This is a genomic window from Howardella ureilytica (assembly GCF_054657495.1).
The window spans coordinates 1-57,671 of record NZ_BAAHYP010000001.1 but is presented as its reverse complement, the minus strand read 5'-3'; the positions used below and the strand labels follow the sequence as shown (position 1 = coordinate 57,671).

Below are 57,671 nucleotides of genomic sequence, written 5' to 3'. Positions count from 1 at the left end.
TTATTTATTCAATATTCGGGAACAAAAAGAAAGAAATACCGTTCATCTCAGACTATGACGTAAATATAGTCTGGCCGAATAAAATTCACGTTGTGGTGCATGAAAAGGAATTACTCGCAAGTTTTTATTACGCAGGCGTATACGAATATATAGACGAGACCGGAAACGTCGTGGACAGTTCGTGCAATTTGTACGACAACGCACCTCTTATAGAAGGAATATCATTTGACAACCTTATACTCGGATCAAGACCTCATGTAAGTGACGAAAAAGCCTACGATGCTCTTGTACTTTACGCACATTTTGCCCGTACATATTCTTTGAAGTTTAATAAAATAATTTATAAAGACGGAGCCATATTCTATCAAATTAATAATGCATATATAAATATGGGCACTACGGAACATGCCGAAGAAAAAGTGTTCAAACTCAGTAAGTTATATAATAAAATAGAAGGCCTTAGCGGAACACTTCATTTGGAAGATTACGACGGCGGTAATAAAAACATTATATTTGACAAGACGGTGGAAAATTCAAACGGAGAGTCATCCGAAGAATCAAAGTCCGGAACCGACGAAAATGCCCAAAATGCGCAACAGGAATCCGAGAATGATCAAAATGCCGAATCCGGAGAGCAGAATACGGCTTCCGGTGAAGGGGAGAGCGAAACAGTATCTCAAAGCGAAGAATAATGCAGCGGTTAGAGGATGAGCATTTATAATTTTGAAACCACATATACGGTTTTAATATAATCAGCAATCTGATTATATTTTGTTTAGAAACATATAAGCAAAGAAATATTAAAATTTGATAAATATCATTATTTTTGTTAAATAAACCACATAAAATATTGAATTATTTGTTTATTGATTATATCATTAGTTTAATATGGTTAAATGGATGTAATATTGAAGGAGGGTTAACACCTTGTTTGAACTAAGTAGTAATGAGAAAGAACAGGTTGCTAATATAAAAGTTGTCGGTATAGGCGGATGCGGAAACAACGCTGTATCAAGAATGGTGGAAGCGGGAATCACAAGTGCGGAGCTTATCGGAATCAATACGGATATTCAGGATATCAAGAAGTGTAAGGCCGGCGTAACCATTCCTATCGGAGCAAAAACAACTAACGGTCTCGGAGCCGGAGCCAAGAGCGAAGTGGGCGAAAAGGCAGCCGAAGAAAGTGCCGATGAAATTGCAAAGGCACTTGAAGGCGCCGACATGGTATTCGTTACATGCGGAATGGGCGGAGGAACCGGTACGGGAGCCGCTCCGGTTGTTGCATCTATAGCTAAAAAGCAGGGAGCCCTTACTGTGGGCGTTGTAACAACACCTTTTAAGTTTGAGGGAAGACCTCGTATGAGAAACGCTCTTGCGGGAATTGAAAGACTTAAAGAGAACGTGGATACAATTATAGTTATTCCGAACCAGAAGATTTTTGAAATTTATGACAAGGGAATTTCTTTTGAAGAAGCCATGGTAAGAGCCGACGAAGTTCTTCATCAGTCGGTTGTCGGTATTGCCGATCTTATCAATAAGCCTGCGACAATGAACCTGGATTTCGCGGATGTTCAGACAACAATGAAAGATCAGGGATTTGCTCATATCGGTATCGGTGAGTCATCCGATGACAATAAGGCGCTTACGGCAGTTAAAAATGCGGTATCAAGTCCGCTCCTTGAAACATCTATTGAGGGCGCAAAGAATATTATTCTTAATATTTCAGGTAATGCGACTCTTGCCGATGTTGAAGAGGCAACAGATTACATCTATGAAGAAGTGGGTGATGAAGTTAATGTTATCTTCGGTATTGATTCAGATGAAACCGCAGACAGCATTAAGATTACAATTATTGCCACAGGTATGGACAATGACAGCCTTGAGGCTGAAAGCAAGAAGTCTAACATGAGCTCTGCATCATCAGCTCCTCAGGTACACAATACAGTGTCATCACATGCTCATACAGTAGTATCATCAACAGATGCACAGGTTCAGACAGCTGAGAAAGAGGAAGCGGACGCGGAAGCCGAAGCAAGAGAAAAAGCAATAAGAGAAGCAGAAGAACTTAAGAAGGCATCAGAGGAAGCTCAGAAAAAGTTAAATGCGATGGTACAGCAAAGAGCTGCTAAACCGTCTAATAACAGCAAGTTTGATGTTCCGGTATTCCTTCAGAACAATAAAAACGACTGATTAATTCAGTTGTATATATATTTTAGAAAGGAGTCGCTTGTTTTTTTAGGCGACTCTTTTCTTTTGCAGACCGATTATAAATGGAGATAATAAATGGCAGATATACAAGAAAATATTAGAAATTTTTGCATAATTGCTCACATAGATCACGGTAAATCCACCCTTGCCGACAGACTGATAGAAGCGACTCAAACTCTATCCGACAGGGAAATGCAGGAACAGGTGCTTGACAACATGGACCTGGAAAGAGAAAGAGGAATTACAATAAAGGCTCAAACCGCAAGGTTAAAGTATAAAGCCTCCGACGGCAAGGAGTATACATTTAATCTCATTGATACTCCGGGACATGTTGATTTTAACTACGAAGTGTCACGTTCTCTTGCCGCCTGTGAAGGAGCGTTGCTTATTGTGGACGCAGCGCAGGGAATAGAAGCTCAAACCCTTGCAAATGTGTATTTGGCATTGGATCATGACTTGGAAGTTCTTCCGGTAATTAATAAAATTGATCTTCCGAGTGCCGATCCTGAAAGAGTAAAGGAAGAAATAGAAGACGTAATAGGAATAGAAGCTGAAGATGCACCGATGATATCCGCAAAGAACGGAATTAATATTGATCAGGTGCTTGAAATGATTGTAAAAAAGATTCCCGCTCCCGGCGGAGATAAGAGTGAACCGCTGAAAGCTCTTATATTTGATTCATACTACGATCAATATAAAGGTGCCGTAATATTTGTACGAATAATGGAAGGGACGGTTAAAAAAGGCACAAAGATAAAGCTCATGGCTTCAGGCGCAGTGGAAGAGGTTGTTGAAGTCGGATACTTTGAGCCGGGACAGTTGGTTCCGAGTGATGAATTAACGGCCGGAATGGTAGGTTACATAACAGCGGCAATTAAAACCGTTAAGGATGTAAACGTAGGTGATACTGTTACCGAGAGCGGCAGACCTTGTGCAGAAGCGCTGCCGGGATATAAGAAGACCAATCCGATGGTTTATTGCGGATTATATCCTGCCGACGGCTCTAAGTATCAGGATTTAAGGGATGCTCTTGAAAAATTACAGCTTAATGATGCGGCGCTGTCATATGAGCCGGAGACATCTGCAGCTCTCGGTTTCGGATTCAGATGCGGTTTCCTTGGATTGCTTCACCTGGATGTGGTTCAGGAGAGACTTGAGAGAGAATACGGTCTCGACCTTATTACAACGGCTCCCGGAGTTGTATATAAGGTACATTTAACGGACGGAGAGGTGTTTGATCTTACAAATCCTTCCAATCTCCCGGACGTATCATCTATTGCATATATGGAAGAACCGATTGTTAAGGCTGAAATAATGACAACCAGCGAGTATGTCGGAACAATAATGGAACTCTGTCAGGAAAGACGAGGAATATATGAAGGCGTTGACTATATTGAACAGACAAGAGCTCTTGTTAAGTACGAACTTCCGCTCAACGAAATTATTTATGACTTTTTTGACGCTTTAAAATCACGCTCAAGAGGATACGCTTCATTTGACTATGAATTGGCGGGATATAAGCGGTCAAAACTGTGTAAGCTGGATATTCTCATTAATAAAGAAGAAGTGGATGCCCTTTCATTTATTGTATTTGAAGGAAGTGCCGTTGAAAGGGGACGGAAAATGTGCGAAAAGCTTAAAGGAGAAATTCCGAGACAGCTCTTCGAAGTACCTATTCAGGCTGCAATCGGCAACAGAGTAATAGCGAGAGAAACAGTAAAGGCCATGCGAAAGGATGTGCTTGCCAAGTGCTACGGCGGAGACATTTCCCGTAAGAAAAAGCTGCTTGAAAAGCAGAAAGAGGGAAAGAAGCGAATGAGACAGATCGGTAAGGTACAAATTCCTCAAAAGGCATTTATGAGCGTTCTGAAGCTTGAAGAAGAGTAATTTCATTTGATATACAATTATTTATTATTAACGGGGAAACAGTTTTATGAAAAAAATATTTTTGATCGGCGGAATCGTTGCCGCATCTGCAGTCACCTTTGCGGGATGTAATAAAAATACCGGTGCGGAAGAAAAAAGAATTGCAGAATATTTTAAAGCTAATACTTCCGCGGAATCATCACAGAGGTCAATCGCAGGAACAATAGCATATGACGGAGTGCAGGGAGGAGCGTCAAAAAACACGGATATTTCAATTTCCGGAGAATATTACGTTTATTATGACGATTCCGCAAAAGAAAGCAGAATAAGAAGTACGGATCATGTGGAAGATAAGATAAATAACACCAACACATATACAGAAACTTATATAGTGGGAAATGATGACGACGCTAAAAAAATAGATGTATATACCGGAACCGGCAGCAGTCCGGATAATCTGAAATATGTAAGAAATATCTATAATACTTCGGATTATTTCCCAACCTCAACTAACACAAAAGCGGGAGATTTACTTCTTAAAGAAAATAAGGAGAAATTCAACAATGCATCATGTGAAGTCGTTGAGAGATACATGGCCGTAAAGGATCTGGACAACTCAGTAAAAAATTACATAATAAATGCGACCAAAAATCTGTCCGGTGTGGATATTAACGAAGCATCTGCCAAAATAACTTATTATTTTAATATAGAAACAAAGAAATTGGAGGGAACCGTTCTCGACCTCAAAGAAGGTTTAAAAGCAAAGGTAAATGAGTATAACAGCAAGAGCTCCAATACCGACAAAATAGAGGACTTTGATGTTGATAAGTTTGAGATATCCAACACGCTTGTAACTAATCAGGTGGATAGAATAAAAATAAGTGATGAGATTAAATCGGCGCCGGTTGAAAATGAATCTTCAGAATCCGAGTCTACCGAAAAGAGTAATTAATTGAGATAATGTATTGACGGCGTATATGGTATATGATATTATACAAAAGTTGTTAAACAATAAGCAGGGTGACCGCTCTCACCTAAGGCGTTTTGTCGGCTTGGGTATTGAATAAGATAATTAATACTGACGTTACGCCGTCAGATATATATAAGATCTTAGACAAGTGGAAGCCTTATGGGTTCCGCTTTTTTTGTGCCCGTTCGGAATACATTTGTGAGAGAATGATCTAACTCTTGCATAATTATAGGAGGTATAATTATCAGCGACTTATTTATTAATGAACAGATACGTGATAAAGAAGTTCGTGTTATCGGCGCGGATGGTGAGCAGCTGGGTATAATGTCCGTAAAAGAAGCTCTCGAGCTTGCAAGAGAAGCGGATGTGGACCTCGTTAAGATTGCTCCTTCCGCTAAGCCGCCGGTATGTAAACTTATTGATTACGGTAAGTACAGATATGAGCTTGCAAGAAAAGAAAAGGAAGCACGTAAGAAACAGAAAGTTATTGACATTAAGGAGATAAGATTTTCTCCGAATATCGATACCAATGACCTTAATACCAAGATTAATGCGGCAAGAAAATTTATCGAAAAAGGAAGCAAGGTTAAGGTTTCGATGAGATTCAGAGGCAGAGAGATAGCACATACGGAGAGCAGTATTCACGTACTTACTGACTTCGCAAAGGAGCTTGAAGATATTGCCGTCATAGAAAAAGCGCCTAAGATGGAAGGCAGAACAATGTCAATGTTCTTAACAGAAAAGAAATAATCGTTTAAAAGGAGAATTTTATCATGCCAAAGATGAAAACTAACAGAGCAGCAGCAAAGCGTTTTAAAGTTACCGGAACAGGTAAGCTTAAGAGAATGAAGGCTAACAAGAGCCATATCCTTACTAAGAAGAGCTCAAAGAGAAAGAGAGATCTTAGAACGGCAACAATGACAGATAAGACAAATGAACAGGTAATGAAGAAGATTTTACCATATCTTTAATTTATATCGAAAAAGAGATCGTATAAGAGTTATATTTAGGAGGAATAATAAAAATGGCAAGAATTAAGGGTGGACTTAATGCTAAGAAGAAGCACAGAAGAATTTTAAAACTCGCTAAGGGTTACATGGGTGCAAGATCCAAGCAGTACAGAATTGCAAAGCAGTCTGTTAAGAGAGCTCTTGCAGAAAGCTACAAGGGTAGAAAGCAGAGAAAGAGAGATTTCAGAAAGCTTTGGATCGTAAGAATCAATGCTGCTGCAAGAATCAACGGTCTTTCATACAGCAACCTTATGCACGGTCTTAAGGTTGCGGGTATCGACCTTAACAGAAAGGTTCTTTCAGAGATGGCGGTTAACGATGCGGCAGGTTTTGCTAAGGTAGCTGAGGCAGCTAAGGCGGCTCTTGCAAAGTAATCGGTACAATAGTAAACACGGGTATTTGATGTGCTCCATACGGTTTGTGGAGACATCGGATACCCGTGTTTTATTATGTAATCATACGATAATAAGCCGGTAAAAGTATATATACTGCGGAATCATATTGAGAAGCGGCCGTGTTTGATTTCATAAACAGCTGCTTAACAATATTTATTTACATTTTATCAAATTAATTATTTTTTTACACATAAATTAGCACTCTTCACTTGACGGTGCTAACAACTAAGAGTAGTATATAGTCAAGTTAAGAAAGCGGAGGATACAGTCTATGAATATTAATAAATTTACACAGAAATCTATAGAGGCTGTTAATGGATGTGAGAAGATCGCTTATGATTACGGTAATCAGGAGATTGACCAGGAACATTTCTTGTATAGTCTCTTAACAATTGATGAGAGTTTAATTGCAAATCTGTTTGAACACATGGGAATATCAAAGGATGACATTACGGCGGACATTGAAAGACTGCTTAATTCAAAACCAAAGGTATCAGGTTCAAACGTATCGTTGAGAGTCAGCAACCCTCTTAATAAGGTATTTAACGATGCGGAAGACGAGTCAAAGGCAATGGGAGATTCGTATGTATCGGTTGAACACCTTATGCTTGCCATGATAAAGGCTCCTAACGATAATTTGAAATCTCTTTTCAAAAAATACAATATTACAAGGGAAACATTTTTAAAGGCGTTATCCGAGGTAAGGGGAAGCCAGGTGGTTGATTCCGATAATCCAGAAGCTAAGTATGACGTACTTAAGAAATACGGTCAGGATCTCGTTGAAAGGGCAAAAGAGGGAAAGCTTGATCCGGTTATAGGAAGAGACAGCGAAATAAGAAACGTAATAAGGATACTTTCCAGAAAGACAAAGAACAATCCTGTTCTTATAGGTGAGCCGGGTGTAGGTAAAACCGCCGTTGTTGAAGGCCTTGCGCAGAGAATCGTAAACGGAGATGTGCCTGACGCCTTGAAAGATAAGAAAGTATTTGCTCTTGACATGGGTGCTCTCGTTGCGGGTGCAAAATACAGAGGTGAATTTGAGGAAAGATTAAAGGCTGTTCTCAATGAAGTTAAGAACTCAAACGGTGAGATAATACTGTTTATCGACGAGATTCACACCATAGTCGGAGCAGGTAAGACAGAAGGCGCAATGGATGCCGGAAACTTGCTTAAACCTATGCTTGCAAGAGGAGAGCTGCATTGTATCGGAGCAACAACCCTCAATGAGCACAGACAGTATATTGAAAAGGATGCGGCTCTTGAAAGAAGATTCCAGCCTGTTATGGTTGACGAGCCTACCGTGGAAGATACCATATCAATCCTCAGAGGATTAAAGAACAGATATGAAGTATATCACGGCGTAAAAATAACCGACGGAGCATTGGTTTCGGCCGCAACATTGTCTGACAGATATATTACGGACAGATTTTTGCCTGATAAGGCCATCGACCTTGTGGATGAAGCCTGCGCAATGATAAAAACGGATTTGGATTCCATGCCAGCGGAATTGGATGAAACAAGGCGAAGAATAATGCAGTTGGAAATTGAAGAAGCTGCATTGAAGAAAGAAACCGACAATTTAAGTAAGGAACGTCTTGCAGAATTGCAGAAAGAACTTGCGGAAGAAAAAGCCGGATTCGATGAAAGAGTTGCCAAGTGGAATAACGAAAAGGCAAGTGTTGATAAAGTAAGCAAGTTAAAAGAAGAGATAGAACAGCTCAATAACAAAATTGAGCAGGCAAAGAGAGATTATGATCTCGAACTTGCGGGAAGACTTCAATATGCCGAACTTCCTAAGCTCGAAGCAGAATTAAAAGCTTCAGAAGAGAGCATTAAGGGAAAGGATATGCAGCTTGTACACGAAAGTGTAACTGAGGATGAGATTGCGAAAATCGTATCCAGATGGACCGGAATTCCGGTAATGAAACTTTCTGAAACCGAAAGACAGAAAACCCTCGGTCTTGCGGATATTTTACATAAGAGAGTCATCGGACAGGATGAGGCTGTTACAAAGGTTACAGAGGCTATTATAAGATCTAAGGCAGGTATCAAAGATCCTAAGAGACCTATCGGTTCGTTCCTGTTCCTGGGACCTACCGGTGTCGGTAAAACAGAGCTCGCAAAATCCCTTGCCGAGAGCTTATTTGACGATGAGAATAATATAGTAAGAATTGATATGTCTGAGTACATGGAGAAATATTCAGTGTCCAGACTTATCGGAGCGCCTCCGGGATATGTGGGATATGAAGAGGGCGGTCAGCTTACGGAAGCCGTAAGAAGAAAGCCATACTCCGTGGTACTGTTTGATGAGGTTGAAAAAGCTCATCCGGACGTATTCAATGTGCTTTTACAGGTGCTTGATGACGGAAGAATCACCGATTCACAGGGCAGAACCGTCGACTTTAAAAACACCATAATAATTCTTACAAGTAATATAGGTTCAATGTATTTGCTTGAAGGCATCGATGAGAACGGTGAGATAAAGGAAGAGTCAAGAGACATGGTAATGAATGACTTAAGAGCTCATTTCAGACCTGAATTCCTTAACAGAATTGATGAAATTATCATGTTCAAACCTCTGAATAAGGATAATTTAAGCTATATTGTCGACCTTCTTATCAGCGGTGTTAATAAGATGCTTGAGGACAAAGAGGTAAGTATCAGACTTACAGATGCAGCCAAGACATACGTTATTGATAACGGTTATGATCCTAATTTCGGTGCAAGACCTCTTAAGAGATATATTCAAAGAACGGTTGAAACACTTGCCGCAAGAATTATATTAGAGGGTGATATTGATACCGGAAGCGTAATCGAAATTGATCTAAAAGACGGTCAGTTAGATGCAAAAGTGGTTAAATAATATAAAATAATCATATTAATATAACAATAACCCTGCTAAACATCCAAAACCAAAGATTTTTTGAAATCTCCCGATTGTCAGCGGAAGCGACAGTCGGGAGGTTTTTATATATATCTTGACATAAATAAAAAAAAGGAATATTCTAATTTGCAAATCAGTCGCAAATTGAACAGATAATATGTAAGGAGAATGTTATGCCTAAATATCAGACTAAACAGCGAACTCTTCTGTTAACTTATCTTAATCAGCATCCGGATGAGCTTCTGTCTGCCAAAGAAATAGCGGAAAATATTAAGACGGATAAGATAAGCGTCAGTTCCGTATACAGAAATCTTGCGGACCTGGAAGAGGACGGAATGATAGTAAAGCATGTTCCCAACGGAACAAGAGAAGTTTATTACAGATATATAGGCGCTGAAAGGTGCAAAGGGCATATACATGCCTCATGTACGAAATGCGGAAAGACTTTTCATATCAAAAAAGACTATGTAGCGGACTTATCCGATTCGTTAAAAAAAGAGGACAATTTTCTGTTAAGTACGGAAGAAACCGTTTTGTACGGAATATGCGGAGATTGTCAATGAGTATAAAAATTTGTTAAATATTCAGTTAAGATGTACTTATGCCTATAAAAGGCTGTATTGTGAAAGTGGGAAATGTATATGAAAATAAATAAAAAAATATTAGGTTTAACAGGTGCTGGCTTAATTGCGGCGGGAATATTCGCGGGATGCGCGGGAGGATCTTCTCAAAATACGACAGGCGGGAATAATGAAAAAATAAAAGTCGTGACCACGATTTATCCGGAATATGATTGGGTGAAAAATGTTGCGGGAAACAGCGGCAATGTTGATGTGGAATTATTGCTGAAAAACGGAATAGATATACATAATTACAGCCCAAGTGTTGAAGATATGGCGAAAATATCCGATTGCGATTTATTTATATATGTCGGCGGACCTTCCGATAAGTGGGTGGAAGGAGCTCTTAAAAATGCCGCAAATAAAAACATGAAGGTAATTAAGCTTCTCGACGTTGTGGCGGACAATCTTAAAGAAGAGGAGACCGTTGAGGGAATGCAGGATGCAGATCATGATCATGACAATGAAGAATCCCACGGCGGCGAAAATGCCAATGAATCTCATAACGAAGAAAAAGATACCACGGAATATGATGAACATGTCTGGCTGTCACTTAGAAATACAGAGAGATTTGTAGACGAAATAAAGAATAATCTTGTGGAATTGGATTCGTCAAATGCCGATGCATATTCCTCAAATGCAAAAGCCTATAACGGAGAATTGGAATCGCTTGATAAGGAGTATACACAGGCGGTGAGCTCATCTTCGTTAAAGACAATTCTCGTTGCCGACAGATTTCCTTTCAGATATATGGTTGACGACTACGGACTGTCGTATTATGCGGCATTTGACGGCTGTGCCGCCGAAACAAACGCAAGCTTTGAAACCATTGCGTTCCTTTCAAATAAGGTTGACGAATTAAATCTTAAGCATGTTTTAAAAATAGACGGAAGCGACGGTAAAATAGCCAAAGCGGTAGTTGACAATACAAAGAATAAAAATCAGGAAATTCTGGAGCTGGATTCAATGCAGTCCGTAAATGACGATGAGATTAACGGCGGTACAACATATTTGAGTATTATGAAGAACAATCTTGAGGTTTTAAAGAAGGCTTTAAGTTGAGTCCGGTAAAGTATTACGGAGGAAGAAAACATGGCGCAGCTTATATGTGAAAACGTATCGCTCGGATATGACAACAAAACCATATTGAACAATCTCTCCTTTTCCGTTAACAGCGGAGATTATCTGTGTATAGTAGGTGAAAACGGTTCAGGTAAAAGTACTCTTATGAAGACAATACTCGGATTAAATAAGCCTATGAGCGGAGATATATTTTTCGGTGATAATATGAAAAAGGGAGATATAGGTTATCTGCCGCAACAGACAGACGTCCAAAAGAATTTTCCTGCTTCCGTAAGAGAAATAGTTTTATCGGGATGTCAGTCAAGGGCAGGCCTCAGACCGTTCTATAATAAACATGAGAAAGAGATGGCTTCAGACGCCATGAAGAGAATGAGAATCGAAGAATTCTCCAAAAGGTGCTACAGGGAATTATCGGGAGGACAGCAGCAAAGGGTTCTGCTTGCAAGAGCACTTTGCGCAACACAAAAAATGCTTTTGCTCGACGAACCTGTATCGGGGCTTGATCCAAAGGTGACGGCAGAAATGTATGAACTCATTTCCGGGCTCAATAAAGAAGGAATAACAATAATTATGATTTCTCATGACATAGATGTTGCAATAAGAGAGGCAAGTCATATATTACATATATGCGAAAAACCGTTTTTCGGAACTAAAGAAGAGTATCTGGCGAGCAATTTAGGCAGTAAATTTATTGAACGGGAGGATATATGATGGAAGTCTTTGAAAAAATAGCACTGTATATGCAATATCCTTTTGTCAGATATGCTTTGATAGTGGGAGTTCTTATTGCTTTATGCTCGGGGCTGTTCGGAGTGACTCTTGTGCTTAAGAGATTTTCGTTTATAGGAGACGGGCTGTCGCATATTGCATTCGGAGCAATTGCTATTGCAACCGTAATGAAATTGTCCAACAACATGCCTCTTGTAATTGCTGTTACGGTGATATGTGCGATTCTTATGCTTCGCACAAGTCAAAAAGCCAAGATAAAGGGAGACGCCGTCATAGCCATGATATCCGTGGGATCTCTGGCCGTGGGTTATCTGATTATGAATATTTTTCCTACGTCAAGCAACATAGCAGGTGATATAGACAGCGTTCTGTTCGGATCAACATCCATACTTACACTTTCGGTTACGGATGCAGTCTGGTGCGGAATATTGGCATCGGCGGTAATAGCCGTATTTATATTCTTCTATAATAAAATATTTGCGGTTACGTTTGATGAGGACTTTGCCAGGGCCGCGGGAACGAGAGCAAGTGCATATAATTTACTTATTGCGGTGGTCATTGCGGTGGTTATTGTGGTTGCGATGAATCTTGTAGGGTCATTGCTTATATCCGCTTTGGTTGTTTTTCCGGCTGTTTCGGCAATGAGAATATTCAAAAGCTTTCTAAGCGTTACAATATGTTCGGGTATCCTTGCCGTCTGCACCTCGGCAGCGGGCATTTTGATATCCATAGTTGCCGGCACTCCGGTCGGGGCAACCATAGTTGTGGTTGATATTATCGTATTTATTTCATTTTTTATTATCGGAAAAATATGCAGAAAATAAAAATGTCACAGGCGGTTTATGCCTGTGACATTTTTTATAACAGATAATGTTGTCGCGCAAATAAACCGATAATATATAAATCGGATTATTTATTTGCTCTGTATCGTTTCTTTGAATCGAGAATTTTCTTACGTAGTCTTAAATGTTCCGGAGTAATCTCAAGAAGCTCATCTGTATCGATGTAATCGAGAGCCTGCTCAAGGCTGAGAATTGTCGGAGGAACAAGACGAAGAGCATCGTCTGCACTGGCTGCACGGGTATTTGTAAGATGCTTGGTTTTACATACATTTACTTCAATATCTTCCGTTCTCGGATTTTCTCCGACTATCATACCGGCATAAACCTCTTCGCCGGGTGATATAAACAATGAGCCGCGCTCCTGAGCGTTAAACAGACCGTATGTAACGGCAATACCGCTTTCGTATGCTATAAGAGATCCGTTTTTCCTGTATGAAATATCACCCTTATATTCTTCATATCCGTCAAAAGAAGTGTTGATTATTCCGTTACCTCTTGTTTCCGTAAGGAACTGACCTCTGTATCCTATAAGTCCTCTTGAAGGGATTCTGAATGTAAGTCTTGTGTTATTGTCGGCAATAGGTGCCATTCCGAGAAGTTCGCCCTTTCTCTGAGAAAGAGATTGAATAACGGAACCTGAATATTCTTCGGGAACGTCAATTACCGCATTTTCCATAGGCTCCATTTTCTTACCGTTTTCTTCTTTATACAGTACTTCGGCCTTGCTGACCGCAAATTCATACCCTTCACGGCGCATATTCTCGATAAGAACGGAAAGATGAAGCTCTCCTCGTCCGGAAACCTTAAATGAATTTTCCACACCCGGAGTTTCTTCCACACGGAGACTCACATCGGTATTAAGTTCGTTAAAGAGTCTGTCTCTTATGTGTCTTGATGTAACGAATTTACCTTCTCTTCCTGCAAGAGGGCTGTCATTTACCATGAAATCCATGGATATGGTAGGTTCGGATATTTTCTGGAACGGAATCGGATCAGGATTGTTTACATCACATATGGTATCGCCTATTTTAAGATCCGTGATACCGGATACTGCGTAAATATCACCACATGTGGCAACATCAACATCTGTCTTGTTTAAGCCTTCAAATGTATACAGTTTGGTTATTCTCACCCTTTTGTTTCTTGTTTCATCATGGTGATTAACTATAACAACTTCCTGATTTACCTTAAGAGATCCCTGATCCAATTTACCTACGCCGATTCGTCCGGTGAATTCATTGTAATCTATTGTGGATATAAGCATTTGTGCAGGAGCGTCAGGATTGCCGCCCGGAGCCGGAATGTGATTAACGATGGCCTCAAACAGAGGAGTAAGATCCTTAGGTTCATCGTCAAGTTCGTTAAGAGCATATCCTGACTTTGCGGATGCATAAATAAACGGACAGTCAAGCTGTTCGTCATTTGCTCCGAGCTCTATGAAAAGTTCAAGTATTTCGTCGATAACTTCCTGAGGTCTGCTGTCGGGTCTGTCAATCTTGTTTATACATACGATAACAGAGAGATCAAGAGAAAGAGCCTTATCCAATACGAATTTAGTCTGGGGCATAACGCCTTCGAAGGAATCAACGATTAATACAACACCGTTAACCATTTTGAGAACACGTTCAACCTCTCCGCCGAAGTCAGCATGTCCCGGTGTATCAATAATATTTATTTTTGTATCTTTATAGAATACGGATGTGTTCTTTGAAAGTATTGTTATTCCTCTTTCTTTTTCAAGGTCGTTGGAATCCATAACTCTGTCTTCAACCGTCTGATTTGAACGGAATGTACCGCTCTGTTTAAGAAGCTCGTTAACCATGGATGTTTTACCGTGGTCAACATGGGCTATAATGGCGATATTCCTGATATTCTCACATGTACTCATTATTTTGTCCTTTCAGATTCTGATCAATTTGTATATAGATTATTCCTTATAATATGTAATATTACGGTTCAAAAAAATATAACTTTTACATTCTATCACAACATAACTGTATATGCCATTAATATTATATTTGTTAAAGAAAACAGTTAAAAACTTTATAATCTGAATAAAATGTATATTGTATTTATTTACGTTATATTTGCAAATGGGTTTCTCATGTTATATTATTTTATTGATTTTTGTAAATGCTTTGTTGTAACAGGTATTTTATGCAGCTGAGTAAGCTTTTTAGTATTGAAAGGATCACAAATTAATGAACGAGCATATGGACTTCGATGACATTTTTGACGAAAAGCCACATGATAAATGTGGAATCTTTGGCGCTTATGATTTGGACGGAGATAATGTAGCACAGACCATATATTACGGACTGTTTTCTCTTCAGCACAGAGGACAGGAGAGCAGCGGTATATCCGTAAGTGATACGAACGGACCTACGGGAGTGATTACATGTAATAAGGGCAGAGGGCTTGTTAATGAAGTTTTTGATCAGGAAAAGCTTGATAAGATGCATGGCAATCTCGGCGTAGGACATGTACGTTATTCGGAAGCGGGTAAGTCCGGAATAGAATTTGCCGAGCCTCTCGTTGTAAATTATTATAAGGGAACGCTTGCATTAACACACAACGGTAATATCGTTAATGCAAATGAGCTTAAAGAGAAGCTTTCATATGATGGTGCTATTTTCCAGAGCGGTTCTGACTCAGAAATCGTTGGATATCTTTTAGCGCGTGAAAGAGTTAAGACAAATTCAGTTGAAGAAGCTCTTCTCAATGCATGTAAGCAGCTCAGAGGTGCATACTCACTTGTAATTACAAGTCCGAGAAAGTTAATTGGTGTAAGAGATCCATTTGGTTTCAGACCACTTTGTATCGGAAAGAGAGATAATACATATTTCATTACTTCCGAAACATGTGCTCTTGACACTGTAAATGCGGAATTCATAAGAGATGTTGAACCCGGAGAGATAGTTATCATCGATTCAGAGGGCAATATCACTTCCAACAAAGAGTTGGCGGCTCCTACCCCTGCAAGATGTATATTTGAAAATATCTATTTTTCAAGACCGGACAGTGTATTTGACGGAGTGGGAGTAAATGCTTCAAGAATACAGGCAGGCAAGATACTTGCAAGAAAGTTCCCTGTTGAGGCCGATGTTGTATTCGGAGTTCCGGAATCGGGAAATCCCGCAGGACTCGGATATGCCATGGAATCAGGAATACCTTATATTAACGGATTTATAAAAAACAGTTATGTGGGCAGAACATTTATCAAACCGCGTCAGTCTCAGAGAGAGACAGCCGTTAAGATAAAGCTTAATCCGATTAAGGAAGCCATCGAAGGCAAGAGAGTCGTTATCGTTGATGATTCAATTGTTCGCGGAACAACATCTTTAAGAATAGTAAATATGCTTCGTGCTGCCGGAGCAAAGGAAGTTCATGTAAGAATAAGCTCACCTCTCTTCCTTCATCCTTGTTTCTTCGGTACTGATATTCCGTCCGAAGAGAACCTGATAGCAACGGGAAGAAATGTTGAACAGATATGTGAATATATCAACGCCGATTCTTTGGGATTTCTTGATTTGGAAGATTTGGACGATGTGGTATTCGGACATAAGGGATATTGCGATGCATGTTTCTCAGGCAATTACCCTGTGGAGCCTCCAAAGGAATATCTTGAAAAGAAGAATAAGAAATAATAAATTGTTTTTATAAAACAAGAATTAATATAATGGCTATAATTTTAAAATGGTATTTTAAAATTATAGCCATTAAGTATAATTATACTTAATGTAATACAGATATATTAGAGGAGCTGTTAATATGGATAAAAATACAGTTTCAACGGATACATTAGAAGATGTAATAATCAGCAGACTTAAAGAAGCAGAATATAAAATTACTCCACAGAGAAGGATTATAGTGCGTGAAATGATTGAACAGGCGGGATACCATTTTCATGCGAAATCCATATATCAGTGTGTTAAGAAAAAGAATCCGCTAATTGGTACGGCTACTGTATTCAGAACGGTTAAAATCATTGAAGAATTAGGATTGTTTGATGACTTATTTAATAGCCTTACTAAGAAGAATTCAAATAATACGCTCATATGTACTGTGTGTGGGCGTACTGAATATATTGATGACAATCTGCCTTATGAAATCAGTGATCAGGTATTTAAAGATTATTCATTTAAAGCCCAAGAAGTAAATCTTACTGTATTTGGAAAATGCAGGAATTGCAGAGATAATTAAAATATACTCATATAAAAAAGTCCGAATTTACCAGACACATGGTCTGAGTAGCTTCGGGCTTTTTGTATTATATTGATTGGTCAAATATTTTTCTTGAAATCTTATGCTGGTGATAAATAATATTTTATAGTTTTAAAATCATTAATTACAGAAATAATCAAGTAACCATGTGTTTTTCTTTTGCTTTATAGTTGCATATGAAAGTAAATTCGGAATAGTGAAGTCTGTAATTTTAATTTCTTTCAGAAGTTCGTTTTCAAGTTCATTTTTTATAATTCCCTTAGGTAAAAAGGCATAATAAGTCCCATTTAAAAGAAAGTAAACAATTTCGCTTATTACGGACATATTCATTTTAAAACGATAGTTTTTCGGAAATAAATCATCAATAAACTTAAAGCCCGGAGTCGATACAAATTTAGAATAAATAATGGGGAGTTTGATTAAATTTTCAATGTCAATCTCTTCGATATGGACGAGATTTCTTGAATTTGAAACAAATATAATTTCTTCTTCTTTAAATGTTCTGTATGTTAATGATGTATCTAAAGGTTTAACATATGAAAATACAATATCGTAAATGTTATTGTTTAGTCCGCTGTATAACAATCTTGAGTGCTCCAGTCTGACATTTACGGACAATGATTTTTCTTTGTCATTCATTAACTGGAGAGTAGGTTTTCTCAAATGAGATTCATATATACACTTTGTCGAACCGATATTAACAGTATTTGTGTAAATATTTGTGGCATGGAAGTCGGAGTGAACTTTCTTCTCTAATTCTTCATATTTCAGAGCATAGTCTAAAAATATTACCCCTTCCTTAGTAAGTGATATTGAATTACCGTTCTTATTAAATAAAGTTTTGCCCATTTCACTTTCTAATTCTTTAATTCGTTTAGTTACCGTGGACTGTGTAACAAACAGAGAATATGCGGCTTTTACGTAACTTTTCTCCTCCGATAATGTTATGAATGTTCTTATAATTTCCGAATTCATTATTTACTCCTTTAATTTCATAGAAACAGTATATAGTAGGCATGAAAATGAAGCATCCCCCATATATGGATATTTGTACAAAAAATAAATATTAAATGAATAAAAATTATCACTTAGATTACTATGTACGTAATATAAATGATATTTTTTATTCATTTGTGTCCGAATATGGAAAAAAATGAAAAAAATTATGATAATTCCAAACTTTTAATAATTTCTTGTAAAAAAATATCTATTTTATAATTTCAGAAAATCACGGAAGGGAAGAAATGAATGAATTATGAAGGGATAAATAAATGAAAATAAGCACATACATCTTAAAAAGAGTTATCCAGATAATTCCGATGTTAATTGCGGTAACTGTATTCGCATTTGCGCTTACCAATTTATCAGGAGGAGATCCTGCTGAAATAGCGGTAAGAAACACCGGCGCTCAGGTAACTCCGGAAAATGTAGAAGCAATGAGAATAGAACTGGGTTTGGATAAACCTCTGATTGTTCAATATCTCCTTTGGTTAAAGGGGGCGTTTATGCTGGACTTTGGTAACTCATATGTGAGTGGAAAGCCGGCACTTGAGGAGATAATGACAAGATTTCCAAATACATTATTTCTTGTATTAGTTGCAAGTATCATTGCCATAGGAGTGGCTATTCCACTTGCACTTATTGCTGTAAGAAGACCAAATGGCATCGTGGATTACATTATCAGAGTAATAACAATTATTGGAGTTTCTATGCCGGAATTCTGGATTGGACTCTTATTACTCTATCTTTTTAGCGTAAATCTTGGTGTTGCCCCTGTAATTGCGGGAAGTAATTATGCATATGTATGGTTGCCGGCCATAACCATGAGTATAGGCTACTCATGCATTTACATACGAATGCTTCGTGCAAATCTTATTGAAGTATCAAATTCACTTTATATTAAGGCCGCAAGAGCAAAGGGTATGACAAAGGGAACTGCACTTATAAGATATGGATTAAGAAATTCAATCTTACCTTGTCTTACATTGGTAGCAACAAACTTTGGTGGAATGATATCAGGAAGCTTTGCAGTTGAATCAATATTTACATGGAACGGTGTTGCGGGTTACGCAATAAACAGCGTTAAATCAAAGGACTTTGCGGTAATTCAATGCTATTTAATGATTATTGCACTGGCATATATCATCATTAATCTGACGGTAGACATCATATATATGTTTGTTGATCCGAAGATAAGATTACAGAGAGATACAGGAAGAAAAGCCTGGAAGGCCATGACATTCGCATCAGGTAAAAAGAAGAAAAATGTAACAGCTAAAAATCCATTTCCAAATGGAACGGGAGATGTAGGCATACCTGGAACTGCCGAAAATGCAGCAGGCGAAAATATGGGAGGTAAACATGAAAAAGAATAATAACAGCCCATTGAAAATGGCCTTTCACAGATTTTTAAAAGATAAAGCTGGCGTAGTCGCAGGAATAGTATTTTTATCTATTGTATTTATAGGAATATTTGCCAATTTTCTTACACCTTATGATCCGAATGCAGCTGACGTAACCATAAGACTTCAGTCGCCATCCATGGAACATATCCTGGGAACAGACAACATGGGTAGAGATACATTCTCAAGACTGATTATGGGTGCACAGACAACAGTTATCAGTGCCATAGTCGTAATATGCGGAATAATTCTTGTAGGTGTTCCTTTAGGACTTATTGCGGGATATTACGGTGGATTTATTGACAACTTAATAATGAGACTGGCTGACATCGTGTCTACATTTCCATCTTCACTCCTTGCGCTTGCAGTAGTTGCAATACTTGGACCTGGTTTGATGAATGTAATGATAGTATTGGTTGCTTTATGGTGGGCTCCATTTGCAAGAATACTTCGAAGTGAAGTGCTTAAGATTAAGGGTAAAACCTACATATTGGCAGCGGAGGCAAGCGGATCATCAAGATGTAAGATAATAACAAAGCATGTTTTGAAGAATTCTCTTTCTCCAATGATTGTATATCTCACTCTCAGATTTGCGGCTGTAATTATGCATATTGCGGGGTTCTCATTTATCGGACTGGGAACACAACCACCGCAGGCTGACTGGGGAGTAATGTTAAGTGATGCAAGAAAATATATCGCCACAGCTCCAATGCTTTTAGTCTGGCCCGGTATTGCAATTATGATTACAATCTTCAGTCTTAACTTATTTGGAGAGGGACTGGACAATGCCTTAAAGTCAACATCCGGTTCAGGAAAGGTAAGTAAGAGAAAGCTGGATTTTTTTATTAAGTCAATGAAGAACATGGTTGTTCCTACAGATCAGTCAGATGAAGATGAGGACGACGATTATGTATTAGAAGTAAAAAATCTTTCTACACATTACTTTGTGGATGCTGATAACCCTGTGAAGTCCGTTAATAATGTTTCTATGAACATAAGACGTGGAAAGATAACGGCAATAATAGGTGAAAGCGGAAGCGGAAAATCAACCATTGCCATGTCTGTTCTTAACCTGATTGATAATCCAGGAAAGGTTGTAAATGGTGAAATATTATTAGACGGAGTTGATTTACTTAAGCTGTCAGAAAAAGAGCAGAAAAATATTTATGGTAAAGAAATATCAGCAGTGTTCCAGGAACCTGTAAGTGCTCTTAATCCGGTAGTAAAAGTTAAAAAGCAAATGATGGAGTGCATTACTCTGCACAATAAAATTCCCCATGAGGAAGCTTATGAAAGATGTATTGATGCTTTAAAGAAAGTAAGAATGCGTAATCCTAAGGAAGTAATGGAAAAGTATCCATTTGAATTATCCGGAGGAATGTGTCAGAGAATAATGATTGCAATGGCCATTGTTTCAGATTCCAAGATTTTAATAGCTGATGAACCTACAAGTGGATTAGATCTTACAGTTCAGGCAGTTATCCTGGAAGAACTTAAAAAAATAAGAGATTCAGGAGTATCCATACTTCTTATTACTCATGATTTAGGAATCGTAGCCCAGATGGCGGACTACGTATATGTAATGAGCAATGGTGAGGTAGAGGAATCAGGAAATGTATATGACATATTTAATGCTCCTGAGGGAGATTATACAAAGGAACTGATTAATGCCACACATGAGAAACTGGAGGCGGTGTAATGGAGAATACTCTTATAAAAATAAGTAATATATCTAAACATTTTCCGCTTTCAAAAAGAGAATATTTAACAGCGGTAAATGAAATATCTCTGGATATAAAACAGGGGGACATTATCGGAGTTGTAGGTGAGTCCGGATGTGGCAAAACTACATTGGGAAAGCTCGTTCTTAATTTAGAAACAGCAGATGAGGGAGATGTGTTCTATAAGGATACATTAATAAGCGACCTGAATTTTAAAAAAATGAAGCCCTACAGAAAGTACATGCAGATGATTTTCCAGAACGCGGGAGATGCATTTGATCCATATATGAGTGTAAGACAGATATTACGCGAATCAATTGATAACTTTAACATGGGAAAAGATATTGATGTGGAAAAAACACTTGTGTCCATTATGGAGGATGTAGGCTTAAGCGAAGAACATTTAAACAGGTATCCTGAAGAATTGTCAGGTGGACAGAGGCAGAGAGTGGGAATAGCAAGAGCTCTTGTTACTAATCCAGAATTCATAGTGTGTGATGAAGCGGTATCTAATCTGGATTATTCCATAAGAAATAAAGTTCTTGATCTGCTTATTAAGCTTAGAGAAGAGAGAAATCTGACATACATGTTTATTTCTCATGATATTACGGCGGTTAATTACATTTGCCAGAAGGTAATTGTAATGTATGCGGGAACAATTATGGAGATTATACCTAATCTGAAAAATGAAGATGATATTAAACATCCATATACCAAAGCACTTATTGCAGCGAAACTCAGGGCTGATCCATACGATAGAAGAGCTAACAGGATTCTGTTTTTGACAGAGGAAAAACCTCAGGGAACGGGATGTCCATTCTATTCAAGATGTCTTGAAGGAACCGAAAAATGCAGGGATTGTGCACCGGAACTTAAAAGTATAGGCGAAAATCACTATACAGCCTGTCATTATCATTAAGTTGTCAGGCTTTAAGGAGGTGGTGTGGCTTAAACATCGATTTTAAAAGTATAAAAATTTAAAGACAGATATATAAACAATAATATTATCAGATGGAGCGATGGTTATGAAAAAATTCAACTTAAAGAGAAAGTTATTAGCACTTGGAACATCAACATTAATCCTTGGAGGAGCATTAGCAGGATGTGGATCAGGTGGAAATGCGGCAAATAATACAGCAACTGAATCAGGTGAAAAAGAAATTACAGTAGCCATTTACAGAGATGGTGAAATGAATCTTTTAGATGCAGCTTCATATAAAGGACCTCATGTAATCTACAAAATGCTTTATGAAGGGTTTACTGAAGACGGCGGAAAGGATGGAATAACACCTCTTCTTGCAACATCATGGGATGTTTCTGAAGACCAGAAGACATACACATTCCACTTAAGAAAAGGTGTTAAATTTACAGATGGAACTGACTTTAATGCACAGGCAGTAGAATTTAATCTTAAGCGTTGGGTTAACAATGACAGACATTCCTCTCTGACATCATATAAAGTTGATGATATAAAAGTAGTAGATGATTATACAATCCAGGTAACATTTAACTCGAATGCATATCCAATTCTTACAGAAATGTCATATCCAAGACCTGTAAGATTCTTAAGTCCTGATTCTATCAAGGATAACGGTGAAGTTATGGGTGAATTCTCATCACCTGTAGGAACAGGACAGTGGATGCTTGAAAGTTACACTAAGGATGAAGAATTCGTACTTAAGGCTAATCCTGACTATTGGGGTGAGAAACCAAAGCTTGAGAGAATCAGATTCAAAGTTATAAAGGACGGACAGGCAAGAACAATGGCCCTTAAGAATGGTGAAGTTGATATCATCGGTGGTGACCTGCTTGGTAAGATTCCAATGGAAGACTTAAAAGATTTGGAAGCATCAGGATTTAACATTAAGAAAATGGACACAATGTGTGCATACTATATAGCATTTAATCAGTCTGCTGATTTTGCACAGGATGTGAAGGTAAGACAGGCATTAAATTACGCAATAGATAAACAGACAATGGTTGATAATTTATTCTATGGAGAAGGAAAGGCTGCAAAGGGACTTTACAATTCGGAGCTGGTTCCATATGTAACAGAAGAGAACAGCCCTGGTTATGAATATAATCTTGAAAAAGCTAAGAGCTTACTTGCGGAAGCCGGTTACACGGATTCTAACGGCAATGGAACACTTGATAAGGATGGCAAGGAATTAGAACTTAGCATTATGTATACAACACAGGAGTTCCCTGAGTTCCAGACAATGGCAGAATACACTCAGTCACAGCTTCAGCAGGTAGGAATTGGATTATCATTAAATCCTGTAGATACAAATGCATTTAACGAGCATGAAATGGCAGCAACAGGATATGATCTTATTATTAACAGAACATCATCTGACTCATGGCTTCCGCATGGAGATATGAAGCAGTTATTCTCTCCACTTAAAACAGCCAATGGAAAAGCTAAATTATGGTTAGACAACACATTAGTTGAGAATATCAATTCCACACTTGTAGCTAAAACAGATAATGAAAGACAGGCTGGATATGACAAGATTTTCAAGCAGATTAATGATCAGGCATATGTTATTCCTATGTATTATCCTGTAACAGCATTCGCAACTTCAAGCAGAGTGTCTGTATTAGATCTTGGTGTTAACAACTATGCACCAATCAACTGGACAACATTAGATGTTAAGAATTGATTATTTTGAAAATTGTAATTAAAAGGGAGAATAATATATGGGCAACATTGATCTAGATGAACTTGTTAAGAAAAATTGGACATATGAAGCTAAGGAGTATTCCAACATAGTTAATAAGGAACTTAACAGTGAAATGCCAGAAGTATGGAGTGCTGTTATTGACGGTGTATTAAGTCATAAAACAGGCTTGGATGTACTTGATATTGGAACCGGACCAGGTTTTTTTCCGATTATAATGTCAAAACTTGGGCATAGGGTAACCGGAGTGGATTCATCTGTCACTATGTTAGACGAAGCAAAAGAAAATCTAAAAAGAAATAATGTTGAGGCAACTTTGATGTGTGAAAGCGCTGATGATCTGCCATTCGAAGCAGAATCATTTGACTGCGTAATAAACAGAAATGTTGCATGGACTCTATCAAATCCGGAAAAAAGTTATCTCGAATGGCTCAGAGTTCTAAAAAAAGGCGGTAAATTAATAATTTTTGACGCAAACTGGAATTATCAGTATTTTGATGAAAAAGTTATGGAAGAGTATAAAAAAAATGCTGCAGAATATAGATTAAAATTTAGTAACAATGAACTTGATAATCATACAAAAGAGGGTGTAGACTTCAGAACCCAAATGCCTCTGTGTAAGGTGAAGAGACCTGAATGGGATATGAACTTCTTTATGAAATGTGATATAAGCAAAATTATGTGCGACTTCAATATATATAAGTATGTATGGGATGATGCAAGAAAACTTGTATATGGAGCAACCCCAATGTTTATGGTTGTTATTGAAAAGTAATATTTCAATCATTGTAAAAATAATATTACATTCCAAAGACAAAAATATTTTCCAAAAGTATAAACAAAACTAAGTAATAAAAATTGACAAAAGTATAAATTAATAGAACAAACGAATTTAACTCTACGAAACACAAACAACTAAAAATAAACCAAACTACACAAAGTATAAACAAAATATACTCCACAAAACATAAACTAATTGAACAAAATTCATAAAGTATAAACAAACCAAATAAACTAATTAAGCAGACATTAAAACGGAGGGCCGGCTCATTTGAGCCGACCTTTTTTGTATAAAAATAATCGAAAAAAGTTATTGACATAGATATGATATTTTGTTATTCTTATCAAGTCGCACGGAGCGACTGACATATATGGGATCATAGCTCAGCTGGGAGAGCATCTGCCTTACAAGCAGAGGGTCATAGGTTCGAGCCCTATTGGTCCCATATCCCGGCGAGATAGCTCAGTTGGCTAGAGCACACGGTTCATACCCGTGGTGTCAAGAGTTCAAATCTCTTTCTCGCTACTACTTTTAAGGCACCGGATTTCCGGTGCTTTTTTGCTTTATAACCATATCGTAGAAAGGAAGATTCGGCACGCAGGGTGCATGTGAGGTAATTGAATATGAGAGTAGGAATAGGATATGACGTTCATAAACTTGTGGAAGGCAGGGAACTTATAATCGGAGGCGTACACATTCCCTATGAGAAGGGATTGTTGGGACACTCTGACGCGGATGTGCTTCTTCATGCGATTTCCGATGCGCTTCTCGGGGCTGCGGCACTCGGCGACATAGGATTGCATTTTCCTGACAGCGATGAGAGGTTTAAGGGAGCAGACAGTTTACAATTACTCAGTGAAACCGGCAAGCTTATTAAAGCCGAGGGATATGAAGTCGTTAATATAGACGCAACAATAATTGCCCAGGCGCCTAAAATGAGACCTCACATTGACAATATGAGAAAAAACATAGCAAATGCGCTTGATATAGACATAAAATGTGTAAATGTTAAGGCCTCCACCGAGGAAGGTCTGGGATTTACGGGAGCCGGGCTCGGCATAGCGTCTAATGCCGTTTGTCTTATCGAATAACAATAAAATATAATTGTTTATATACAATGATGAAGATATTTTATAAAATAAAAAATAATATTTTGGTTTGACCGGTTGTATGAATATAACATAAAAGGGGTATCTTTATGAAAAAGGTAACATTTGAAGAATATAAAGAACAGCAGTTTGAACTTATCAAAAGAAAAGATCCTGCAATTCACACAAAATGTGAAGTGGAATTATATCCAAGTTTCTGGGCGGTTTGGGGATATATTCGAGCACATGAATTATTTTTAAACGATAAATTCTATGAAGCCAGAAAGTTATCGCAAAAGGTTGCACACGAGACCGGAATTGAAATTCACCCGGGAGCAACCATAGGAGAAAACTTTTTTGTCGATCACGGACATGGAGTTGTAATCGGAGAAACGGCGATTGTCGGCAATGATGTTACTCTTTATCAGGGAGTTACCCTGGGAGGAACCGGAAAAGAAAAGGGCAAGAGGCATCCTACTCTCGGCAATAATGTACTGGTCGGTGCGGGTGCTAAAGTGCTCGGATCCATTACTATCGGAAACAACGTCAAGATAGGAGCCGGAAGCGTGGTGGTTAAGGATGTTCCGTCCGATACTACGGTAGTCGGCATTCCTGCCAGAATAGTAAAGGGAGGCAATGCCAAGGTTGAAGTGGAAGATCTTGATCAGGTGGATATTCCGGATCCGGTTCTTCCGGACCTTGAGGCTCTCAGACGCGAGAACGAAGAACTTAAAAGAAGAATTGCAAATTTAGAAAAGAAGTTTTCTGAGCTTTAATTTTTGAATGCAATTACACAATATTACATCATATACAAAAGGGAGAAGCAGATTTTACCGTTGCGGTCCGTTTATTTGACTGTAGGGGACCGGAGAGATTCCGTATTATTTACTTCTCTCTTTTGTTATATATTTACGGGGGAAATGCAGGGCAAATCTTATATGTTAAACAACACATATTATTAGCATTTTTGACGGAAATTTATTATAATAAACTGGATTATATAAGTCTCTTTGAGACTTTTTTTGCTGTATATTCAAAAAATAATATTTAAATAATATATGATATTGTGTTTTAGATTTTACGGTACAGTGCATTTTATTTTAGTATGTTAGGAGCAATCTCTATGAAAATATATAATACCCTCACAGGTCAAAAAGAAGAATTCGTACCGGTAGAACCGGGAAAGGTGAAAATGTATGTATGCGGACCTACGGTATATAACCTTATTCATATAGGAAACGCAAGACCGATGATAATATTTGATACGGTAAAGCGTTATCTTGAATATAAGGGATATGACGTAACATATGTATCAAACTTCACGGATATCGATGACAAAATAATTAAAAAGGCTATTGAGGAGGGAGTTCCTTCAGAAGAAATTTCCACAAGATACATTGAAGAATGCCTTAAAGATATGGACGGAATGAATATAAGTAAAAATGTCATCCATCCCCTTGCAACGGAAGTAATCCCTGACATGATTGATATGATAAGCGAGCTTATTGATAAGGGATATGCATATAACTCCAACGGTACGGTATATTACAGGGTAAGAAAGTTTAAGGATTACGGTAAGTTATCCAACAAGAACATAGAAGATTTGGAAGCGGGACACAGAGACATAAAGGTTTCGGGTGAGGATAATAAAGAAGATCCGCTTGACTTTGTTTTATGGAAACCGAAAAAGGAGGGAGAACCGTTTTGGGCTTCGCCTTGGAGCGACGGAAGACCGGGATGGCACATCGAATGTTCCGTAATGGCCAAGAAATATTTGGGAGACGAGATTGATATCCATGCAGGCGGAGAAGACCTTATATTCCCTCATCACGAAAATGAAATTGCCCAGTCGGAAGCGGCAAATGACAAAACATTTTCAAAATATTGGATGCACAACGGATTTCTAAACATCAATAAAGAAAAAATGTCCAAGTCCCTGGGGAACTTCTTAACGGTAAGAGACATTGCCTCTAAATTTGACCTGTCGGTACTCAGATTCTTTATGCTTGGCGCTCAATACAGAAATCCGATTAATTTCAGCGATGAATTAATGGAATCCGCAAAAAACGGTCTTGAAAGAATTAAAACATGTGTAAGTACACTTGACAGATTGGCGGAGAATGCATCCGGAGCCATAAAGGAAAGTGAGCAAAATATAGTATCGGAAGTTAATAAGTGTAAAAAGTCATTTGAAGACGCCATGGATGATGACTTTAATACCGCATTTGCCGTTGCTGCCGTATTTGACCTTGTTAAAATTGCCAACACATATGCAAATGAAGATTCAAGTGCGGATATTTTAAAGTTCCTTGCCGACACCATTGTAACTTTATGCGGTGTACTCGGACTTGACGTTGAACCTAAAGAGGAACTTCTTGACAGTGATATTGAAAAACTGATAGAAGAAAGAACAGCTGCAAGAAAAAATAAAGATTTCGCAAGAGCCGACGAAATACGTGACGAGCTTGAAGCAAAGGGAATAATATTAGAGGACAGCAGGGACGGCGTACATTGGAAGAGAAAATAAATAATATATTACAGGGCGGCGGTTCGGAATACGGAGCGGAGTTAAGAGAGATCTCTTTGTCAGATCCATACGGAATCGCGGAATTAATAAACGATAAAAACGGCAACAACGATCCTAAATTCGTAAGTCCCATTTTGCTTGCATATATCGGAGACAGTGTATATGACTTGATAATTCGAACCGCTCTTGTACTTAAAGGAAACAGGCAGGTTGCAAAGCTTAACAAAGATGCGGTATTACTTGTAAGTGCCAAGGCACAGAGCAAAATTGCCGATATAATTCTTCCGATGTTAAATGAAGAAGAGACGGGAGTTTACAGGAGAGGCGTTAATTCAAAGCCCAACACAAAGTCAAAAAATGCTTCATTCAGAGAATATATGAAGGCTACCGGTTTTGAGGCGTTGGTGGGATATTTATATTTATCCGGGAAAACAGGCAGAATAACGGAGTTAGTAAAAACAGGTATAGACGGTATTAAAGAACCGAATACCGATGGGAAAGAATAATGAACAATTTTAAGAAGAACAATTACAGAGATAAATCAAAGTCCGGTTTTTCAGCTGCGGACGCTGAAGAAACGCAGAACAACGGGCAGATAGAGGGGCGCAATCCCGTAATCGAAGCATTCAGGGCGGGAGTGACGATAGATAAGGTATTTCTCCTTGAAGGCTGCAGGGACGGAGCGATTAATACAATACTGAGAGAGGCGAAGAAAAATAATACAATATATTATTTTGTAAGCAAGGAAAGACTTAATGAACTTTCGCTTACGGGACATCATCAGGGTGTAATAGCAAAGTGTGCGGAGAATTCATACGGCAGTTTGGAAGACATATTTGCCAAGGCGCAGGAGAAGGGAGAGCCTCCGTTTGTATTTATATTAGATGAAATAGAAGATCCTCACAACCTGGGCGCCATTATCAGAACCGCCAATGTTTCCGGGGCTCACGGCGTAATTATAGAGAAAAGACACGCTGCGGGCATAACTCCGGTTGTTGTAAAGACAAGTGCGGGAGCCACTAATTTTACACCGGTCGTAAAGGTTACGAATATTAACAGAACAATAGAGGAGTTAAAAGAAAAGGGACTTTGGATTGCATGTGCCGACATGGACGGAGAAAATATGTATAAAGCCAATCTTTCCGGCGCCATAGGTATTGTAATCGGAAATGAGGGAAGCGGTGTTTCCAAGCTTGTAAGAAAGAATTGCGACTTTACGGTTTCCATTCCGGTAAGAGGAGAGATAGAATCGTTAAATGCTTCTGTTGCGGCGGGTGTCCTTGCATACGAAGTTGTAAGAGCGAGAACAATGTAATCGGGTTAAGATTATGAGTGATACGGATACAAATGATTTGCATTTTCATTACAGTGATTATACTGATGAAGAACTCCTTAACATGTATAAAAAAGGTGAGACATTCTGCTTTGATATTATCATGTTAAGATACAAAAACATGGTTTTGGAAATAGCAAAGGACTTCTTTCTTGTAAGCGGAGATAATGATGACCTCATACAGGAAGGTATGATAGGTTTATATAAGGCTGTAAGAGACTATAGAGAAGACGGTTTGGCAAAATTTTCCACATTCGCATATACATGTATAAAAAGGCAGATTTTAACGGCTGTCACAAAAGACAACAGTAAAAAAAACATGCCTCTCAATACGTCTTTGCCGACGGAAACCGACAATAATTATAATGATTCATCCGGAGATACGCTGTTGAGCGATAACGGTATATCAAATCCCGAATTTCTGATTGTAAAAAAAGAAGATAATCTTGAAAAAAGAAACAAACTGATGAAAGTTCTGAGTCCCTTTGAGAAATCTGTTTGCAAAATGATGTTTATGGAGTATGACTACAGGCAAATTGCTTTAAAACTCCGTAAAGACGAAAAAGTAATTGACAACGCGATGCAGAGAATAAAGCTTAAAGCCAGAAAATTATTTAAGGATTGATGTATTGTTGACATTTATGAATATATAAATTAATATATAGAGGCTGTCATGTTACAGCCTTTGTGCTGATGTAGCTCAGGGGCAGAGCACTTCATTGGTAATGAAGAGGTCGGGAGTTCAAATCTCCTCATCAGCTTTTAACTTTTATCAAAAAAACCGTATTCCTTGTGAATACGGTTTTTTTGATTTCAGTTTACTGAAAAAAGGGGCAATCGCAGTAAAATATCGGAATACGGTGAAATTACATCCCGTTATCTTCCCTGTCCCGTTTGCTCTTTTTTTGTATCTGTTTAACAATAAGCAGAAACACATACACGGAAACGGGAACTATTATGTCTGCGGCAACCAATCTTGTAAATATGACATTACTTTGGGGAGTTGTCATAAAAGCAAATATAAATGTAAGTATTACAAGAACCGCCACGGCTATAACAGTAATTAATGCGAGAATCTGAACGAATTTTTTCATAGATTTATTCCTTGATAATATGAATACATTAAACGACATAATATTTTTATCGGACAATTTACATTTTGTAAATGCGGATTGTCCTAAAATGTTACAAAATTAAAAATATTTTTTATCATACTATCAGAAAAAAATGTATATAACAAATAAATTCCTTGGCTGTTTTATTTTGTCTGTTATTTTACATTTGATATTTCGTATTATATAATGACCCGTATATTTATTTCAAAATGGTTGTGTTTTAGGAGGGGAAAATGGAAAATTACGGAGTAGACAGACTTGGTATCGCTCCTTCCGCAGTATACAGAAATCTCTGTCCCGCGGAGCTTGTGGAAAAAACCATAATACGCGGAGAAGGCAGACTTACGGATAAGGGTGCGCTTCTTGTAAATACGGGGAAGTATACCGGCAGATCTCCTAAAGATAAGTTCATAGTTGATTCGGAGGGTGTTCACGAAAACATATCTTGGGGCAATGTAAACAGACCTGTTTCAAGGGAAGTTTTTAATTCGATAAAAAAAGATATGATTGAATACATGAACAATAAAGAAGTGTTCATATTTGACGGATTTGCCGGAGCGGATAAGAAGTTTACGAGAAAGTTCAGAGTTATTAACGAACTTCCGTCACAGAATTTATTTATCAGAAATCTTCTTATTCGTCCGACGGAAGAAGAACTTAAGAATTTCGGCGAAGCTGATTTTACCATCCTGGCAGCTCCGGGGTATAAATGTGACCCTGAAAAGTACGGTATTAATTCCGAAGCCGCTATTATCATTGATTATGAAGCGAAATTTGCAATTATTGCAGGCTCTGCATATTCGGGTGAGATAAAAAAGACGGTTTTTGCTGTTATGAATTATGTAATGCCTGTTGAAGAAAATATTCTTCCGATGCATTGTTCAGCCAATATGGATCCGGAAACGGGAGATACGGCAGTATTTTTCGGATTATCCGGAACCGGAAAGACAACTCTTTCCGCAGATCCCTCCAGAAAGCTTATAGGTGACGATGAGCACGGATGGTCGGACGAGGGTATTTTTAACTTTGAGGGCGGCTGTTATGCAAAATGCATAGATCTTGAAGAAGAGAGAGAGCCTGAGATATATAACTCAATCAAGTTCGGTTCGGTAGTTGAAAATGTTGTTGTCGATAATAACAGAGTACCGGACTATTATGACGACACAATAACGGAAAATACCCGCGTAGGCTATCCTGTGGACTTCATATCGAATGCACAGATTCCCGGTATCGGAGGCATTCCGAAAGTGGTTATCTTTCTTACGGCTGATGCGTTCGGTGTGCTTCCGCCGATATCAAAACTGTCAAGAAATGCCGCAATGTACCACTTTGTAACGGGTTTTACATCCAAGTTAGCCGGTACGGAAAGAGGAGTAACGGAACCGGTTCCGACATTTTCAACGCTTTTCGGTGAACCGTTTATGCCTCTTGACGCATCGGTTTATGCAGAGATGTTGGGCGAGAGACTGGATAAGTACGGCACTGACGTATACTTGGTAAATACAGGCTGGTCAGGCGGACCTTACGGAGTGGGAAGCCGCATGAAGTTAAAATATACAAGAGCCATGGTTACGGCGGCGTTAAAGGGAGATTTGAAAAATGTACATTATATTCATAACGATACATTTAACCTTGATGTTCCCGTAAGCTGTCCGGATGTGCCTTCCGACATTCTGGATCCGAGAGATACATGGGAAGATGTTACGGCTTATGATGTTCAGGCGAAAAAACTTGCCGGAATGTTCAAAGAGAATTTTGAAAAGAAATATCCTAACATGCCCGATGAGATAAAAGATGCGGGACCGAAGGGATAATATAACCGAAAAACAACAAAATAATCAGTCAGTATAAATAAAAAGTCATTTTTTGAATTTTATATAAGTTCAAAAAATGACTTTTTTGCTGTTTAGTATTGAATTTCTGACTTTTATATGCTAATATTATAACGCTTTAGCGTGATAAATTAACAGAGCGTTAAACAGGGATTGATGTATTGAGAAAAGTTTTGCGGAGGAATATTATGAAAAGGAAATTGTTTGGTTTGTCTATGGTAGCTGCTGCGGCAATTACATTTGCGGGTTGTGCAGGCGGCGGATCAACAGGCGGAAGCACAAAAGCCGACAACGATGTAGATTATATTAAGAATAAAGGTAAGTTAATAGTCGGTATTACGGATTTTGCTCCGATGGATTATAAAGACGCCAACAATGAATGGGTAGGATTCGATGCGGATCTTGCGAAAAAAGTTGCAGCCGATTTGGGAGTTGAAGTTGAATTTGTTGAAATCGACTGGGACAACAAGCTTTTAGAGCTTAACAATAAGAGTGTTGACGTAATATGGAACGGCATGACTCTTACAAATGAAGTAAAAGACTCCATGGAATGTACGGAGAGCTATTGCAAGAATGCTCAGACAGTTGTTCTTAAGAGTACGGATGCAGCCAATTACACTGATGAAAACAGTGTAAAGAATTTAACATTTGCCGTAGAAGCGGGTTCTGCCGGTGAAGCGGTTGCAAAGGAAAACGGATATAATTATACGGCAAAGACTTCACAGGCAGATGCTCTTCTTGAAGTTAAGTCCGGAACATCACAGGCTGCCATAATCGACCTTCTTATGGCTGGTGCAATGGTAGGCCCTAATACGGATTATTCGGATCTTACACACATTTTAGAGTTATCTGAAGAAGATTATGTTGTAGGATGCCGTAAGGGTTCGGATCTTGCAGCATACATCAACGGAGAATTTAAAAAATTCAAGAGTGACGGTTCATTCGAAGAAACAGCTAAAAAATACGGCGTACAGGATGCAATTGTTAAGTGATAATACAATACAGTCGGTTATTATTTAACCGTTATTGTATTATAAGTTTTATAAGATAAACGGGGCTGTCGCATATACAGTCTCGCCTCAGGATGTTGTTTCCGGGGCGGAAAATGCGGCAGCTTTGTTTATGTCGTACTGACATTAAGAAAGGATATACAAAATGTTCGTACAGGTTACGCTCTCTCTGTTAGAGGGCTTCCTTACAACAATGGAGATATTTGGTCTTACATTGTTATTTGCACTTCCGTTAGGTTTGCTCATATGCCTCGGCTCAATGAGCAAAATAGCGGTTATCAAATACCCGATTAAATTTATAATATGGATAGTCAGAGGAACGCCTCTTCTTTTGCAATTAATCATAATATATTTCGGACCCGGTCTTCTGTTTGGGTGGAATGCATGGGGAAGCGACAATGTCGGAAGATTTATAGCGGCATTGGTTGCATTTGTTATTAACTATGCATGTTATTTTTCCGAAATATACAGAGGCGGAATACAGGCTATTCCAATAGGACAGAGAGAAGCCGGAGAGGTTCTCGGTCTTACAAAGGGACAAATATTCAGAAAGATTATATTAAAACAGGTTATCAAGAGAATTATCCCTCCTATGTCCAATGAAATAATCACATTGGTTAAGGATACTTCTCTTGCGAGAGTTATTTCCGTGTATGAAATTATATGGAACGGTCAGGCGTTTATTAAGAGTGCCGGTCTTATATGGCCGCTGTTCTATACAGGAGCGTTTTACCTTGCATTTAGTGGATTGCTCACGTTAATATTCCACTATATTGAAAAGAAAATGGATTATTTCCGTTGTTGATGTGGAGATGAATATGGCTTTACTTGAAGTAAAAAATATAAAAAAGAAATTCGGTTCAACAGAAGTGCTTAAAGATATTAATTTTGACCTTGAAGAGGGACAGGCAATATCCATAATAGGTTCGTCCGGAAGCGGTAAAACAACACTTTTGAGATGCCTTAATTTTTTGGAAATTGCCGACGGCGGAACCATTACCGTCAGAGGCAGACAGCTGTTTGACGGAAGCGATATCCGAACGAGATCCGATAAGGAAATAAGAGCCAACAGAACACATTTCGGTATGGTGTTTCAGCAGTTTAACCTGTTTCCGCAATATACCGCATTTGAAAATGTTACTCTTGCACCGATCGTTCATGCCAAAGAAAACGGTCAAAGTATAGACAGTATCAAAGAACACGGCAGGGAAATACTGAAACAGATGGGGCTGGAAGACAGAATGGATAACTATCCTCATCAATTATCCGGAGGACAGCAGCAGAGAGTTGCCATTGCAAGAGCCCTTGCAATGAAGCCGGATATCTTGTGCTTTGATGAACCTACAAGTGCTCTTGATCCGGAATTGACCGGTGAGGTACTTAAAGTCTTAAGAGGATTGGCGGATAAGAAAACCACCATGATTATTGTTACTCACGAGATGGCGTTTGCAAGGGATGTCGCCGATAAAATTATTTTTATGGACGGCGGACGAATTATAGAACAGGGAGATCCTAAGCAGGTCATTGACAATCCGAAAGAAGAAAGAACAAAACAATTCCTTAGTAATTACGCAAAAAATAAAGAATAAAATTATACAAAGTGGCTTAAATACTGTATTTGAGCCACTTTTTTTATTAATGAAAACATCATTTGTTTATATTTTGTTTGCAAGTTTTGGAATGTGCATACAAATCTCCGTTTAATATATAATTTAGTTTATCTATTCTTTTGTGCCTTAATCGTTTCTGAACGGCTTTAATAGAAAACAGTATATAAAGCATTCTTTATATATAAAATTGTGTTATTATTATAATCAGAAAGTGGGAGAATGGAACAAAGAGAATTAATAAAAAAATTAAGGAATACGGCTATTGCTTTTGTCGTCATGGTAGCAATCATGATACCTATAGCAATGGTAAAAGACTTGAACAAATACCAAGGCATAGGGAAATTGATGAAAACTTATCAAAAGCAATAATAAAACGCTGTAAACCTTAATTTAAAAAAGTATTAAAAAGGCTTGTTCCTGACAAGTTCAAGCCTTTTTACATAGTAGCATAACAATGTAAAGATTAAAAGGAGATAAATATGAAAATAGCATATCCGATTATATATAAACAAAACAATAGTTATTATTTAATATATATACCGGATTTTGACGGATTTACAGAGGCAGAGCATTTAGATATAGCCGAAGTCATGGAAATGGCAAGAGATTACATAAGTGATTGTTATGTGATGTTAGAAAATAATAATGAAGCAATTCCCGAGCCATCTAATTATGAACAAGCGGTATTAATTGCAAAAGAACGAGCTGACAGTGATGATTTTATATTCTCTGATGGTGAATTAACATATGTTGATATAGATAAAGATACAACAACATATAGAGAGTTATTAGAAAGGTTAAATAATGGAACAATCAAATAAGACAACAGAAGCACAAAGAAACGCAATAAAAAAGTATGACGCTAAAACTTATCAAAAGAAAACATTTAGATTTCATAAAGAAAAAGATATAGATGTGTTGGAGAAATTAGCAGCGGTTGATAGTCAAAATGCATATATAATTGACCTAATTAGAAAAGATATTAATAAATAATATTGTTGTTTAAAATCCCTTGAGAGCGTGAAAGCTTTCAAGGGATTTTTTATGTAAAATTTAGCAATAAAAAAGAACACTTACCAGTTCAAGGCTCTCCCGCTCAGCTGGCTTACTTATATATGCTGCTAATCTAACTTGTCGGTAACTTGCAAAATGAATTGTTATAAAACAAAAGACTCCACACTTTAAACAAGCATGGAGTCCACTGTATTATTTAATGCCCTATAGGCGCTGTTTAATCAAAAATAAATTTTTGATTAAACTTTTCACGAACTGATGGCAACCACGATATTTATTCCAATGGAAAATGGCTTGTACCGATAGAAAGACATCGTGAAATTGAAGATTTTAAAGTAAAAGAAATCATCAAACAATGCCAAGGGTTCCGAAGATAAAAAAGGGGCTTGTATTTTGTAAATACGGAATACAAGGTACAAGCCCTTTTAAGTCATAATAACTTTTTTAAAAAACTTTTTCAATAAAAATTATATTATGAGAACAGTATATCCAGTCTTTATAAAAAATATTGATAATAAATATTATTCTATTTATTTACCTGATTTCGATACTCATACGAGTACAGAGTATTTAGATTTATGGAAAGAAAATGATTGCAAAAAATATGAAACTTTAAAAGAAAAAATTAAAGCCCTGGCTAAAAAATAACCAAGGCTAGTAAAGGAAATAACGAGGCAGTTCTTCTTGTCTCTGCCCTTTATGTTAGTAATATAACATAAAAAGATGAGGTTATCAAGAAAGGGTATAAGTTGTGTCGTACGACTACAGTAAATTAAAAGGCAGGATTATAGAGAAATATAACTCTAATAAGAATTTTTCTAAAAAAATGAATATTTCAGAAAGGTCATTGTCGTTAAAATTGAACAATATTTACTCATATTGTTGGATATTAATTTAAAACTTACTATACGGGCACCGGGACAAGTTTATTAATTTTATTGAATGCAGCATATTAACATGTGGCATATTAACATGTGGCATATTAACATATTAACAGTGTACAATAAATATAAAATTTTAAAATAACACGGATTTGATTCGTAATATTAAGTATATGAAACAACCGGAGGGATATTGTGAACAAGCAACAATTAGCAGCTAAAATTTGGGAATCGGCCAATAAAATGCGTTCCAAAATCGAAGCAAATGAGTATAAAGATTATATTTTAGGCTTTATTTTCTATAAATTTCTTTCGGAAAAAGAAGTAAAGTATTTAAGGGATAACGACTGGACGGACGAATACCTTCCCGAATTAAGCGAGGAAGACGGGGAAACGGTTGAAAGTATCCAAAAAAATCTGGGTTACTTTATATCATATAACAACCTGTTTTCGACGTGGCTTGAAAAAGGCAAAGATTTCAGCGTACAGGATGTTCGCGATGCCCTTTCCGCATTCAGCCGTTTGATAAATCCTACACACAGAAAAGTATTTGACGGCGTTTTTGAAACTCTGCAGACAGGTCTTTCCAAGTTGGGAGACAGTGCGGCTTCACAGTCTAAGTCCATAAGCGATCTTATTCAGCTTATAAAAGATATTCCGATGGACGAAAAGCAGGGATATGATGTTCTCGGTTTTATATATGAATATCTGATTGAGAAATTTGCCGCAAATGCAGGTAAAAAAGCAGGTGAATTCTATACGCCGCATGAAGTATCGTTGCTTATGTCCGAAATTGTGGCAAATCATTTGAAGGACAGAGAAAAAATAGAAATATACGACCCTACAAGTGGTTCCGGTTCGTTATTGATTAATATCGGAAAGAGCGCATCAAAGTACATAGAGGGAGAAAACAAGGTTAAATACTATGCTCAGGAATTAAATATCAATACATATAACCTTACCCGTATGAATTTGATTATGCGCGGCATTGAAGCCGACAATATCGTCACAAGAAACGGAGATACGTTGGAGGAAGACTGGCCTTATTTTGAAGAAAACGATCCTATAGGAACATACAACCCTCTTTACGTTGATGCGGTAGTTTCCAATCCGCCGTATTCTCAGCCTTGGAATCCGAGTGATAAGGAAAACGATCCACGATATAAAGAATACGGTATTGCGCCTAAAAGTAAGGCGGATTATGCGTTTTTATTGCACGAATTATATCATATTAAGCCCGACGGAATAATGACAATTGTTCTTCCCCACGGTGTACTGTTCCGAGGCGGAGAAGAGGGAGAAATTCGCAAAAATTTAATAGAAAAGAACAAAATCGAAACCATTATCGGTCTGCCCGCAAATATATTTTACGGTACAGGTATTCCGACAATCATTATGGTGTTGAAGCAAAAAAGAACCGATACGGATGTATTGATTGTCGATGCTTCAAAAGGCTTTGTTAAAGAGGGCAAAAACAACAAGCTTCGAGCTTCCGATATCAAAAGGATAGTCGATACCGTAACACACAGGGAAAACAGGGATAAATATTCCCGAGTTGTAAGTCGCGATGAAATCAGGGCAAATGATTACAATTTGAATATTCCGAGATATGTGGATTCTTCGGAAGATTCGGAGTCCTGGGACATATATGCTTCCATGTTCGGAGGCATTCCGATCAGTGAAATTGATAAATTAAGGAAATATTGGCAATCATTTCCGACGCTTCGAACTTCTCTGTTTGATAATACATCTGAAAGATATTGTAAGCTGTCGGCAGACAACATAAAAAATGTGATTAACGAACATGAGGATATTAAGGGGTTTAAAAGCGGTTTCCGTAATGCATTTGAAAACTTTGATAAATATTTAAACGATGAACTGGTTGCAAAGTGTGAAAGCGTAAATATTTCAAAAACGGAGGATATCATTTCCGAAAACATATTTGCAAGAACGGAACACATTCCTCTTGTCGATAAATATGAAGCATATCAGCTTTTTTACGATGACTGGACCGAAATTGCCGTAGATTTGGAAATAATACAAACAGAGGGTTTTGAAGCAACAAAAGTCGTTGATCCGAACATGGTAATTAAGAAAAAAGACGGAAAAGAACAGGAAATACAGGAAGGATGGAAAGGGCGTATTCTGCCATTTGAACTTATTCAAAATACAATTCTCGCTGAAGATACGAAAAAATTAAAAGAAAAAGAAAACAGACTTGCCGAAATTGTATCCGAATATGAGGAAATATTTGACACCCTTACGGAAGAAGAAAAAGAGGGAGACTTTGTAAACGAGAACGGTTGGGTAGCGGCAGAGGTTAAGAAAGCGGTAAAAAATGATAATATCGAACCCGAAACAAAAGAAAAAATCCAAGCAGTATCGGAACTGAATGCGGAAGAAAGACTTCTGAAATCCGAAATTAAAAAGGAAAGTGCACTTCTGCAGGAAAAAACAAAGAAAACCATAGAAGAATTATCTAACGAACAGGTAACGGAACTTCTTAAAATGAAATGGATAAAGCCTTTGTCGGATAACCTTATGCAGTTGCCGGACGTTATTGTAAACGAACTGGTAAAAAAACTTGATGAGCTGTCAAAGAAATATGAAATAACCTTTGCCGAAATCGAAACACAAATAGAAGAAACCGAGAAAATTCTTTGCTCAATGATTGATGACCTGGAGGGTGATGAGTTTGACATGCTCGGTCTTGCAGAACTTAAAAAGATACTCGGAGGAAGTGTGAAATGAAGGGAAAATCAAACACTCCGTCTATAAGATTTAAGGGATTTAGTGATGATTGGGAACAGCGTAAGGCAAAAGAGCTGTTTGTATCAACTGCGGATAAAGGTTATCCGGAACTTCCTGTTTTGTCAGCAACACAAGACCGTGGAATGATTCGCAGAGATGAAAACAACATCAATATATTCCACGACAAGAAAAATGAAGCCGGATATAAAAGAGTATTGCCGGGGCAGTTTGTTATACACCTTCGTTCTTTTCAAGGTGGGTTCGCTCATTCTGCAATAGAAGGCATAACCTCGCCTGCTTACACGGTTTTTGACTTTTCTGAGCTTGAAAAGCACGACTCAGAGTATTGGAAATATGTGTTTACCTCTAAGTCGTTTATCCGGCGATTAGAAACAGTAACCTATGGCATCCGTGATGGGCGCAGTATAAGCTACGAGGAGTTTCTAACTCTCGGTTTTGTGTATCCGTCAAAGGCTGAACAAACAGCAATTGCCCGATATTTGGACAAACTAAGCGACCTTATCACCCTTCATCAGCGTAAGCTTGAAAAGTTGCAAAACATAAAAAAATCTATGTTGGAAAAAATGTTTACACAAAATGGTTCAAATGTACCGGAAATTCGTTTTAAGGGATTTACTGACGCTTGGGAACAGCGTAAGGTTTCTGAGGTGTGCTCAATATCAACCGGTAAGAGTAATACACAGGACAAAACAGATGATGGAATATATCCATTTTATGTTCGTTCACCAATAATCGAGAGAAGTAATAGATATCTTTTTGATGAAGAAGCAGTCCTTACTGTTGGTGATGGTGTTGGTACTGGAAAAGTATTTCATTATGTTAATGGAAAATATGATCTCCATCAGCGAGTTTACAGGCTTTTCGACTTTGTAGAAAATGTTGACGCTAAATTTTTTTATCATTGGTTTTCAGAAAAGTTTTACGATCGTGTGATGTCAATGACTGCAAAAACATCTGTTGATTCTGTAAGACTAGAGATGATTTCTGAAATGGATTTAATTGCTCCGTCACATCAAGAACAGCAATTGATTTCCAGATATATGGATAATCTTGACAACCTTATCACCCTTCATCAGCGTAAGCTGGAAAAGTTGCAAAACATAAAAAAATCCATGCTTGAAAAGATGTTTGCTTAGGAGGTTTAATACAAAATGGGAAAAATAACATTATTTCACGGAACTCCTAATAAAATCGTTGTTCCCGAATACGGGAAAGGTGAGGAAAAACACGATTATGGAAAAGGGTTTTATCTTACGGAGAGTATAGACCTTGCAAAAGAATGGGCGGTATGCAGACCCAATGAAGAAAACGGTTTTGTTCATCAGTATGAACTTGAAACAGATGAACTGAAAATTCTGAGTTTTCAGGAAGAAGGCGTACTTGCATGGCTTGCAGAACTAATGAAACACAGGGATGCGTCTGATTCAAGGCGTTATCGCATGTTGTCAAAGAAATTTATAGATAGATATGGGGTCAATACGGATAAATATGATGTTATTAAAGGCTGGAGAGCAAATGCATCATATTTCTATATTGCAAAGGAATTTGTACGAGACAATATTGATATGGATATTCTTGAAGAACTGTTATCGTTGGGGGGATTGGGTATTCAATATTGTATTAAGTCTGAACTTGCATTTTCAAAACTACATGAAGTTGAAAACGGATTGCAAACCGTTAAATATGATGAATTCAATGAAAAATACAATCAGCGCGATATAACGGCAAGGCAGAAAATGTACGAACTTGTTGATTCTGATGCTAATCCTGTAACAAAAGTATTCAGTACGCTTTTTGAGGAGTTGTGATTATGAGAGCATTTGCACGGGAATATTTGAATGATGTGGTTGAAAATCAGGGTAAACTCTTTGATTATGTTGCTCAGACTTACCCGGATAAGGATACGGAAGATTTCATTAAGGCATATATGTCCGGAAAAACAAGAAAAAGTATTGATGAAGCTAAAGCCTATGTAAATACCATGGATGCAAAAGAATTATGGGAATATTTTACCGAAACCGAAAAGTATTCATTAAAGCCCGGTATGGGGCTTAAAGGATTTATGCCGGATTGGATTGGGGAGTTTTATGCTTACTATCAATGGTATTACAACATTCCGAGTTCTGAAGTTTTAAAAAAAGTTCCGATTGAGTTTCTGAAAAAAGCCTATTACGGCTTGCATGATTTGGAACTTGATTTGGCTGTGCAAAAGGTCGGTGAAGCGTAATGGAAATTGTTTGTTTTCATAATCCGGATGAGGATAACGGGTATTTGAGCAATTGGTATCTCAGTAAGTTTATTGTACACGGCACTGAGTTCTCATCTTTGGAGCAGTTTATGATGTATCGCAAATCAGTCTGTTTCAATGATGAAGCGACTGCAACGGAAATTTTGTCAACTGACAATGTGGCTGAAATCAAGTTACTCGGAAGACAGGTTTCAAACTATGACGAGAGTACATGGAACGGAATTCGTCAAATAGTTGTTTATGAAGGACTTATTGCCAAGTTCTCACAAAATGACGAATTAAAAACTAAACTTAAAGCTACGGGTAGCGCATTACTGGCCGAGTGTGCCGTAAAAGACCGTATTTGGGGTATTGGGCTGTCAATGAAAGATAATGACAGATTTGATAAATCTAAGTGGAAAGGTAAAAATTTGCTCGGATATACTCTTATGATGGTGCGTGAACAGTTATAATAAACATACGCTTGGGAACAGCGTAAGTTGGGAGATATAGTAGAAAGAGTAGTCAGGAAGAACACAAACAATGAGTCAAGCCTACCACTTACAATATCTGCACAATACGGACTTGTTGACCAAATCACCTATTTTAATAACCGTGTAGCAAGTCGAGATGTGAGCAACTATTACTTGGTGTTGAATGGTGAATTTGCATATAACAAAAGCACTTCAGATGGGTTTCCTTTTGGAGCAGTTAAGCGCCTTGATTTGTACGAAAAGGGCGTATTATCAACACTTTACATTGTTTTTAGCATTAAAAATCAAAGTGAAATTGATAGCGACTATTTGACGGTTTTCTTTGATACTGACAGATGGCATAAAGGTGTTTCTGAGCGTGCAGCGGAGGGAGCAAGAAATCACGGATTACTGAATATCTCAGCCGATGATTTCTTTGATATTGATATATTTTTGCCGAGACACAAAGAAGAACAGGTTGCTATCGGCACATATTTGCGTCACCTCGACCACCTTATCACCCTTCATCAGCGTAAGTTAAATTAAAAAACAATACAATCAAAAGTCAGGAGGAAATCATAATGATTTTTAATAAAGAGTCGGATTTTGAAGAAGCTTTGATTAAAATCCTCTCTGAAAACGGCTGGGAGAAAGAAGTTCTTAAGAACTGTTCCGAACAGGATTTGCTTCAAAATTGGGCTGATATTCTGTTTGAAAACAACAGAGATATCGACAGATTAAATGATTATCCTCTGACAGACAGTGAAATGCAGCAAATTTTGGAACAGATAGAGGAGCTGAGAACACCGTTAAAGTTAAGCGGTTTTATCAACGGTAAAAGCGTATCAATAGTAAGAGATAACCCCGATGATAAATTGCACTTCGGAAAAGAGGTAAGTTTAAAAATATATGACCGTCAGGAAATTGCCGCAGGTCAAAGCAGATATCAGATTTCAAGACAACCTAAGTTCCGCACGGAATCGAAAATGTTAAATGACCGCAGAGGTGATTTAATGCTCCTAATCAACGGTATGCCGGTAATTCACATAGAACTGAAAAAAAGCGGAATACCCGTAAGTCAGGCGTGTCATCAAATTGAAAAATATTCACATGAGGGCGTCTTTGGCGGACTTTTCTCATTGGTTCAAATTTTTGTTGCAATGGAGCCGGATGAAACTGTTTACTTTGCCAACCCGGGACCTGACGGTGATTTTAATCCCGACTATTACTTTCACTGGGGCGATTTTAACAATGAGCCCATAAATAAGTGGGATAAGATTGCTTCTACTCTTTTGTCCATACCAATGGCGCATCAGCTTATCGGTTTTTATACGATTGCGGATGACTCGGACGGAATATTAAAGGTAATGCGGAGTTATCAGTATTTTGCCGCAAGCGCAATTTCCGATAAGGTGGCTAAAGCAAAGTGGGAAGATAAGAATCAGCTCGGTGGATATATTTGGCATACGACAGGATCCGGCAAAACAATGACCAGCTTTAAGTCTGCACAGCTTATTGCCGGTTCAAAGGATGCCGATAAGGTGATATTTCTTATGGACAGAATTGAGCTCGGTACACAGTCTTTGAAGGAATATCGGGGATTTGCCGAGGAAAATGAATCTGTTCAGGCTACGGAAAACACAAATGTACTTATTAATAAACTCAAAAGCAGCGATCCCGCAGATACACTCATCGTAACTTCTATTCAGAAAATGAGTAATATCAAACTTGAAACGGGAGGACTGAACTCCCGCGACATTGAAATTATGGGGGATAAACGGATTGTATTTATTGTGGACGAAGCTCACCGTTCTACTTTTGGGGATATGCTGATTACAATTAAGAATACATTTTCCAAGGCTATGTTTTTCGGTTTTACCGGTACACCCATACAGGTTGAAAACCAAAAGAAGAACAATACAACAAGTACCGTATTCGGTAACGAATTGCACAGGTACAGCATAGCTGACGGAATAAGGGATAAGAATGTTCTCGGATTTGACCCTTACAAAGTATTAACCTTCAAAGACAGAGATGTCCGTAAAGTTGTTGCATTGGAGAAAGCGAAGGCACAGACAGAGGAGGAAGCGATCTCCGATCCCGAAAAAAGTAAAATTTATTATAAATATATGAACTCTGATTACATAGGAATGGCGGGACATGATGATATCAGCGGCAAGTATATAAAAGGTATTGAAGATTACATTCCAAACTCGCAATATGAGACAAAGGAACACACGGTAACTGTTGTGAAAGACATTATTGAAAATTGGGTAAGGTTAAGTCATAACAGCAAATTTCATGCAATATTTGCAACAAGCAGTATTACCGAAGCGATTAATTACTATCGTCTGTTTAAGAATATTAAACCGGAACTTAAGGTGACGGCTTTATTTGATCCGAATATTGATAATAATAAAGGTGTGCAATTTAAAGAAGACGGGCTCGTTGAAATAATTACGGATTACAATGAAAAATATAATCAGAGTTTTACGATTCCCACATTCCACAAAATGAAAAAGGATATTGCGGCACGTCTTGCCCATAAGAAGCCATACGTAAGAATTGCAAATGAACCGGAAATGCAGATCGACCTTCTTATTGTCGTCGATCAAATGCTTACGGGTTTTGATTCAAAATGGATTAATACCCTTTATTTGGATAAGGTGCTTCAATATGAAAATCTTATTCAGGCGTTTTCCCGTACGAATCGTTTATTTGGATTCGATAAACCTTTCGGAACGATTCGTTATTACCGTAAGCCTCATACTATGGAAAGAAATATTGATTCTGCCGTTAAGCTGTATTCCGGGGACAGACCGCTTGGATTGTTCGTTCAACATCTTACGGAAAACCTGAAACAGATGAATGAACTTTTTGAAAATATCTCAGAGTTGTTTACGAATTCGGGAATTAAAAACTTTGAGAGACTTCCTTCCGATGTTTTTGTTTGCAGAAAATTCGCAAAGGACTTCAACGTTTTTGATAAATGTCTGGAAGCGGCTAAAATACAGGGATTTAAATGGGATAAATTGTTTTATGCTGATGAAGAGACAGGTGAAATAACACATTTGTCCCTTGATGAAAACACATATTTAACATTGGTTCTAAGATATAAGGAATTACCGTCACTCTCCGGAAGCGGCGATGCGGCAGACGATGTTCCTTATGATCTTGTAGGGCATATAACCGAGATTGATACGGGTAAAATTAATTCGGATTATATGAACTCACGTTTTGAAAAATATATTAAGTTATTGAACAGTGAAGGTACAACACAAGAAGCATTGGAACGGGTTGAAACGGAATTGCATAAAACATTTGCCGCTCTTTCAAGGGAAGAACAGAATTATGCCGATATTTTTCTGCATGATATTCAAAGAGGGGATGTCAAAGCAGAAGACGGTAAAACTTTGAGAGATTATATAAACGAATATATGTCAAAAGCAAAAAGCGATCAGATTCATCAGGTTTCGGTGGTTTTGGGCGTAAATGAAGATATGCTCAGAAATATAATGAGCTTGAAGTTAAATGAAAAGAACATTAATGAATTCGGAAGATATGATGAATTAAAAAAGACCGTTGATAAAACAAAAGCAAAAGCGTACTTTGAAAAGATTGAAGGGGCTAAAGTGATACCTCCCAAAGTTAATATTAAAGTTGACAGATTACTTCGTGAATTTATCCTTGAAGGAGGTTGTGAAATTCCTATGCCTGCCGATGATAAATAACGGGTGCTTGATGAGTCGGGAAGTCCCCGGCTCTTTTTTATTGACGGAGGACGGAAATGTTAATCTTAATCTTAATCTCTGCAGCCTTATACCCTTCATCGGTGTGTTTTATTATGGGAGGAAAATATGCCGTATAATGCAGATAAAATGGATTTATTTTACGATTATTACGCTCAATGGATTAAGATTTATAAAGACGGAGCAATCAGAAAAGTAACGATGGATAAGTATTTACTCACTCTTACATGGATTAAAAGATTGGCTCCCGATTTAAAAATATGTGAACTTACAAGAATTACTTATCAAAAGCTCTTAAATGATTATGCCGAGCTGCACGAGAGACAGACGACGATGGATTTTCATCATCAACTTAAGGGAGCCGTATTGGATGCCGTTGATGAGGGACTTATTGAAAGAGATCCAACAAGAAAGGCAATAATTAAAGGGAAAAAGCCGAGAGAGAAAAAAATCAGGTATCTGAATCAATTTGAGTTGCACAGACTTTTATCGGATTTGGAACTGGGTCAGACGTTGAACTGGGACTGGTTTATTTTATTGGTTGCAAAAACAGGTATGAGATTTTCGGAGGCATTGGCAATAACGCCTAAAGATTTTGATTTTTCAAAGCAGTCATTATCAATAAGCAAGACTTGGGATTATAAAGGAAACACCGGATTTATGCCGACAAAAAATCAATCATCGGTCAGAAGAATACAAATTGACTGGCAGCTTATTATTCAATTCTCAACACTGGTAAAGGATTTGCCGGAAGATGAGCCGATATTTGCCGGAGGGAAGGTCTATAATTCAACGGTTAACGACATTCTGGCAAGACACTGTGAAAGGGCGGGGATACCTGTCATTGCCATACACGGATTAAGGCATACACATGCGTCACTGCTTTTGTTTGCTGGAGTATCCATTGCAAGTGTCGCACGGAGACTTGGGCACTCAAGCATGACCACAACGCAAAAAACATATCTTCATATTATTAAGGAACTTGAAAATAAGGATGTGGATTTGGTAATGCGCTCATTGTCAAGTTTGAATTGAGAACAGAGGTCAGAGCCGATGAAGGGTGATAAGGCTTTTAGTTTTCTATGACCTTAAACGGTAAAACATACTTTGCGTTCATACAAACCGTAAGAAAATATTGTGCAACATTATAATCTATACAACATAAAAACAATGTTTCTTTATATGTATGAGATATAGTTATATTATTAACATAAACAAATCAAAAGCTGAAGGAGGTAAATATGTTAGAAGTTGGAACAAAGGCGCCGGATTTTACGCTTCCGGACCAGAACGGAGATATGCATTCCATATCCGATTACAGAGGGAAAAAAGTTGTTTTATATTTTTATCCGAAGGACAGTACGGCCGGATGTACTAAGCAGGCATGCGGATTTGCGGAGAGAATGCCTCAATTTACGGAAAAGGGTGCCGTAATAATAGGTATAAGTAAGGACAGCGTGGCTTCCCACAAGAGATTTGAAACAAAATACGAACTTCCGTTTACAATTCTCTCGGATGAGGACACGAAAGTTAATCAGCTTTATGATGTGTGGAAAGAGAAAAAGATGGCGGGAAGAACATACATGGGTACTGTTCGCACAACGTATTTAATTAATGAAGAAGGCATAATTGTCAAAGCCTTTGACAAGGTAAAAGCGGCAGATAATCCCGAGCAGATGTTAAACGAGATATAACAGGGGATTTTATGAAGATAGTAGTTTCACCCGCCAAGAAAATGAAACCGGATGAATATATCGATGCAAAAATGACTGTTCCGGTATTTGCGGACAGAGCGGCGGCAATAATAAACCATATGAAAAGTCTTTCATATGAGGAGCTGAAGAGTATATGGAAATGCAATGATGCAATAGCACATGATGCGTACGATATGATTATAAACGCTGATTTTAATAATGTGATGCCCGCAATTTACGCATACGACGGAATAGCATATAAATATATGGCTCCCTCCGTATTTGAATATAAAGAGTGCGAATATATACAAAATAACCTGAGAATTCTTTCGGGAGTTTACGGGATCTTAAAACCTTTCGACGGAGTTGTCAGATACAGATTGGAAATGCAGGCAAAAATTTCATTATTTGACTGTAAAAACCTGTATGATTACTGGTCTGATGCCATATATAAAGAGTTGACATTTAATGACGATATTATTATTAATCTCGCTTCAAAAGAGTATTCGAAATGTGTGGAGAACTGTCTTGAGGACGATAAAACATTTATCACATGTATATTCGGTGAGTTGTGTGACGGTAAAATATCTCAAAAAGGAGTATATGCCAAAATGGCAAGAGGCGAGATGGTCAGATATCTTGCCGTTAATGATATAAATGACACGGAGAGCATAAAGAACTTTAACGGTTTGGGGTATGAATTCAGCGGAAAACACTCAGACGCCGATACATTTGTATTCATAAAATAATATTATTTGACAGTAGCAATTAATAGACCTATACTGAAAAAACTGAAGTTATGACTTTGGTACGAATATTTTAGACTTCATTAATAAACATTTGATATAAATGTTAAATATTATTATGTAATACGATGTTATAATCAGCAAAGGATTACCCATAAGCAATCATTGCGAAACTGAAGAGGTTACTATGAACAGCAGGATAGATGTAATAACAGATATCAGAGGATTTAACAGATTCTACACTAATATGCTCGGTCTTATGAATGCTAATATCGGTAGTTTCAATTATTCTCTTACGGAAGCGAGAATAATTTATGAGATAAGCAAAACGGAAAAGTGCAGTGCCAATCAGCTTTCGAATATACTCAGGATAGATACCGGATATTTAAGCAGAACACTTAAAAAGCTTGAAACCGAAGGTATACTTGAGAGACATTCAAAAGAAGATGACGCAAGGATAAATGAGATATCACTCACGGAAAAAGGTCACGGTTTGTTCGAACGTATGAATGAGGATTCCAATATACAGATAGCGTCCCTCATCGAACCGCTGACGGATGATGAATGTCGGGAGATTTCTAAGGCCTGCGATACCATAAAGAGGTATTTTACAAAAGCAATCAATAAAGTAAACATCAGACTGTCTGACAGAAGTGATTCGGATATAGAGTACATAATTGACAGACAGCTTTCCATATATGCGGCTGAGAGACATTTTACGTCCGAAATATGGAAAAATTATCTTATCGGCGGCGTTCACAATCTTGTCGATAATTTCGATGAGAATAAAGACAGTATTATGATTTTGGAATGCAACGGCATAAAATCCGGATGTATTGCGGTAACACATTTAGACGATGATACCGCTCAGCTGAGATACTTCTTTATAGAACCTGAACTCAGAGGTATAGGCGCGGGAAGAAAGATGTTTACTTCGGCAATCGAATTTTGTAAAAAAACCGGTTATAAAAAAGCAATCTTATGGACAGTAAGCGCACAGGAAACTGCCAGAAGAATGTATGGCATGTTTGGCTTTAAAGTAATAGAAGAAAAGAAGAACGAAGACTGGGGTTGTCCTGTTCTTGAAGAATGTTGGGAGCTTGACTTAACGAAGTGATGCTCGTTTGAAAGGAGTATATATGGGGTCATTTGATATGACGTTATTGTTAATGCTTTTGATTCCCTCTGCAGTGTGTATCGCAATAGGAATAATAATTCAAATTGCATTCAGAAACAGGAAAAACAAACCTGCAGCGGGTCCTGTATTAACGATGAGCGGAATATTATTTGCCATATTGTCGTTGGTTATAATATTTACATTAAAATTTTGATAATAAAACTGCTGCATTTACATTTAATGCGGCAGTTTTTGTTTTATATAATAATGAAATGTAAGCTGTAATTAAAAATGCTTTTGAAGAAATCAGTGAGAAGAATATGAATAATACAGAAAACAATATTAATCCTTTATTCAGAATAGAGAATGTCAATAAAATTATTATCCCGTCGGTTATACAGGACGATTTATGCAGTTTCTTAACGGAAAAACTGGATAAAGCGGGATTTTATTACAGAATAACCTACAGGGTAAAAAGCAACGATTCCATTCTCAATAAGTTAATTACAAAGGATTACGGCAGGGACGGTTCGGAATATCGTGACAAAAAGTTACAGGATCTGATAGGAATACGAATAATACTCTATTTCGGTGATGATATCAACGCCGTAAAGAGTCTTTTGGATACGCTTTTTGCAAGTGAGGGAGAGTGGGAAACCACGGATGCTTCGGTGTATGAATTCAGAGCGAGAAAAGTAAACGGAATATTTAAGATTCCGGAATATTTAAGTAAATTAATTATTAATCCTTCACTGGGGGACTATATTGACGATACATTTGAAATACAGCTTCGTACAAACGCTTTTGAGGGATGGCATGAAATAGAGCACGATTTGCACTATAAGGCATCAGTGTTTCATGAAGAAAATTCAGATTTATTCAGACGAATGAACTCAATACTTGCAACTCTGGAACTTTGTGACGATTCTATCGTTACATTATTGGAAGACTTGGGGCATTATCATTACAAAATGAAAAACTGGGAAGAAATGGTAAGGTGCCATTACAGAATAAAGTTTACGAATGAGCCCATAAGTCCCGAACTTGTGGATTATTTCAATAAAAACGTAAATATTGCAAAGCAAATATTTAAATTTGACAGATTTAAAGTATTGGAAGAATTGTGGAACACAAACTCGGATACTGATGTCGATCATACCGTCAATTCAGTCGTACGAATAGTCAACAGCCTTGAAATTAAATCGGATGAAATTGCGGAGATATTTAACAATTTAGATAAAAACAAAAAGCAAAAAAATCAGAAAAAACACTTTGAGCCGTTTAAGGAACTTACGGAATATCCGGCATTTGCATCTAAGGTAGAACTCAATATTTTAAACGATTCGGTGGAAGATACATTTAAGAAGGCGGCAGGGTATATTTATTCATGGATAAAGTCAAGATTTAAAAACATATTCAGAAATATGCCGGAACTACCGAAATCATATAAAGCATGGAAGCCGGGATACAGAGTCGACGTTCATTATGATGAAGAAAAATGCGAAATTATGGAGATAACGACACATCCGGACAATGTTGTACCCGAAAGAGAGTGGATATCAAGAGCGTATGTGAAAAGGGTGGGCGACAGACTGGAATTTGCCGTAACTAACCATATGGCGGAACAAAACAGTTTTAACCATACGGCATTTAATCACGGTTTATTCAGCAGACCTAATTTTTACGGAGAAATAGCGGATAATATAGGAATTATTGACGGAGCAAGATTAAAGCAGAGCGGCAGAACGGCCGATAAGACCAATATAGAGGATCTTTACGAGCTTGTGGATAATTCCGACAGAATATTGCCTGTCATTGTATTTTTTTCGACGGACAGGGAATGGATTAATAACTTTGACGTAGATTATTTTTCTTTCCTGGTAGGATATTATTCCCATGTAAGATTAATAAAAGACAATGATACTGCGGTTGAGTTTGCTGCAAAGTACAATCTTGATATAGATAAATATAAGAATTCCGTAGTGGTGTTTTACCGAAATAAAGAGCCTCAAATCGCATATGAAAATGATATTCTCGGAGCCAAATACGAAGTTATTAAAATGGATACAAAGAGATATTGGAACGAAACGGGAATGAGGGCTTACAGAAGAAGACTGATTGCAAGCATAAGAGAAAATATTTTGGATATGTATGAAAACGGATGGGGGAAGGGTAAAATATTCCGCTCCTCTCTTATAGGGGTTGAACTGCCTCAGAGCGAAATGACTTTCGATATGCAGGAACCGGAAGGCGAATTATGGGATTCCTGTGATAAATTCGGAAATGTAATCAGGCGGAGAGCAATCGCCAGAGCAGATGCGGACAATATTCCGAAGGGAATGTTTCACAGAGTTGTAAGCGTTTATACCGTTACCCGAACCGGAAAAGTTCTTATAACCAAGCGTTCGCAGGGAAAAAGGCATCCGGGACTGTGGGAAGTCACATGCGGTTCCGTACTGGCGGGAGAAGAAGTAAGGGAAGGCGCCGTAAGAGAATTATACGATGAAACAGGACTTAAATGCTCTGCGGGAGATTTGAATGCTCTCTATGTATATACAGACAATAAAAGAAGAGCCGTGTATTTTTCGTTTATTTATATAATTCCTAATGAATCAGTAAGAATTAAATTACAACCGGACGAAACGGAAGATTACAGGTTTATTACATCGGATGAGTTCGATAAATTGGCTGACAGCGCCGAATTCAGCGTATCTGAGGGAGAGAGATATAAGTTGTTCAGAAACATAATAAAAAATAATTTTCGAAAAATTCAATAAAACATATTGCACTTATATAAATAGTAGGTTATTATATAGGCAACTTAAATTTCAGAAAAAAATTATGTAATAGAAAGAATAACTTTTGGAGGTACCATTATGGGACATATTTATGAATCTGCAACAGAACTTATCGGTAATACACCTATCGTAAACTTCAGCGCATTGGTAAAGGATGCGGGAGTGGAAGGAAAACTTCTTGCAAAAATGGAATATTTCAATCCTACGGGAAGCGTTAAAGACAGAATCGCCCTCAGCATGATTAAGGCTGCCGAGGAGAGCGGAGCTCTTCAGCCGGGCGGAACAATTATTGAACCTACATCCGGTAATACTGGTATCGGTCTTGCATCTATTGCAGCGGCTAAAGGATACAAACTTATTATCGTAATGCCTGAGACAATGTCGGTTGAAAGAAGAAACATTATCAAATCATACGGTGCCGAAATTGTCCTTACGGACGGAAGCAAGGGAATGAGCGGCGCCATAGCAAAGGCAAATGAACTTCATGAAGAAATCAAAGGAAGCTTTGTTCCGGGTCAGTTCTCAAATGCAGCCAATCCGGAAGCTCATTACAAAACAACAGGTCCTGAGATCTGGAATGACACAGAAGGACATCTTGATGCATTTTTAGCCGGCGTAGGTACGGGCGGTACTGTTTCCGGTACCGGAAAGTTCTTAAAGGAGCAGAATGCGGATATTAAGGTAATAGCCATGGAACCTGCTTCATCTCCTGTATTAAGCGAAGGCAAGAGCGGTCCTCACATGATTCAGGGAATAGGTGCCGGATTTGTACCTGATACTCTTGATAAGAATGTATATGATGAAGTAGTAACCGTAACAAATGAAGATGCAATCAATACAGCTAAAAATATTGCCAAGACGGAGGGCCTTTCGGTGGGTATTTCGGCAGGGGCTGCAGTAAGCGCGGCTCTTGAGTGGTTAAAGAAAAATCCGGGAAAGACTATCGTTGCATTATTACCGGACAGCGGAGACAGATATTACTCAACAGCATTATTTAAAGACTGATACTTCTTTTGCGTTAACACAATGACGCATATTTAAACGCAAATCGGATATATGAAACACAAAATCTGATATCTGAACGTAAACATCCTTTTAAAAACATCTCAATAACATATTCTAAAGCTAAACAAATTAAGCCCTTACATGTATGATATGCAATAATCCCGGCGATATCATAACGTAAGGGCTTTTTGTCGTATTGACGAGGGTATTGACGAGGGTATTGACATTTTGTTGTAATGATATATATTATAACATTACAACAAAATGTCAGAACAAGGGGGAAATGTGAAATGAAATTTCCGGTAGTATTTACGGGACACGGAAGTCCGATGCTTGCAATAGAAGACAACAACATGACAGAAGAAATGGCAGAAATAGGCAGACATATTTTGGAGAAGTACGGAAAGCCTAAGGGAATATTGTCAATCTCGGCTCATTGGTACAGAAATAAAACATATATTCAGAGTGCGGAAGCTCCTGAACAGATCTATGATATGTACGGATTTCCTGAGGAGCTCTATCAACTTAAATATCCGGTAAAAGGAAATAAAGAACTTACGGACAGAGTTTCGGATATTTTAGGATCGTCGGTTTCCGTTAATGATGAGTGGGGAATAGACCACGGAACATGGGCGGTTCTTGTGCATATGTTCCCTGAACATGACATACCTGTTGTTCAGCTTTCGGTAAACGGATATATAACTCCTGAAGAGAACTATGATATAGGCAGGAAACTTTCTGCTTTGCGTGAAGAGGGATATTTGATTTTTGCAAGCGGTAATGTAGTTCATAATCTGATGAGAATAAAATGGGACAGTGATGACGGAACCAAGCAGACTCATATGTTCAATGATTATATTGTCGATGCAGTGGTTAACGGAGATACGAAAAAGGTAATCAATTACAAAGAAGGTCCTTATCCTATATATGCAGCTCCGACTCCGGAACATTTTCTTCCGTTGATTTATGCATTAGGCGCCGCAAACGGAGATCCCGTAAAAGTATTCAATAATGTATGTACTCAGGGATCCATTGCCATGACAGGCTTTATTTGGGAATAAAATTATTATTAAATGAAAAACAGCCGTAATCCCGGATATGGGATAAAATGTACATGTACGTCGGAATGATTATTACCGTATTTACAATGTACATTTTAATGTACGGCTGTTTTTATATTATTTAATTTTCTTATAATCGGCACATAACTTGTTAAAAGGATAATTAAGCCGGTGACGAACCGTATTATACAGAGAGTTCCATGGCTTCCTGTTTAATAATAAAATGATTTTTCTTAAAATCTATCAAGCCTTCTTTTTTCATTTTGCCAAGTTCATTGGACAAAGCACTTCTTTCAACATTTAAATATCCGGCTAGCTGTTCTCTGTCAAACGGAATATTAAATTCATTTGCACCGTTTTTTATAACCTGATAAGAGAGGTACGATATAAGCTTTCCCCTTATTGATTTATGAGAAGTGTGAAGACTTCTCCTTGAAAGCGACAGATTGCTGTTGGCGATTATATTCAGCAAATTCGATACAAGTCTGCTGTGAAACTGACATGACGCGGAACATACATAGACGGTTTTATTTACATCAATGAAAAGCATTTCCACGTCAGAGTCCGCAATTACATTTACAATGAGCGGTTCGTTCGGTGTAAATGAATAACTTACGGCTACAACTTCTCCGGTTGAAGATCTGCCGAATACATTTCTGTTGCCGAGCAAATCATAAGCTTCCACATTCACGTTACCGGATAATATAACTCCGATTTCATCTATTATCTCACCGGCATTAAATATAAAATCTCCTTTCTTATACTTTTGAACATGCCATTTTAAGCATGGCAAAAGATGTTTTATTTCATCAGGAGATATACCTTCGAATATTTTCAATGTAGACAAAAAAGAATAATCCATAGCGCCTCCTTAAAAATTTAAAACAAATTTTACAAATGTTGTTAAAACAACATACTAATATCGTTCACTATAATACTATTACGACACAATAACAACAATAATGATGAAAAGAGTTACGGGGGTAATAACTATGGAAAATAAGATGTTCTGTTACCAATGTCAGGAAACAGCCGGATGTAAAGGATGTACACAGGTAGGTGTATGCGGAAAGCTTCCTGATGTTGCCAATATGCAGGACTTACTTGTATATGTAACAAAGGGTATCGCAGAAGTTGCTACGGCTCTCAGAGCAGAAGGTAAAACAGTGGCAAAGGAGATCAACGCTCTTGTCACATATAACTTATTTGTGACAATTACAAATGCAAACTTTGATAAGGAAGCAATTATAAGAGATGTTGAAACAACTCTTGAAGAAAAGTCCAAGCTTCTTGCACAGCTTTCAAACAAAGAAGGTTTATCGGATGCCGCAAACTGGGACGGAAACATGGACGAATATGAAGCTAAGGCAAAGACGGTAGGCGTTCTTGCAGAGCAGAATGAAGACATTCGTTCTCTTAAGGAACTTATCACTTACGGTTTAAAGGGACTTGCGGCATACGAGCATCATGCAAACATGGTCGGACGTTTCAATGATGAGACAGATGAATTTATACAGTCTGCGCTTGCGGAAACGTTAAAGGATAAGTCAGTGGATGAACTTATTGCGCTCACACTTGAAACAGGTAAATACGGCGTAAACGGAATGGCTGATCTTGACGCGGGTAATACGGGTAAATACGGCAATCCTGAATTAACAAAGGTAAATATCGGAGTAGGTAAAAATCCTGGTATCCTCATCTCGGGTCATGATTTAAATGATTTAGAGCAGTTATTGGAGCAGACAAAGGGAACAGGCGTTGATGTATATACACATTCAGAGATGCTTCCTGCACATTACTACCCTAAATTTAAGGAATATGACAACCTTGTAGGAAACTACGGTAATGCATGGTGGCAGCAGAAAGAGGAATTTGAGAGTTTTAACGGACCTATCCTCTTTACAACAAACTGTATTGTACCGCCAAGAGACAGTTATAAGGACAGAATTTATACAACAGGTGCGGCAGGATTCCCGGGATGCGGCCACATTACCGCAGATGAGAACGGTAAAAAGGACTTTTCCGCAATCATAGAGCATGCAAAGAAATGTGCTCCTCCTAAGGAAATCGAGACAGGTGAAATTGTCGGTGGTTTTGCTCATAATCAGGTATTTGCACTTGCAGACACTGTTGTGGACGCCGTAAAGAGCGGAGCTATTAAGAAGTTCTTTGTAATGGCAGGATGTGACGGAAGAAGTAAGGACAGAAACTATTATACGGAATTTGCAAAAGCCCTTCCAAAGGATACTGTTATCCTCACAGCCGGCTGTGCTAAATACAGATACAATAAGCTTGATCTCGGAGATATCGGCGGAATTCCTAGAGTATTGGATGCAGGACAGTGTAATGATTCATACTCACTTGCACTTATTGCACTTAAGCTTAAGGAAATATTCGAGCTTGAAGACGTAAATGAACTTCCTATCGTATACAACATCGCGTGGTATGAGCAGAAGGCTGTTATTGTTCTTCTTGCACTTCTTTACCTCGGTGTAAAGAATATTCATTTAGGACCTACACTTCCTGCTTTCCTTTCTCCTAATGTGGCAAATGTTCTTGTTGAGAACTTCGGAATTGCGGGAATAGGAACAGTGGAAGATGATATGAAGCTCTTTTTAGGTGCGTAATTCAACAATCGGTACATTCACCCCGTGCACGTAAAACGGAATAGATGTAAATATACGCATACTGACAGATAATATAAATTATTTATTAAACAAATTTGGATAATTGTACACGTAAATTAAAAGTATAAAATACATACTTTCTTAGTATATGTATATGGCACCGTGGAAGTCTAAATATAAAACCACGGTGTATATAACAGCATAAAACTAATAAACGCACAAAATTTAATAATTACAAACAACAATCAAAATTTAAAATATACAAACTCTTATATACATATAACAACAAAAATAAATCAGGCCGTTGCGCTCTCACTCTCAAAGATATAAGCGCAGCGGCTTTTTACTGTAATAACGATAAGCGGAGAAAAAGTTATTTTTAAAATTACTGAATATTACGGGTAAAAAAAGAAATTACAAAACTTTCCTCATTGTAAATATGCCCGAAAATGCAGATAATCACAGAGGAGAAGCAATATTTTTTACATGTAAAAAAATATAATTGAAAAATATTTTAAAAAAGTTGTTGACATTGTAAATTCATATTGTTATTATAACTAAGCCGTCGCAAGCGAG

Annotated in this window: 53 protein-coding genes and 3 tRNA genes (1 of these 56 running past the window's edge); 52 read left to right on the top strand and 4 right to left on the bottom strand. The window is 37.8% G+C overall.

What is annotated here, in order from left to right; translation table 11 throughout:
* The 12 genes from ACYQ1N_RS00280 to ACYQ1N_RS00225 form a co-directional block, all read left to right on the top strand.
* Positions 1-692, top strand: partial view of a cell division protein FtsQ/DivIB gene (locus tag ACYQ1N_RS00280; RefSeq protein ID WP_459831322.1) — the 3' portion only. The gene continues 211 nt to the left of window position 1, outside the view; only the last 692 of its 903 coding nucleotides appear in the window; its start codon lies off the left edge, out of view; the stop codon is at positions 690-692.
* Positions 693-927: 235 nt separating this feature from the next.
* Positions 928-2,190, top strand: coding sequence for a cell division protein FtsZ (gene ftsZ / locus ACYQ1N_RS00275; protein WP_459831320.1), 1,263 nt, complete (start codon positions 928-930; stop codon positions 2,188-2,190).
* Positions 2,191-2,283: 93 nt separating this feature from the next.
* Positions 2,284-4,095 carry a translation elongation factor 4 gene (gene lepA, locus ACYQ1N_RS00270; protein WP_459831318.1) on the top strand — a complete coding sequence of 604 codons (1,812 nt, stop codon included), beginning with the start codon at positions 2,284-2,286 and terminating at the stop codon, positions 4,093-4,095.
* Positions 4,096-4,141: 46 nt separating this feature from the next.
* Positions 4,142-5,026 carry a hypothetical protein gene (locus tag ACYQ1N_RS00265; protein WP_459831316.1) on the top strand — a complete coding sequence of 295 codons (885 nt, stop codon included), beginning with the start codon at positions 4,142-4,144 and terminating at the stop codon, positions 5,024-5,026.
* Between the two features lie 276 nt (positions 5,027-5,302).
* A complete protein-coding gene (gene infC / locus ACYQ1N_RS00260) occupies positions 5,303-5,794 on the top strand; it encodes a translation initiation factor IF-3 (RefSeq protein WP_459831748.1) in 492 nt (163 codons plus the stop codon).
* Between the two features lie 23 nt (positions 5,795-5,817).
* Positions 5,818-6,015 (top strand): 50S ribosomal protein L35, encoded by a 198-nt coding sequence (rpmI, locus tag ACYQ1N_RS00255; protein WP_177955918.1) that lies wholly within the window; start codon positions 5,818-5,820, stop codon positions 6,013-6,015.
* Positions 6,016-6,068: 53 nt separating this feature from the next.
* Positions 6,069-6,428 (top strand): 50S ribosomal protein L20, encoded by a 360-nt coding sequence (gene rplT / locus ACYQ1N_RS00250; protein WP_459831314.1) that lies wholly within the window; start codon positions 6,069-6,071, stop codon positions 6,426-6,428.
* Positions 6,429-6,720: 292 nt separating this feature from the next.
* Positions 6,721-9,312: an ATP-dependent chaperone ClpB gene (clpB, locus tag ACYQ1N_RS00245; RefSeq protein ID WP_459831312.1), complete on the top strand. Its 2,592-nt coding sequence runs from the start codon at positions 6,721-6,723 to the stop codon at positions 9,310-9,312.
* 194 nt (positions 9,313-9,506) lie between these two features.
* The gene (locus tag ACYQ1N_RS00240) at positions 9,507-9,896 is read left to right on the top strand and encodes a Fur family transcriptional regulator (protein WP_459831309.1); all 390 of its coding nucleotides are present in this window, start codon (positions 9,507-9,509) and stop codon (positions 9,894-9,896) included.
* 78 nt (positions 9,897-9,974) lie between these two features.
* Entirely contained in the window at positions 9,975-11,015 is a 1,041-nt protein-coding gene (locus ACYQ1N_RS00235; RefSeq protein ID WP_459831307.1) for a metal ABC transporter substrate-binding protein, read from the top strand.
* A gap of 30 nt (positions 11,016-11,045) precedes the next feature.
* A complete protein-coding gene (locus ACYQ1N_RS00230) occupies positions 11,046-11,747 on the top strand; it encodes a metal ABC transporter ATP-binding protein (protein WP_459831305.1) in 702 nt (233 codons plus the stop codon).
* Positions 11,744-12,589 (top strand): metal ABC transporter permease, encoded by an 846-nt coding sequence (locus ACYQ1N_RS00225; RefSeq protein ID WP_459831302.1) that lies wholly within the window; start codon positions 11,744-11,746, stop codon positions 12,587-12,589. The genes ACYQ1N_RS00230 and ACYQ1N_RS00225 overlap by 4 nt, the downstream gene beginning before the upstream one ends.
* 85 nt (positions 12,590-12,674) lie before the next feature.
* Here the strand turns inward: ACYQ1N_RS00225 and typA are convergent, their stop codons facing one another.
* Positions 12,675-14,495, bottom strand: a complete 1,821-nt coding sequence (gene typA / locus ACYQ1N_RS00220; RefSeq protein ID WP_459831299.1) for a translational GTPase TypA — start codon at positions 14,493-14,495, stop codon at positions 12,675-12,677.
* 313 nt (positions 14,496-14,808) lie between these two features.
* On the opposite strand from typA, the gene purF reads away from it, so the two are divergent.
* A complete protein-coding gene (purF, locus tag ACYQ1N_RS00215) occupies positions 14,809-16,254 on the top strand; it encodes an amidophosphoribosyltransferase (RefSeq protein WP_459831297.1) in 1,446 nt (481 codons plus the stop codon).
* 124 nt (positions 16,255-16,378) lie between these two features.
* Complete coding sequence (locus ACYQ1N_RS00210) at positions 16,379-16,810, top strand: Fur family transcriptional regulator (RefSeq protein WP_459831295.1); 432 nt, start codon at positions 16,379-16,381, stop codon at positions 16,808-16,810.
* Positions 16,811-16,951: 141 nt separating this feature from the next.
* Here ACYQ1N_RS00210 and ACYQ1N_RS00205 read toward each other — a convergent pair whose 3' ends face one another.
* Positions 16,952-17,806, bottom strand: a complete 855-nt coding sequence (locus tag ACYQ1N_RS00205) for a LysR family transcriptional regulator (RefSeq protein WP_459831293.1) — start codon at positions 17,804-17,806, stop codon at positions 16,952-16,954.
* Positions 17,807-18,102: 296 nt separating this feature from the next.
* On the opposite strand from ACYQ1N_RS00205, the gene ACYQ1N_RS00200 reads away from it, so the two are divergent.
* From ACYQ1N_RS00200 to ACYQ1N_RS00135, 14 genes are all read left to right on the top strand, one after another.
* Positions 18,103-19,206 carry an ABC transporter permease gene (locus tag ACYQ1N_RS00200; protein WP_459831290.1) on the top strand — a complete coding sequence of 368 codons (1,104 nt, stop codon included), beginning with the start codon at positions 18,103-18,105 and terminating at the stop codon, positions 19,204-19,206.
* On the top strand, positions 19,193-20,932 hold the full coding sequence (locus ACYQ1N_RS00195) for a dipeptide/oligopeptide/nickel ABC transporter permease/ATP-binding protein (protein ID WP_459831288.1): 1,740 nt from the start codon (positions 19,193-19,195) through the stop codon (positions 20,930-20,932). Before ACYQ1N_RS00200 ends, ACYQ1N_RS00195 begins: the two co-directional genes overlap by 14 nt.
* Positions 20,932-21,873 (top strand): oligopeptide/dipeptide ABC transporter ATP-binding protein, encoded by a 942-nt coding sequence (locus ACYQ1N_RS00190; protein ID WP_459831286.1) that lies wholly within the window; start codon positions 20,932-20,934, stop codon positions 21,871-21,873. Before ACYQ1N_RS00195 ends, ACYQ1N_RS00190 begins: the two co-directional genes overlap by 1 nt.
* 271 nt (positions 21,874-22,144) lie before the next feature.
* Positions 22,145-23,617, top strand: coding sequence for an ABC transporter substrate-binding protein (locus ACYQ1N_RS00185; protein ID WP_459831284.1), 1,473 nt, complete (start codon positions 22,145-22,147; stop codon positions 23,615-23,617).
* Between the two features lie 37 nt (positions 23,618-23,654).
* Positions 23,655-24,410 (top strand): class I SAM-dependent methyltransferase, encoded by a 756-nt coding sequence (locus ACYQ1N_RS00180; protein WP_177955903.1) that lies wholly within the window; start codon positions 23,655-23,657, stop codon positions 24,408-24,410.
* Positions 24,411-24,788: 378 nt separating this feature from the next.
* A tRNA-Val gene (locus ACYQ1N_RS00175) sits at positions 24,789-24,861 on the top strand.
* A gap of 6 nt (positions 24,862-24,867) precedes the next feature.
* Positions 24,868-24,941, top strand: a tRNA-Met gene (locus ACYQ1N_RS00170).
* A 98-nt stretch (positions 24,942-25,039) separates the two neighbouring features.
* Positions 25,040-25,507, top strand: coding sequence for a 2-C-methyl-D-erythritol 2,4-cyclodiphosphate synthase (gene ispF, locus ACYQ1N_RS00165; protein ID WP_459831282.1), 468 nt, complete (start codon positions 25,040-25,042; stop codon positions 25,505-25,507).
* Between the two features lie 107 nt (positions 25,508-25,614).
* Positions 25,615-26,280 carry a serine O-acetyltransferase gene (cysE, locus tag ACYQ1N_RS00160; RefSeq protein ID WP_459831280.1) on the top strand — a complete coding sequence of 222 codons (666 nt, stop codon included), beginning with the start codon at positions 25,615-25,617 and terminating at the stop codon, positions 26,278-26,280.
* A gap of 347 nt (positions 26,281-26,627) precedes the next feature.
* Positions 26,628-28,031 (top strand): cysteine--tRNA ligase, encoded by a 1,404-nt coding sequence (cysS, locus tag ACYQ1N_RS00155; protein ID WP_459831277.1) that lies wholly within the window; start codon positions 26,628-26,630, stop codon positions 28,029-28,031.
* Positions 28,016-28,537: a Mini-ribonuclease 3 gene (locus ACYQ1N_RS00150; RefSeq protein WP_459831275.1), complete on the top strand. Its 522-nt coding sequence runs from the start codon at positions 28,016-28,018 to the stop codon at positions 28,535-28,537. The genes cysS and ACYQ1N_RS00150 overlap by 16 nt, the downstream gene beginning before the upstream one ends.
* Positions 28,537-29,346 (top strand): 23S rRNA (guanosine(2251)-2'-O)-methyltransferase RlmB, encoded by an 810-nt coding sequence (gene rlmB / locus ACYQ1N_RS00145; RefSeq protein ID WP_459831273.1) that lies wholly within the window; start codon positions 28,537-28,539, stop codon positions 29,344-29,346. Before ACYQ1N_RS00150 ends, rlmB begins: the two co-directional genes overlap by 1 nt.
* Positions 29,347-29,359: 13 nt before the next feature.
* Positions 29,360-29,989 (top strand): sigma-70 family RNA polymerase sigma factor, encoded by a 630-nt coding sequence (locus ACYQ1N_RS00140; protein ID WP_459831271.1) that lies wholly within the window; start codon positions 29,360-29,362, stop codon positions 29,987-29,989.
* 64 nt (positions 29,990-30,053) lie between these two features.
* Positions 30,054-30,125, top strand: a tRNA-Thr gene (locus tag ACYQ1N_RS00135).
* A gap of 105 nt (positions 30,126-30,230) precedes the next feature.
* Here the strand turns inward: ACYQ1N_RS00135 and ACYQ1N_RS00130 are convergent.
* A complete protein-coding gene (locus tag ACYQ1N_RS00130; protein ID WP_459831268.1) occupies positions 30,231-30,458 on the bottom strand; it encodes a hypothetical protein in 228 nt (75 codons plus the stop codon).
* 254 nt (positions 30,459-30,712) lie between these two features.
* On the opposite strand from ACYQ1N_RS00130, the gene pckA reads away from it, so the two are divergent.
* The 23 genes from pckA (at position 30,713) to ygiD (ending at position 54,468) form a co-directional block, all read left to right on the top strand.
* On the top strand, positions 30,713-32,293 hold the full coding sequence (pckA, locus tag ACYQ1N_RS00125) for a phosphoenolpyruvate carboxykinase (ATP) (RefSeq protein ID WP_459831265.1): 1,581 nt from the start codon (positions 30,713-30,715) through the stop codon (positions 32,291-32,293).
* A gap of 206 nt (positions 32,294-32,499) precedes the next feature.
* Complete coding sequence (locus ACYQ1N_RS00120) at positions 32,500-33,303, top strand: transporter substrate-binding domain-containing protein (protein WP_459831262.1); 804 nt, start codon at positions 32,500-32,502, stop codon at positions 33,301-33,303.
* Between the two features lie 163 nt (positions 33,304-33,466).
* Entirely contained in the window at positions 33,467-34,126 is a 660-nt protein-coding gene (locus ACYQ1N_RS00115; RefSeq protein WP_459831260.1) for an amino acid ABC transporter permease, read from the top strand.
* A gap of 13 nt (positions 34,127-34,139) precedes the next feature.
* Entirely contained in the window at positions 34,140-34,910 is a 771-nt protein-coding gene (locus tag ACYQ1N_RS00110; RefSeq protein ID WP_459831258.1) for an amino acid ABC transporter ATP-binding protein, read from the top strand.
* Positions 34,911-35,150: 240 nt separating this feature from the next.
* Positions 35,151-35,300, top strand: coding sequence for a hypothetical protein (locus ACYQ1N_RS00105; protein ID WP_459831255.1), 150 nt, complete (start codon positions 35,151-35,153; stop codon positions 35,298-35,300).
* Between the two features lie 110 nt (positions 35,301-35,410).
* Positions 35,411-35,752 carry a type II toxin-antitoxin system HicB family antitoxin gene (locus ACYQ1N_RS00100; RefSeq protein ID WP_459831252.1) on the top strand — a complete coding sequence of 114 codons (342 nt, stop codon included), beginning with the start codon at positions 35,411-35,413 and terminating at the stop codon, positions 35,750-35,752.
* Positions 35,736-35,924, top strand: coding sequence for a hypothetical protein (locus tag ACYQ1N_RS00095; protein WP_459831249.1), 189 nt, complete (start codon positions 35,736-35,738; stop codon positions 35,922-35,924). The genes ACYQ1N_RS00100 and ACYQ1N_RS00095 overlap by 17 nt, the downstream gene beginning before the upstream one ends.
* A 772-nt stretch (positions 35,925-36,696) precedes the next feature.
* The gene (locus ACYQ1N_RS00090) at positions 36,697-36,843 is read left to right on the top strand and encodes a DUF739 family protein (RefSeq protein WP_459831247.1); all 147 of its coding nucleotides are present in this window, start codon (positions 36,697-36,699) and stop codon (positions 36,841-36,843) included.
* Between the two features lie 178 nt (positions 36,844-37,021).
* On the top strand, positions 37,022-39,577 hold the full coding sequence (locus tag ACYQ1N_RS00085) for a type I restriction-modification system subunit M (protein ID WP_459831244.1): 2,556 nt from the start codon (positions 37,022-37,024) through the stop codon (positions 39,575-39,577).
* Positions 39,574-40,734: a restriction endonuclease subunit S gene (locus tag ACYQ1N_RS00080; protein ID WP_459831242.1), complete on the top strand. Its 1,161-nt coding sequence runs from the start codon at positions 39,574-39,576 to the stop codon at positions 40,732-40,734. The genes ACYQ1N_RS00085 and ACYQ1N_RS00080 overlap by 4 nt, the downstream gene beginning before the upstream one ends.
* Positions 40,735-40,749: 15 nt before the next feature.
* A complete protein-coding gene (locus ACYQ1N_RS00075) occupies positions 40,750-41,406 on the top strand; it encodes a DUF3990 domain-containing protein (RefSeq protein WP_459831240.1) in 657 nt (218 codons plus the stop codon).
* Between the two features lie 2 nt (positions 41,407-41,408).
* Positions 41,409-41,825, top strand: coding sequence for a hypothetical protein (locus tag ACYQ1N_RS00070; RefSeq protein ID WP_459831237.1), 417 nt, complete (start codon positions 41,409-41,411; stop codon positions 41,823-41,825).
* A complete protein-coding gene (gene ybiA / locus ACYQ1N_RS00065) occupies positions 41,825-42,298 on the top strand; it encodes a riboflavin biosynthesis intermediates N-glycosidase (RefSeq protein ID WP_459831234.1) in 474 nt (157 codons plus the stop codon). Before ACYQ1N_RS00070 ends, ybiA begins: the two co-directional genes overlap by 1 nt.
* A gap of 27 nt (positions 42,299-42,325) precedes the next feature.
* Positions 42,326-42,844, top strand: coding sequence for a restriction endonuclease subunit S domain-containing protein (locus ACYQ1N_RS00060; RefSeq protein ID WP_459831231.1), 519 nt, complete (start codon positions 42,326-42,328; stop codon positions 42,842-42,844).
* Between the two features lie 35 nt (positions 42,845-42,879).
* The gene (locus tag ACYQ1N_RS00055) at positions 42,880-46,029 is read left to right on the top strand and encodes a type I restriction endonuclease subunit R (RefSeq protein ID WP_459831228.1); all 3,150 of its coding nucleotides are present in this window, start codon (positions 42,880-42,882) and stop codon (positions 46,027-46,029) included.
* Between the two features lie 126 nt (positions 46,030-46,155).
* A complete protein-coding gene (locus tag ACYQ1N_RS00050; protein WP_459831226.1) occupies positions 46,156-47,082 on the top strand; it encodes a site-specific integrase in 927 nt (308 codons plus the stop codon).
* Between the two features lie 206 nt (positions 47,083-47,288).
* Positions 47,289-47,741 (top strand): thioredoxin-dependent thiol peroxidase, encoded by a 453-nt coding sequence (gene bcp / locus ACYQ1N_RS00045; protein WP_459831223.1) that lies wholly within the window; start codon positions 47,289-47,291, stop codon positions 47,739-47,741.
* Between the two features lie 11 nt (positions 47,742-47,752).
* Positions 47,753-48,490 carry a peroxide stress protein YaaA gene (gene yaaA / locus ACYQ1N_RS00040; protein WP_459831220.1) on the top strand — a complete coding sequence of 246 codons (738 nt, stop codon included), beginning with the start codon at positions 47,753-47,755 and terminating at the stop codon, positions 48,488-48,490.
* A 184-nt stretch (positions 48,491-48,674) separates the two neighbouring features.
* Positions 48,675-49,604, top strand: a complete 930-nt coding sequence (locus tag ACYQ1N_RS00035; protein WP_459831218.1) for a bifunctional helix-turn-helix transcriptional regulator/GNAT family N-acetyltransferase — start codon at positions 48,675-48,677, stop codon at positions 49,602-49,604.
* 22 nt (positions 49,605-49,626) lie between these two features.
* Positions 49,627-49,818, top strand: a complete 192-nt coding sequence (locus ACYQ1N_RS00030; protein WP_459831215.1) for a hypothetical protein — start codon at positions 49,627-49,629, stop codon at positions 49,816-49,818.
* 106 nt (positions 49,819-49,924) lie between these two features.
* The gene (locus tag ACYQ1N_RS00025; RefSeq protein WP_459831213.1) at positions 49,925-52,381 is read left to right on the top strand and encodes an NUDIX domain-containing protein; all 2,457 of its coding nucleotides are present in this window, start codon (positions 49,925-49,927) and stop codon (positions 52,379-52,381) included.
* 99 nt (positions 52,382-52,480) lie between these two features.
* Positions 52,481-53,407 carry a cysteine synthase A gene (gene cysK, locus ACYQ1N_RS00020; RefSeq protein WP_459831210.1) on the top strand — a complete coding sequence of 309 codons (927 nt, stop codon included), beginning with the start codon at positions 52,481-52,483 and terminating at the stop codon, positions 53,405-53,407.
* 290 nt (positions 53,408-53,697) lie between these two features.
* Positions 53,698-54,468, top strand: coding sequence for a 4,5-DOPA-extradiol-dioxygenase (gene ygiD / locus ACYQ1N_RS00015; protein ID WP_459831207.1), 771 nt, complete (start codon positions 53,698-53,700; stop codon positions 54,466-54,468).
* Between the two features lie 184 nt (positions 54,469-54,652).
* Here the strand turns inward: ygiD and ACYQ1N_RS00010 are convergent, their stop codons facing one another.
* A complete protein-coding gene (locus ACYQ1N_RS00010; protein WP_459831205.1) occupies positions 54,653-55,330 on the bottom strand; it encodes a Crp/Fnr family transcriptional regulator in 678 nt (225 codons plus the stop codon).
* A 130-nt stretch (positions 55,331-55,460) separates the two neighbouring features.
* Between ACYQ1N_RS00010 and hcp the strand changes: the two genes are divergently transcribed.
* Positions 55,461-57,095, top strand: coding sequence for a hydroxylamine reductase (hcp, locus tag ACYQ1N_RS00005; protein ID WP_459831202.1), 1,635 nt, complete (start codon positions 55,461-55,463; stop codon positions 57,093-57,095).
* Positions 57,096-57,671: the final 576 nt, after the last annotated feature.

Excerpts from the sequence above, each read along its gene's own strand:
- lepA (WP_459831318.1), top strand. The coding sequence starts at position 2,284 with ATGGCAGATATACAAGAAAATATTAGAAATTTTTGCATAATTGCTCAC.
- ACYQ1N_RS00265 (WP_459831316.1), top strand. The coding sequence starts at position 4,142 with ATGAAAAAAATATTTTTGATCGGCGGAATCGTTGCCGCATCTGCAGTC.
- rpmI (WP_177955918.1), top strand. The coding sequence starts at position 5,818 with ATGCCAAAGATGAAAACTAACAGAGCAGCAGCAAAGCGTTTTAAAGTT.
- rplT (WP_459831314.1), top strand. The coding sequence starts at position 6,069 with ATGGCAAGAATTAAGGGTGGACTTAATGCTAAGAAGAAGCACAGAAGA.
- clpB (WP_459831312.1), top strand. The coding sequence starts at position 6,721 with ATGAATATTAATAAATTTACACAGAAATCTATAGAGGCTGTTAATGGA.
- ACYQ1N_RS00240 (WP_459831309.1), top strand. The coding sequence starts at position 9,507 with ATGCCTAAATATCAGACTAAACAGCGAACTCTTCTGTTAACTTATCTT.
- ACYQ1N_RS00235 (WP_459831307.1), top strand. The coding sequence starts at position 9,975 with ATGAAAATAAATAAAAAAATATTAGGTTTAACAGGTGCTGGCTTAATT.
- ACYQ1N_RS00230 (WP_459831305.1), top strand. The coding sequence starts at position 11,046 with ATGGCGCAGCTTATATGTGAAAACGTATCGCTCGGATATGACAACAAA.
- ACYQ1N_RS00225 (WP_459831302.1), top strand. The coding sequence starts at position 11,744 with ATGATGGAAGTCTTTGAAAAAATAGCACTGTATATGCAATATCCTTTT.
- typA (WP_459831299.1), bottom strand. The coding sequence starts at position 14,495 with ATGAGTACATGTGAGAATATCAGGAATATCGCCATTATAGCCCATGTT.
- purF (WP_459831297.1), top strand. The coding sequence starts at position 14,809 with ATGAACGAGCATATGGACTTCGATGACATTTTTGACGAAAAGCCACAT.
- ACYQ1N_RS00210 (WP_459831295.1), top strand. The coding sequence starts at position 16,379 with ATGGATAAAAATACAGTTTCAACGGATACATTAGAAGATGTAATAATC.
- ACYQ1N_RS00205 (WP_459831293.1), bottom strand. The coding sequence starts at position 17,806 with ATGAATTCGGAAATTATAAGAACATTCATAACATTATCGGAGGAGAAA.
- ACYQ1N_RS00200 (WP_459831290.1), top strand. The coding sequence starts at position 18,103 with ATGAAAATAAGCACATACATCTTAAAAAGAGTTATCCAGATAATTCCG.
- ACYQ1N_RS00195 (WP_459831288.1), top strand. The coding sequence starts at position 19,193 with ATGAAAAAGAATAATAACAGCCCATTGAAAATGGCCTTTCACAGATTT.
- ACYQ1N_RS00190 (WP_459831286.1), top strand. The coding sequence starts at position 20,932 with ATGGAGAATACTCTTATAAAAATAAGTAATATATCTAAACATTTTCCG.
- ACYQ1N_RS00185 (WP_459831284.1), top strand. The coding sequence starts at position 22,145 with ATGAATCTTTTAGATGCAGCTTCATATAAAGGACCTCATGTAATCTAC.
- ACYQ1N_RS00180 (WP_177955903.1), top strand. The coding sequence starts at position 23,655 with ATGGGCAACATTGATCTAGATGAACTTGTTAAGAAAAATTGGACATAT.
- ispF (WP_459831282.1), top strand. The coding sequence starts at position 25,040 with ATGAGAGTAGGAATAGGATATGACGTTCATAAACTTGTGGAAGGCAGG.
- cysE (WP_459831280.1), top strand. The coding sequence starts at position 25,615 with ATGAAAAAGGTAACATTTGAAGAATATAAAGAACAGCAGTTTGAACTT.
- cysS (WP_459831277.1), top strand. The coding sequence starts at position 26,628 with ATGAAAATATATAATACCCTCACAGGTCAAAAAGAAGAATTCGTACCG.
- rlmB (WP_459831273.1), top strand. The coding sequence starts at position 28,537 with ATGAACAATTTTAAGAAGAACAATTACAGAGATAAATCAAAGTCCGGT.
- ACYQ1N_RS00140 (WP_459831271.1), top strand. The coding sequence starts at position 29,360 with ATGAGTGATACGGATACAAATGATTTGCATTTTCATTACAGTGATTAT.
- ACYQ1N_RS00130 (WP_459831268.1), bottom strand. The coding sequence starts at position 30,458 with ATGAAAAAATTCGTTCAGATTCTCGCATTAATTACTGTTATAGCCGTG.
- pckA (WP_459831265.1), top strand. The coding sequence starts at position 30,713 with ATGGAAAATTACGGAGTAGACAGACTTGGTATCGCTCCTTCCGCAGTA.
- ACYQ1N_RS00120 (WP_459831262.1), top strand. The coding sequence starts at position 32,500 with ATGAAAAGGAAATTGTTTGGTTTGTCTATGGTAGCTGCTGCGGCAATT.
- ACYQ1N_RS00115 (WP_459831260.1), top strand. The coding sequence starts at position 33,467 with ATGTTCGTACAGGTTACGCTCTCTCTGTTAGAGGGCTTCCTTACAACA.
- ACYQ1N_RS00110 (WP_459831258.1), top strand. The coding sequence starts at position 34,140 with ATGGCTTTACTTGAAGTAAAAAATATAAAAAAGAAATTCGGTTCAACA.
- ACYQ1N_RS00105 (WP_459831255.1), top strand. The coding sequence starts at position 35,151 with ATGGAACAAAGAGAATTAATAAAAAAATTAAGGAATACGGCTATTGCT.
- ACYQ1N_RS00100 (WP_459831252.1), top strand. The coding sequence starts at position 35,411 with ATGAAAATAGCATATCCGATTATATATAAACAAAACAATAGTTATTAT.
- ACYQ1N_RS00095 (WP_459831249.1), top strand. The coding sequence starts at position 35,736 with ATGGAACAATCAAATAAGACAACAGAAGCACAAAGAAACGCAATAAAA.
- ACYQ1N_RS00080 (WP_459831242.1), top strand. The coding sequence starts at position 39,574 with ATGAAGGGAAAATCAAACACTCCGTCTATAAGATTTAAGGGATTTAGT.
- ACYQ1N_RS00075 (WP_459831240.1), top strand. The coding sequence starts at position 40,750 with ATGGGAAAAATAACATTATTTCACGGAACTCCTAATAAAATCGTTGTT.
- ACYQ1N_RS00070 (WP_459831237.1), top strand. The coding sequence starts at position 41,409 with ATGAGAGCATTTGCACGGGAATATTTGAATGATGTGGTTGAAAATCAG.
- ybiA (WP_459831234.1), top strand. The coding sequence starts at position 41,825 with ATGGAAATTGTTTGTTTTCATAATCCGGATGAGGATAACGGGTATTTG.
- ACYQ1N_RS00055 (WP_459831228.1), top strand. The coding sequence starts at position 42,880 with ATGATTTTTAATAAAGAGTCGGATTTTGAAGAAGCTTTGATTAAAATC.
- ACYQ1N_RS00050 (WP_459831226.1), top strand. The coding sequence starts at position 46,156 with ATGCCGTATAATGCAGATAAAATGGATTTATTTTACGATTATTACGCT.
- bcp (WP_459831223.1), top strand. The coding sequence starts at position 47,289 with ATGTTAGAAGTTGGAACAAAGGCGCCGGATTTTACGCTTCCGGACCAG.
- yaaA (WP_459831220.1), top strand. The coding sequence starts at position 47,753 with ATGAAGATAGTAGTTTCACCCGCCAAGAAAATGAAACCGGATGAATAT.
- ACYQ1N_RS00035 (WP_459831218.1), top strand. The coding sequence starts at position 48,675 with ATGAACAGCAGGATAGATGTAATAACAGATATCAGAGGATTTAACAGA.
- ACYQ1N_RS00030 (WP_459831215.1), top strand. The coding sequence starts at position 49,627 with ATGGGGTCATTTGATATGACGTTATTGTTAATGCTTTTGATTCCCTCT.
- ACYQ1N_RS00025 (WP_459831213.1), top strand. The coding sequence starts at position 49,925 with ATGAATAATACAGAAAACAATATTAATCCTTTATTCAGAATAGAGAAT.
- cysK (WP_459831210.1), top strand. The coding sequence starts at position 52,481 with ATGGGACATATTTATGAATCTGCAACAGAACTTATCGGTAATACACCT.
- ygiD (WP_459831207.1), top strand. The coding sequence starts at position 53,698 with ATGAAATTTCCGGTAGTATTTACGGGACACGGAAGTCCGATGCTTGCA.
- ACYQ1N_RS00010 (WP_459831205.1), bottom strand. The coding sequence starts at position 55,330 with ATGGATTATTCTTTTTTGTCTACATTGAAAATATTCGAAGGTATATCT.
- hcp (WP_459831202.1), top strand. The coding sequence starts at position 55,461 with ATGGAAAATAAGATGTTCTGTTACCAATGTCAGGAAACAGCCGGATGT.